This is a genomic window from Streptomyces sp. NPDC058469 (genome assembly GCF_042721125.1).
Lineage (GTDB): Bacteria > Actinomycetota > Actinomycetes > Streptomycetales > Streptomycetaceae > Streptomyces.
Genome location: NZ_JBHXME010000006.1, coordinates 113,324 through 157,482 on the forward strand (window position 1 = coordinate 113,324; position 44,159 = coordinate 157,482).

41 protein-coding genes (1 of these 41 cut by a window edge) are annotated in these 44,159 nt (G+C 70.4%); 22 read left to right on the plus strand and 19 right to left on the minus strand.

The genetic code is table 11. The annotated features are described in order from the left end of the window. Positions 1-1,516 carry the 3' portion of an amidohydrolase gene (locus ACFWP5_RS05925; RefSeq protein WP_384150830.1) on the plus strand. Its footprint begins 131 nt before the window's first position, so only the last 1,516 of its 1,647 coding nucleotides appear in the window; the start codon falls outside the window, past its left edge; it ends in the stop codon at positions 1,514-1,516. Between the two features lie 4 nt (positions 1,517-1,520). Here the strand turns inward: ACFWP5_RS05925 and ACFWP5_RS05930 are convergent, their stop codons facing one another. Further along, the gene (locus ACFWP5_RS05930) at positions 1,521-2,303 is read right to left on the minus strand and encodes an ABC transporter permease (RefSeq protein ID WP_384150832.1); all 783 of its coding nucleotides are present in this window, start codon (positions 2,301-2,303) and stop codon (positions 1,521-1,523) included. Then, positions 2,300-3,268, minus strand: coding sequence for an ATP-binding cassette domain-containing protein (locus ACFWP5_RS05935; protein ID WP_384150834.1), 969 nt, complete (start codon positions 3,266-3,268; stop codon positions 2,300-2,302). The genes ACFWP5_RS05930 and ACFWP5_RS05935 overlap by 4 nt, the downstream gene beginning before the upstream one ends. Before the next feature lie 63 nt (positions 3,269-3,331). Between ACFWP5_RS05935 and ACFWP5_RS05940 the strand changes: the two genes are divergently transcribed. Next, complete coding sequence (locus ACFWP5_RS05940; protein ID WP_384150837.1) at positions 3,332-4,048, plus strand: TetR/AcrR family transcriptional regulator; 717 nt, start codon at positions 3,332-3,334, stop codon at positions 4,046-4,048. On the opposite strand, the gene ACFWP5_RS05945 is transcribed toward ACFWP5_RS05940, so the two are convergent. The 3 genes from ACFWP5_RS05945 to hmgA all read right to left on the minus strand — a co-directional run bounded on the left by ACFWP5_RS05945 (position 4,045) and on the right by hmgA (position 7,510). Beyond that, a complete protein-coding gene (locus ACFWP5_RS05945) occupies positions 4,045-5,211 on the minus strand; it encodes a type ISP restriction/modification enzyme (protein WP_384150840.1) in 1,167 nt (388 codons plus the stop codon). The two genes, ACFWP5_RS05940 and ACFWP5_RS05945, sit on opposite strands and share 4 nt — an antisense overlap. 142 nt (positions 5,212-5,353) lie before the next feature. Next, a complete protein-coding gene (locus ACFWP5_RS05950) occupies positions 5,354-6,100 on the minus strand; it encodes a GntR family transcriptional regulator (protein WP_384150843.1) in 747 nt (248 codons plus the stop codon). A 93-nt stretch (positions 6,101-6,193) separates the two neighbouring features. Beyond that, positions 6,194-7,510, minus strand: coding sequence for a homogentisate 1,2-dioxygenase (gene hmgA / locus ACFWP5_RS05955; RefSeq protein ID WP_384150845.1), 1,317 nt, complete (start codon positions 7,508-7,510; stop codon positions 6,194-6,196). 161 nt (positions 7,511-7,671) lie between these two features. Between hmgA and ACFWP5_RS05960 the strand changes: the two genes are divergently transcribed. From ACFWP5_RS05960 to ACFWP5_RS06000, 9 genes are all read left to right on the plus strand, one after another. Then, positions 7,672-8,235, plus strand: coding sequence for a hypothetical protein (locus ACFWP5_RS05960; RefSeq protein WP_384150848.1), 564 nt, complete (start codon positions 7,672-7,674; stop codon positions 8,233-8,235). Positions 8,236-8,298: 63 nt separating this feature from the next. Further along, positions 8,299-8,916, plus strand: a complete 618-nt coding sequence (locus tag ACFWP5_RS05965; protein WP_384150851.1) for a TetR family transcriptional regulator — start codon at positions 8,299-8,301, stop codon at positions 8,914-8,916. 118 nt (positions 8,917-9,034) lie between these two features. Further along, entirely contained in the window at positions 9,035-11,275 is a 2,241-nt protein-coding gene (locus ACFWP5_RS05970) for a molybdopterin oxidoreductase family protein (RefSeq protein ID WP_384150853.1), read from the plus strand. Between the two features lie 122 nt (positions 11,276-11,397). After that, entirely contained in the window at positions 11,398-12,855 is a 1,458-nt protein-coding gene (locus ACFWP5_RS05975; protein ID WP_384150856.1) for a CitMHS family transporter, read from the plus strand. A 23-nt stretch (positions 12,856-12,878) separates the two neighbouring features. Continuing rightward, entirely contained in the window at positions 12,879-14,102 is a 1,224-nt protein-coding gene (locus ACFWP5_RS05980; RefSeq protein ID WP_384150859.1) for an MFS transporter, read from the plus strand. A gap of 191 nt (positions 14,103-14,293) precedes the next feature. After that, complete coding sequence (locus ACFWP5_RS05985) at positions 14,294-15,628, plus strand: ABC transporter ATP-binding protein (protein ID WP_384150862.1); 1,335 nt, start codon at positions 14,294-14,296, stop codon at positions 15,626-15,628. Positions 15,629-15,648: 20 nt separating this feature from the next. Next, positions 15,649-16,101 carry a DUF3574 domain-containing protein gene (locus ACFWP5_RS05990; protein ID WP_384150865.1) on the plus strand — a complete coding sequence of 151 codons (453 nt, stop codon included), beginning with the start codon at positions 15,649-15,651 and terminating at the stop codon, positions 16,099-16,101. A gap of 98 nt (positions 16,102-16,199) precedes the next feature. Next, entirely contained in the window at positions 16,200-17,588 is a 1,389-nt protein-coding gene (locus ACFWP5_RS05995) for an aldehyde dehydrogenase family protein (RefSeq protein WP_384150868.1), read from the plus strand. Between the two features lie 19 nt (positions 17,589-17,607). Beyond that, positions 17,608-18,690 carry a Zn-dependent alcohol dehydrogenase gene (locus ACFWP5_RS06000; protein WP_384150871.1) on the plus strand — a complete coding sequence of 361 codons (1,083 nt, stop codon included), beginning with the start codon at positions 17,608-17,610 and terminating at the stop codon, positions 18,688-18,690. Positions 18,691-18,700: 10 nt separating this feature from the next. On the opposite strand, the gene ACFWP5_RS06005 is transcribed toward ACFWP5_RS06000, so the two are convergent. Beyond that, on the minus strand, positions 18,701-19,636 hold the full coding sequence (locus ACFWP5_RS06005) for a DMT family transporter (protein WP_384150874.1): 936 nt from the start codon (positions 19,634-19,636) through the stop codon (positions 18,701-18,703). 190 nt (positions 19,637-19,826) lie between these two features. On the opposite strand from ACFWP5_RS06005, the gene ACFWP5_RS06010 reads away from it, so the two are divergent. Further along, entirely contained in the window at positions 19,827-20,759 is a 933-nt protein-coding gene (locus tag ACFWP5_RS06010) for an acetamidase/formamidase family protein (protein WP_384150877.1), read from the plus strand. Positions 20,760-20,883: 124 nt separating this feature from the next. On the opposite strand, the gene ACFWP5_RS06015 is transcribed toward ACFWP5_RS06010, so the two are convergent. Next, complete coding sequence (locus tag ACFWP5_RS06015) at positions 20,884-21,522, minus strand: TetR/AcrR family transcriptional regulator (protein ID WP_384150880.1); 639 nt, start codon at positions 21,520-21,522, stop codon at positions 20,884-20,886. A 94-nt stretch (positions 21,523-21,616) separates the two neighbouring features. Between ACFWP5_RS06015 and ACFWP5_RS06020 the strand changes: the two genes are divergently transcribed. The 3 genes from ACFWP5_RS06020 (at position 21,617) to ACFWP5_RS06030 (ending at position 23,803) form a co-directional block, all read left to right on the plus strand. Beyond that, positions 21,617-22,768: an acyl-CoA dehydrogenase family protein gene (locus ACFWP5_RS06020; protein ID WP_384150883.1), complete on the plus strand. Its 1,152-nt coding sequence runs from the start codon at positions 21,617-21,619 to the stop codon at positions 22,766-22,768. Positions 22,769-22,860: 92 nt separating this feature from the next. Beyond that, positions 22,861-23,106: a YiaA/YiaB family inner membrane protein gene (locus ACFWP5_RS06025; RefSeq protein WP_019059193.1), complete on the plus strand. Its 246-nt coding sequence runs from the start codon at positions 22,861-22,863 to the stop codon at positions 23,104-23,106. A gap of 73 nt (positions 23,107-23,179) precedes the next feature. Then, positions 23,180-23,803 carry a TetR/AcrR family transcriptional regulator gene (locus ACFWP5_RS06030; RefSeq protein ID WP_384150886.1) on the plus strand — a complete coding sequence of 208 codons (624 nt, stop codon included), beginning with the start codon at positions 23,180-23,182 and terminating at the stop codon, positions 23,801-23,803. A gap of 26 nt (positions 23,804-23,829) precedes the next feature. On the opposite strand, the gene ACFWP5_RS06035 is transcribed toward ACFWP5_RS06030, so the two are convergent. Further along, a complete protein-coding gene (locus ACFWP5_RS06035; RefSeq protein ID WP_384150888.1) occupies positions 23,830-24,291 on the minus strand; it encodes a MaoC family dehydratase in 462 nt (153 codons plus the stop codon). Positions 24,292-24,414: 123 nt separating this feature from the next. Between ACFWP5_RS06035 and soxR the strand changes: the two genes are divergently transcribed. Continuing rightward, positions 24,415-24,942, plus strand: coding sequence for a redox-sensitive transcriptional activator SoxR (gene soxR / locus ACFWP5_RS06040; RefSeq protein WP_384150891.1), 528 nt, complete (start codon positions 24,415-24,417; stop codon positions 24,940-24,942). A 9-nt stretch (positions 24,943-24,951) separates the two neighbouring features. Here soxR and ACFWP5_RS06045 read toward each other — a convergent pair whose 3' ends face one another. The 3 genes from ACFWP5_RS06045 to ACFWP5_RS06055 all read right to left on the minus strand — a co-directional run bounded on the left by ACFWP5_RS06045 (position 24,952) and on the right by ACFWP5_RS06055 (position 27,554). Then, positions 24,952-26,049, minus strand: a complete 1,098-nt coding sequence (locus tag ACFWP5_RS06045; RefSeq protein WP_384150893.1) for an RNA ligase (ATP) — start codon at positions 26,047-26,049, stop codon at positions 24,952-24,954. Between the two features lie 143 nt (positions 26,050-26,192). Continuing rightward, a complete protein-coding gene (locus tag ACFWP5_RS06050) occupies positions 26,193-26,921 on the minus strand; it encodes a 3-keto-5-aminohexanoate cleavage protein (RefSeq protein ID WP_384150896.1) in 729 nt (242 codons plus the stop codon). Positions 26,922-26,981: 60 nt separating this feature from the next. After that, positions 26,982-27,554 carry a hypothetical protein gene (locus tag ACFWP5_RS06055; protein WP_384150899.1) on the minus strand — a complete coding sequence of 191 codons (573 nt, stop codon included), beginning with the start codon at positions 27,552-27,554 and terminating at the stop codon, positions 26,982-26,984. A gap of 68 nt (positions 27,555-27,622) precedes the next feature. Here ACFWP5_RS06055 and ACFWP5_RS06060 point away from each other — a divergent pair, with 68 nt between their 5' ends. Next, positions 27,623-28,045: a G1 family glutamic endopeptidase gene (locus ACFWP5_RS06060; RefSeq protein ID WP_384150902.1), complete on the plus strand. Its 423-nt coding sequence runs from the start codon at positions 27,623-27,625 to the stop codon at positions 28,043-28,045. Positions 28,046-28,214: 169 nt separating this feature from the next. On the opposite strand, the gene ACFWP5_RS06065 is transcribed toward ACFWP5_RS06060, so the two are convergent. Then, positions 28,215-28,817: a hypothetical protein gene (locus tag ACFWP5_RS06065; RefSeq protein WP_020684195.1), complete on the minus strand. Its 603-nt coding sequence runs from the start codon at positions 28,815-28,817 to the stop codon at positions 28,215-28,217. Positions 28,818-29,039: 222 nt separating this feature from the next. Between ACFWP5_RS06065 and ACFWP5_RS06070 the strand changes: the two genes are divergently transcribed. Next, positions 29,040-31,823 carry a penicillin acylase family protein gene (locus ACFWP5_RS06070; protein ID WP_384150907.1) on the plus strand — a complete coding sequence of 928 codons (2,784 nt, stop codon included), beginning with the start codon at positions 29,040-29,042 and terminating at the stop codon, positions 31,821-31,823. Here ACFWP5_RS06070 and ACFWP5_RS06075 read toward each other — a convergent pair. After that, positions 31,812-33,200 (minus strand): serine-threonine protein kinase, encoded by a 1,389-nt coding sequence (locus ACFWP5_RS06075; protein ID WP_384150909.1) that lies wholly within the window; start codon positions 33,198-33,200, stop codon positions 31,812-31,814. The genes ACFWP5_RS06070 and ACFWP5_RS06075 overlap by 12 nt on opposite strands. Before the next feature lie 81 nt (positions 33,201-33,281). After that, on the minus strand, positions 33,282-34,502 hold the full coding sequence (locus ACFWP5_RS06080) for an exo-beta-N-acetylmuramidase NamZ domain-containing protein (RefSeq protein ID WP_384150912.1): 1,221 nt from the start codon (positions 34,500-34,502) through the stop codon (positions 33,282-33,284). A 159-nt stretch (positions 34,503-34,661) separates the two neighbouring features. Between ACFWP5_RS06080 and ACFWP5_RS06085 the strand changes: the two genes are divergently transcribed. The 3 genes from ACFWP5_RS06085 to ACFWP5_RS06095 are packed head-to-tail and all read left to right on the plus strand — an operon-like array spanning position 34,662 to position 37,725. Beyond that, positions 34,662-35,426 carry an SDR family oxidoreductase gene (locus ACFWP5_RS06085; RefSeq protein ID WP_384150915.1) on the plus strand — a complete coding sequence of 255 codons (765 nt, stop codon included), beginning with the start codon at positions 34,662-34,664 and terminating at the stop codon, positions 35,424-35,426. Continuing rightward, a complete protein-coding gene (locus ACFWP5_RS06090) occupies positions 35,423-37,105 on the plus strand; it encodes a class I adenylate-forming enzyme family protein (protein WP_384150918.1) in 1,683 nt (560 codons plus the stop codon). Before ACFWP5_RS06085 ends, ACFWP5_RS06090 begins: the two co-directional genes overlap by 4 nt. A gap of 26 nt (positions 37,106-37,131) precedes the next feature. Continuing rightward, positions 37,132-37,725: a TetR/AcrR family transcriptional regulator gene (locus ACFWP5_RS06095; RefSeq protein WP_384150921.1), complete on the plus strand. Its 594-nt coding sequence runs from the start codon at positions 37,132-37,134 to the stop codon at positions 37,723-37,725. A gap of 7 nt (positions 37,726-37,732) precedes the next feature. On the opposite strand, the gene ACFWP5_RS06100 is transcribed toward ACFWP5_RS06095, so the two are convergent. Then, a complete protein-coding gene (locus tag ACFWP5_RS06100) occupies positions 37,733-38,431 on the minus strand; it encodes a response regulator (RefSeq protein WP_384150924.1) in 699 nt (232 codons plus the stop codon). Next, on the minus strand, positions 38,431-40,425 hold the full coding sequence (locus tag ACFWP5_RS06105; protein ID WP_384150927.1) for a sensor histidine kinase: 1,995 nt from the start codon (positions 40,423-40,425) through the stop codon (positions 38,431-38,433). Before ACFWP5_RS06105 ends, ACFWP5_RS06100 begins: the two co-directional genes overlap by 1 nt. A 186-nt stretch (positions 40,426-40,611) precedes the next feature. Here ACFWP5_RS06105 and ACFWP5_RS06110 point away from each other — a divergent pair, with 186 nt between their 5' ends. Further along, a complete protein-coding gene (locus ACFWP5_RS06110; RefSeq protein ID WP_384150930.1) occupies positions 40,612-41,178 on the plus strand; it encodes a hypothetical protein in 567 nt (188 codons plus the stop codon). A gap of 84 nt (positions 41,179-41,262) precedes the next feature. On the opposite strand, the gene ACFWP5_RS06115 is transcribed toward ACFWP5_RS06110, so the two are convergent. The 3 genes from ACFWP5_RS06115 to ACFWP5_RS06125 all read right to left on the minus strand — a co-directional run bounded on the left by ACFWP5_RS06115 (position 41,263) and on the right by ACFWP5_RS06125 (position 43,980). After that, positions 41,263-42,477: an acyl-CoA dehydrogenase family protein gene (locus ACFWP5_RS06115; RefSeq protein ID WP_384150933.1), complete on the minus strand. Its 1,215-nt coding sequence runs from the start codon at positions 42,475-42,477 to the stop codon at positions 41,263-41,265. 6 nt (positions 42,478-42,483) lie between these two features. Continuing rightward, complete coding sequence (locus ACFWP5_RS06120; protein ID WP_384150936.1) at positions 42,484-43,506, minus strand: phosphotransferase family protein; 1,023 nt, start codon at positions 43,504-43,506, stop codon at positions 42,484-42,486. A 177-nt stretch (positions 43,507-43,683) separates the two neighbouring features. Beyond that, entirely contained in the window at positions 43,684-43,980 is a 297-nt protein-coding gene (locus ACFWP5_RS06125; RefSeq protein ID WP_384150938.1) for a hypothetical protein, read from the minus strand. Between the last annotated feature and the right edge of the window lie 179 nt (positions 43,981-44,159).

The following is a 44,159-nucleotide window of genomic DNA, read 5'->3' on the forward strand; positions in this document are numbered from 1 at the left end:
GACGACCGCACTGGACTGGATAGGGGAGCACACGGACCGGATCACCGGCCTCAACGCCGAGATCTGGGAGCACGCCGAACTCAGCCTCCGCGAGTGGAAGTCCTCCCTCGCCGAGGCCGCCTTCCTCGAACAGGCGGGATTCCAGGTCGAGTTCGGCACAGCCGGCTTCCCCACCGCCTTCACCGCGACCTTCTCCCACGGCACCGGTGGCCCGGTCCTCGGCTTCAGCGGCGAGTACGACGCGCTGCCCGGCCTCTCCCAGCGCAGCGGCGTCGGCCACCACGACCCGCGCGAGTACGTCCACGATCCCTTCGCGCCGGGCTACGGCCCCGGCCACGGCTGCGGCCACTGCGCCCTCGGTACGGCGGCGGCAGCGGCTGCGGCGGCCGTGGCGCAAGCAGCACAACGACATCAACTCCCTGTCACCGTAAGGTTCTTCGGCTCGACCGCCGAGGAGAACCTGATCGGCAAGACATACGCGGTCAGCCAGGGCGTCTACGACGGCCTCGACGCCTTCCTCGACTGGCACCCCTCGACCTCCAACGCCACCGGCTGGGGCACCAGCACCGCGATGACGGCGGTGACCTTCACCTTCCTGGGCGTGGCCGGGCACGGCGGCCATCCCCTCGGCAACAAGAGCGCGTTGGACGCCGCCGTGATGATGGCGACCCTCTCCGAGTTCCTGCGCGAGGAGAACGTGGCGCCGAGCGGACGCCTCCACTGGGTGATCAACAACGGCGGTGACATCCCGAACGTCACCCCCGAGATCGCGGAGATCAGCTACTACGTCCGCGAGGGCAGCCCCGCCCGCGTCCAGGTCCTCCTCGACAAGGTGATCGCGGTCTCCGAGGCGGCGGCGAAGGCTTCACAGACGTCGGTACGGCACCGCATCACCGCCGCCTGCTGGAACCAACTCCCCTCCAGGGCCTTCGCGGAGCTGATGTACGACAACATGCGACAGCTCGGCCCGCCCGAATTCACCGAGGAGGCACAGCGGTTGGCGCGGGACCTGCAGGAGTCGCTCGGGCTGCCGCAGAAGGGCCTGCACGCAGAGATCGCCGAACTCGCGCCGCCCAACCCGGTGTTCCTGGGCGGCGGCTCGACGGACGTCGCCGACATCAGCTGGAACGTGCCGACCGTCTCCATGGGCGCCGCCCTCGCCCCGATCGGCGGCAAGCTGCACACCTGGGCCCTCACGGCCTGCGCGGCGTCGGCACCCGGCCGGGCGACCGTCATCGCCGCCGCCCGGTATCTCGCGGCGACGGCGACCGACCTCCTCACCCAGCCGGAACGGCTCAGGGCGATCAAGGACGAGTTCAAGGAACGCACGGAAGGCGTCGCATGGCGGACCGTCCTGCCCGACGGCTACGAACCGCCCATGTACGAACCCCCGGAGTGGTTCCTGGAGGAGACCGGCCAGACCTGGCCGCCGGACAACATCACCTGGCCGCCCCAACGAGTGGTCTCTCAGGAGAAGTTCTCGTCCCTGGGTCCCGAACTGCCGCTTCAGCAGTAGCGGTTCACCGCTCTCCGTGCGCGTACCGGCGTACGGCGAGCGGCGCGAACACGGCGATCAGCGCGGCGCACCAGGCCAGCGACCCGGCGATCGGATGGGCCACCGGCCAGGCGGCGCCGTCGGGAATGGGGGAGTTGCCGAACAGGTACCGCAGGGCCGTCGTCACCGCGCTGATCGGGTTCCACTCGGCCAGGGTGCGCAGCCAGCCCGGCAGCCGGTCGGTCGGGATGTACGCGTTGGACAGCAGCGGCAGCATGAAGGTCGCGCTGCCGAGCTGACCGGCGGCCTCCTCGCTGCGGGAGGCGAGCCCGAGCAGGATGCCGACCCAGGCACAGGCGAACCGGAACAGCAGCAACAGGCCCACGGCAGCGGCGGCTTGGAGCGCCGACCCCTCGATCCGCCAGCCCACCGCGAGGCCGACCAGCAGGAACGGGACGGTGCCGGCCGCCGTGACGACCAGGTCGGCGGTCGCCTGCCCGAGGGGTACCGCCGCCCTGCTCATCGGCAGGGTGCGGAAGCGGTCCGTCACGCCCCGGTGCGAGTCCTGGGCGGCCTGGAACATGCCCGTCATGATGCCGTTGGCGGCGGTCGCGACCAGCAGGCCGGGGACGAGGTAGGAGCGGTAGGCATCGCCCGGCATCGCGAGCGCGCTGCCGAAGACGTACCCGAAGAACAGCAGCATCGTGATCGGCATGGTCTGGGTGAGGATCGCCAGCGCCGGGTTGTTCCGCACCCGTCGCAACTGCCGGCCGAGCATCGCGGTGCCGTCGTACGCCAGCATGGTCATGCGGCACGCTCCTCGATGTCGGTGGGGGTGCCCGGTTCCGTGTCGGTGAGGCGGAGGAACACGTCGTCCAGGGTCGGCGGTCGCATGCTCGCGTCGAGCAACGGCACGCCCGCGGCGTCGAGTTCGCGGACGAGCCGGGGGAGCGTGAGTGTCGGATCGCCGGTGACCGCGCCGACGGCGTTGCGCTCGTGGTCGAACGACGGCTCGGCGCCGGTGAGTCGGTCGAGGACTCCGGCCGCCTTCGCGAGGGCGTCGGCGTGCGCGACGACGACCTCGGCGTACGTGCCGATGAGCGCCTTCAGCTGGGCCGGTGAACCGCTGTGCGCGACCCGCCCTTTGTCCACCAGGGCGATGTCGTCGGCGAGTTGGTCGGCCTCCTCCAGGTACTGCGTGGTCAGCAGCACGGTCGTACCCTCCCTCTTCAGGTCCCGTACGGCGTCCCAGATGCGGTTCCGGCTGGCCGGGTCGAGGCCGGTCGTCGGTTCGTCGAGGAACAGCACGTCGGGGCGTCGTATGAGACTCGCCGCCAGGTCGAGGCGGCGGCGCATCCCGCCGGAGTAGGTGGACGCGGGCCGGTCGGCGGACTCGGTCAGGCCGAAGCGGTCCAGCAGCTCACCGGCCCGCTCCGCCGGACCGCGCACCCGGTGCAGCCGCGCGAACAGGCGCAGGTTCTGCCGGCCGGTGAGGTCGCCGTCGACCGACGCGTACTGCCCGGTCACGCCGATCCTGCGCCGTACGGCCGAAGCCTCCCGGACGAGATCGTGGCCGGCGATCCGCGCGGAGCCCGCGTCGGGGCGCAGCAGCGTGGTGAGCAGCCGTACGGCCGTGGTCTTGCCCGCGCCGTTGGGCCCGAGCACTCCGCAGACCGTGCCCTCGGCCACCGCCAGGTCCAGCCCGCGCACGGCGTGCACGGCGCCGAAGCGCTTCTCCAGACCTTCACTAAGTACAGCGTACGTAGTAGTCATGGGTCGACCATAGCGCACTACGTACGGTGTACGTAACTAGGATGGTGATCGAGGTGATGATCAATGGCGGACCGAGCGGCCGTACCCGAAGTGATCTGGGCGCGTCCCGAGCGTGCGGGGCGGGGGCCGAAGCCGGCGTACCGCCGCGCGGACATCGCGGCGGCGGCCGTGCGGATCGCCGACGGTGGGGGGCTGGACGCGGTGTCGATGCGGCATGTCGCGGCCGAGCTGGGGTGCGGCACCATGTCGCTGTACAACTACGTCCCCCGCAAGGAGGACCTGTACGAGCTGATGGTTGACGCGGTCAGCGGCGAGCACGAGGAGTGGGAGCCGTCGGGGGACTGGCGCGCGGACATGTTGCGGATCGCTCATCAGACGCGGACGTTGATGCATCGTCATTCCTGGCTGCCTCGGCTGATGTCACCGGTGTACGGCTTCAGCCCCAACGCGCTGCGGTATCTGGAGCACTGCCTGGCCTGTCTGGACCCCGTCGACGCGACGTACGGCACGAAGATGCAGCTCGTCGGGCTGCTCAACGGGGTCGTGACGATGTACGTGACCAATGAGTTGGCGACCGCTGAGCGGTCTCGGTCGTTGCCGTGGTCCGAGGAGCAGGAGAACTCGGTGCGGATCGCGTACTTGGGGAGTCAGATCGCGGGTGGGGCGTATCCGCGGATGGCTGCGGCGTTCATGGAGGATCCGGGGCCCATTGACCTGGACGCGGTGTTCGACATGGCGTTGGGGAAGGTCCTGGACGCCTTCGATCCCGAGCGGGGTTAGAGCAGCGCGAACTGGCCCTCCGGGCCCTCTTCGTGGTGGTCCAGGACCGACGCGGGGTGACGCGTCCACTCCGGTGCCGGGAGGACGCCCGCCTTGCGCAGCTCCGTTGCCGTGATCCGGTCCGTCACCTCCAACTCCTCCTGCTGTGGGCGCAGTTCCGCGAGCAACGCCAACACCGTGATCAGCTCCAGCAGTTCCGACGTCCACGTCTGTTGCCAGGTCGACGGACGGATCGCCGCCAGGGTGCCCGGTTCCGCTTCTGCCGTACGGGAGTTGAACCATTGCTCCAGTACCCGCACTCCGCTCACCTCGAAGTCCCAGGACTCGGGCGGTACCGGGGAGATGCGGCCCTCGTCGAGGTGGAGGGTCTCCTCGTCGCGGTCGTAGTGGAGGGTGAGGGGGAGGGGTGGCAACGGGGCACGGACGTACGGGCGTCGGCCGCCGGGGAGTTTGGGACGGTCGCCGTTGCGGCGCATAAGCCAGAGGAGGCGGTGGCCCAACTCGACTCCGTGTGACCAGAGTTCGGGGTCACGGGTCAGGGGTACGGCCGGTCCTGGGCGGGCCGTCGCCACCGTCCAGGCCAGGACGTCCGCCGGGGCGGGGGAGTGGCCCAGGTGGGTGGCGAGGTGGTCCAGCAGGCCCGGGGCCAGGTTCGCCTCCTCGGCCGCGGGGCGGCGGTAGAGGGGGCGGACGCGGCCCGGACGGAGTTGGGGGAGGATCGTGGACGCGAGCAGGAGTGGGCCGGAGGTGCCGGGGACGGCCGGTGTCTCCACCACGAAGATCTGGCGCTCGTCCGCCACCCGCCACAACTCCGGTCGCGCCACGTCGATCAGCCGGTGGTCGGGGATCAGCCACTGCTCGTCGAAGGGGGCGTGCAGGACGCGGATCGGTTCCGGGCAGGGGCCCGTGGCGCGGATCAGCTTCTCTGTGCCGCTGGGCTGGCCCGGGAGTTGGGACACCGCCGAGTGCAGGGTGCGTGAGCGTGTCGGCTCGAACAGGGTTTCCCGGTCGGTGACTTCGGCCTTCACCAGGGCGTCCCAGCGGGCTTTCAGGGTTGCCGCGTCGGGTGCCGTCGGCCACCCCCGGCCGAGCCGGATCGGTGCGACGGACCACGGCATGAGGTCCGCGAGCAGCGGAGCGTCGTCGTGCGTCACGCCTGGCATCGTACGACCTGCTTACGACAGCCGGGCTGGGGGTCGCGCCCCTTAAGGGGCGCGGGGCTGCATTTGATATGCGGCCCCGCCGCGTGGGCGCGACCAGCCCCCACCGGCCCGCAGACGACGCACCTGCCATCCAGCGGAGCGTCTACGCGTCGAGGGTGACCGAGAAGGAGAAACGGTCGCCTCGGTAGTGGATGACAGCCACGTCCAGCACTCTGCCCTGTGCGTCGTAGGTGATGCCCGTGTAGTGCAGGATCGGGCTGAGCAGCGGGACTTGGAGGAGGCGCGCGGTCTCCGGGTCGGCGAGGCGGGCCTCCACGGTGTCCGTGATGCGGCTGATGTCCGCGCCGACGACGTCCCGCAGCACCTTGGTCATCGGCCAGCGGACCAGGTCGTCCAGGTCGAGGCGGGCGGCCAGCTCGGGACGGATGTGGTTGCGCGCGTGGTTCGTCGGCTCGCCGGTCTTCTCGTCGCTGCGCAGCCGGTGGTACGTCGCCACCTCGGCCAAGTCCGGGAAGTGCTCGGCGAGTTCGGTCGGCACGGACGCCTTGCCGTGGTCGAGGAGTTCGGTCGTCATACCGGACTGCTGGGCGACGATCGCGTCCACCGAGCCCAACAGCCGTACCGGGGTGGCCCGCTGGACGTCCGGCTCGATGAACGTGCCCCGGCGGCGGTGCCGGGTGATCAGACCCTCGTCCTCCAGCTCCTTCAGCGCCTGCCGCATGGTGAGCACGCTGACGCCGTAGTGCCCCGCGAGTTGCTCCTCCGTGGGCAGCCGCAACGGGTCCCGGGGCGAGCGGCCGAGTATCGAGGCGCGCAGCGACTGCGACACCTGGTACCAGAGCGGCAGCTTGCGGTTCAGGACGATCGAGTCCGGGGCGAAGGAGGTCACGGGGCCATCCGTACCGGTAGGGAGGGATCAGTGCAAGGGTCGTAAACCGGTGGGGAAGGGTTGGCGCGCGGGGCGTCGGTCGGCGGCGAGGGGTCAGTGCAAGGGGCGGAAGTGCCGCTGCAGGCCCTGCCACACGCCGTCGTAGCCCTGCTGGAGGTGGTCGGCGTGTGCCGCCTGGGCCGTCGCCGTCACCGGCCACCGGGTCTCGAACATGAACGCAAGGCCGTCGTCGATCTTCTGCGGTCGCAGCTCGGCGGCGCTCGCGCGGTCGAAGGTCTCCCGGTCCGGGCCGTGCGCCGACATCATGTTGTGCAGCGAGCCGCCGCCCGGCACGAACCCCTCGGCCTTCGCGTCGTAGGCGCCCTCGATGAGGCCCATGTACTCGCTCATCACGTTCCGGTGGAAGTACGGCGGCCGGAACGTGTCCTCGCCCACCAGCCAGCGCGGCGCGAAGACGACGAAGTCCACGCCGGCCACGCCCGGGGTGTCCGACGGGGACGTCAGCACGGTGAAGATCGACGGGTCGGGGTGGTCGTACGAGATGGAGCCGAGCACATTGAACCGACGCAGGTCATAGGCGTACGGCACATGGTTGCCGTGCCAGGCGACGACGTCGAGGGGTGAGTGGTCGTAGGTCGCGGTCCAGAGGTTGCCGCAGAACTTGTTCACCACCTCGACCGGGCCCTCGACGTCCTCGTACGCGGCGACCGGCGCCCGGAAGTCCCGTGCGTTGGCGAGGCCGTTGGCGCCGATCGGGCCGAGGTCGGGGAGTTGGAAGGGTGCCCCATAGTTCTCGCACACATATCCGCGGGCTGAGGCATCCAGCAGCTCCACACGGAAGCGCACCCCACGAGGGATCAACCCCACCTGTCCCGGCTCCACATGGAGGAGCCCGAACTCCGTGCGCAGCAGCAGCCCGCCGCGCTCCGGGACGATCAGCAGCTCGCCGTCCGCGTCGCTGAAGACACGGTCCATCGAGGCGTCGGCGTGGTAGAGGTGCACGGCCATGCCGGTGCGCTGGGTCGCGTCGCCGTTGCCGCCCAGGGTCCACAGGCCGGCCAGGAAGTCGGTGCCGGGCGCGGGGGCGGGCAGCGGGTTCCAGCGCAGGCGGTTCGGGTCGGGTGCCGTCTCCGTGAAGGGCGCCGTACGGACGCCGCCGTTGTCGGCGCGGGTGAACGCCGGGTGTGCGGCCGAGGGGCGGATGCGGTACAGCCACGAGCGCCGGTTGTGCGCCCTCGGCTCGGTGAACGCCGTACCGCTGAGCTGCTCGGCGTAGAGACCGAGCGGTGCGCGCTGCGGGGCGTTGCGGCCCTCGGGCAGGGCGCCCGGCACCGCCTCCGAGCTGTGTTCGTTGCCGAAACCGGTGAGGTGGGTCAGTCCCTCGGCGGTCTTGCGTACGTCCCCGCTCATGCCTGCTCCCTAGCCATCTGATTCCTATGTATCACCGTAGGATTGCGGTTTCGCGGGCGCAAGGGGACGGCAGGTGGTCGGCCGAAAATCCGACTCACGGAGACGAAGAACCAGCCTCCAGGGGGATCCGGCTGCCGGACCGGTGTTCTACTCTCCCCCGCATGTCGTGGTCGCGCGCAGTTCTCACCGCGCTCGCGGTCTGTGCCCTGCTGATGGCCGGATCGGCGGGCTGTGACTCCGGTGATGCCCAAGCGCGGAAGGGCGACCGGGTGTCGCCCTCACCGGTGGGCAAGGTGCTCGACAACACCGACGGGCAGGGCCGGCACTACCGCGAAGTGGACAAGAAGGGCGCGCCGGAGGTCGGTATCGAGGTGGAGCCCGACGCCGCCGACGACAGTTGGGACGTCACGCTGACCGTGCACGACTTCCGCTTCTCGCCCGCCGGCGTGAAGTCGCAGGCCGTCGCCGGTCGTGGCACGGTCCGCCTCCTGGTGGACGGCCGCACCGTCGCGCGCCTGCGCGTCCCCGAGTACCGCCTCGCCGCCGACCTCGTCCCGCACGGCACCCACCATGTCACCGCGCGCCTCTACGCCGACGACGGCACCGTGTGGGCCGTACACGGCAAACCCGTCGAGAGTACGGCGGACATCACGGCGTCGGGGGCACTGGCCACGCCCGATGGCGGCAAGGTGCCCCGTTCCGCACCGGCGCGGGAGCCGGGATGAGTGCTAGGGGCACTCATTCCGTACTGAGGTGCGAGCTTCACCTGGCCGCGGCGGAAAGGCATCATGAAGCCCGTGCCCCACACGACATCGCTCCGGCGTGCGCCCGTGCAGCGCCGCAGCGCCGAACGGCTGACGAGGATTCTCGACGCCTGCGCCGACCTGCTCGACGAGGTCGGCTACGACGCGCTGAGCACCCGGGCCGTGGCCCTGCGCGCCGGCGTCCCCATCGGCTCGGTCTACCGCTTCTTCGGGAACAAGCGCGCGATGGCCGACGCCCTCGCCCAGCGCAACCTGGAGCGCTACACGGAGCGGGTCACCGAGCGCCTCAAGGAGACCGGCGCGGAGGGCTGGCGGGCGGCGGTGGACGCCGTCCTGGACGAGTACCTCGCGATGAAGCGCACCGCGCCCGGCTTCTCCCTGGTCGACTTCGGCAACCAGATCCCCATCGGCTCGGGCCACGCCGAACCCAACCGCCGCGTCGCCGACCGCCTCACCGACCTCCTCTCCGGCTACCTCGCCCGCGAGCCCGACGAGGACCTCCGCCGGACCTTCCTGATCGCCGTGGAGACCGCAGACGCCCTTGTCCACCTGGCGTTCCGGGTCGCTCCGGAGGGTGACGAGAAGGTCATCGGGGAGACGCGGGAGCTGCTGCGGGCGTATCTGGCGCGGGTGCTGGACTGACCGGCGGCCCGACGTTCACGTTCCGCGGGTTTCCGACCTCACCTCCGGCACCCCCTCGCCACCAGCCATACCGCTCGGTATGCTCGCCGCCAAGAGGCAACGAAGCCCTGGAGGCCCCGTGTCCCGCACCGCCCCGCGTATCTGCCCCCTGTGCGAAGCCACCTGTGGGCTGACGCTCACCATCGAGGGCACCCGGGTGACCGGCGCCCGGGGTGATCGCGACGACGTGTTCAGCCGGGGGTTCATCTGCCCCAAGGGCGCCTCCTTCGGGGCCGTCGACAGTGACCCCGACCGCCTGCGCGGCCCCCTCGTGCGCCGGGACGGCGAGTTGCGCGAGGCCACCTGGGAGGAGGCGTTCGACGCGGTCGCCGCGGGCCTGCGCCCGGTCGTCGAGCGGTACGGCCCGCACGCCGTCGGCGTCGTCCTCGGCAATCCCAACGTGCACACGATGGCCGGCGCCCTCTACCCGACCGTCCTGCTCGGCGCCCTCGGTACCCGCAGCGTCTTCACCGCGTCCACGGTCGACCAGATGCCCAAGCACGTCTCCTGCGGTCTGCTCTACGGCGACGCCAACGCGATCCCGGTCCCGGACCTCGACCACACCGACCATCTGCTCCTCATCGGCGCCAACCCCCTTGAGTCCAACGGGAGTCTGTGCACCGCCCCCGACTTCCCCGGCAAGCTCAAGGCGCTCAAGGCCCGCGGCGGCACCCTCACCGTGATCGACCCGCGCCGCACCCGCACCGCCAAGCTCGCCGACCGGCACATCGCGGTCCGCCCGGGCGGCGACGCCCTGCTGCTCGCGGCGATGACGTACGTCCTCTTCGACGAACACCTCGTGGAACTGGGGGAGTTGGCCCCCCATGTGGAGGGCGTGGATGAACTCCGCGCGGCCGTACGGGACTTCACCCCGGAAGCCGTGACCGGCGCCTGTGACGTGGACGCCGACGAGATCCGTGCCCTCGCCCGCGAACTCGCCGCCACTCCAACTGCCGCCGTCTACGGCCGTATCGGCAGCTGCACCGTCCCGCACGGCACCCTGGCCAGCTGGCTCGTCGACGTCCTCAACATCCTCACCGGCAACCTCGACCGGCCCGGCGGTGCCCTCTTCCCGCAGGCCGCCACCGACCGGACACCCCGGCCCGCCGGACCCGGCCGCGGCTTCGCGCTCGGGCGCTGGCGATCCCGGGTGAGTCAATACCCGGAGGCGAAGGGCGAGTTGCCGCTCTCCGCGCTCGCCGAGGAGATCGACACCGCGACCGCCGAGGGCGAACCGATCCGCGCGCTCATCGCCGTCGCCGCCAACCCCGTGCTCTCCGCACCGGACGGCACCCGCCTCGACAAGGCCCTCGACTCGCTCGACTTCATGGTCAGCGTCGACCCGTACCTCAACGAGACCGCGCGCCACGCCGACGTGGTCCTGCCGCCGCCCCCGCCGTCCCAAAGCCCGCACCACGACTTCGCGTTCAACACCCTCGCCGTCCACAACCAGGTCCGCTACACCCGCCCCGCGATCCCGCTGGAGCCCGGCCGGATGGCCGAGACCGAGATCCTGGCCCGGCTGATCCTCGCCGCGACCGGCATGCACGGCGCCGACCCCGCCGCAGTAGACGCGATGGTCGTCGACCAGACCCTCGGCAAGGCCGTCAAGGATCCCAACTCGCCCGTCCACGGCCGCGATCCGCGCGAGGTCGCCGCACAACTCACCGGCGACACCGGCCCCGAACGACGGCTGGACATGATGCTGCGCCTGGGCCCCTATGGCGACGGTTTCGGCGTACGACCCGACGGGCTCACCCTCCAACAGCTCCTCGCGCATCCGCACGGCATCGACCTGGGCCCGCTCACCTCCCGTCTCCCGCAGCCGCTGAAGACGCGGAGCGGGAAGGTCGAACTGCTGCCGCAGCCGATCGTCGACGACCTGCCCCGACTCAGGCAGGCGATGAGCGACCGCGCCGAAGGGCTCGTGCTCGTCGGCCGCCGCCATCTGCGCTCCAACAACAGCTGGATGCACAACGTGCCCGCCCTCACCGGCGGTACCAACCGCTGCACCCTGCACATCCACCCCGAGGACGCCGAGCGCCTCGGCGTGGTCGATGGAGCGCCGGTCCGCGTCAAGGGCGCCGGGGGAGAGGTGACCGCCCCCGCCGAGATCACGGACGGCCTGCGGCGAGGCGTCGTGAGCCTTCCGCACGGCTGGGGCCACGACCGTCCCGGCACCCGGCTCAGCCATGCCGCCACCGATCCGGGCGTCAACGTGAACCAGCTGCTCGACGGCAGTCAGCTCGACCCGCTGTCGGGCAACGCGGTGCTCAACGGAGTGCCCGTGGAGGTCGCCGCGCTCACCGCACCGCTGTGACCTGGAATTTTGCGCTTATTGCTCGCACGTCAACATCTTGTTAACGCAGCTTTGCGCGACCTAACGTCGTCGGACCGCCGCCCCTGGTGGGAGTTCAAAGGCGAACGTTAGGTGTTCCACTCATGCTGACCATCCTCGGCTTCACCATGATCGCGACCTTCCTGGTCCTGATCATGCTGAAGAAGATGTCGCCGATCGCGGCGCTCGTGCTGATACCGGCGCTGTTCTGCGTCTTCGTCGGAAAGGGCGCCAAGCTTGGCGACTACGTCATCGACGGCGTCACCAGCCTCGCGCCCACCGCGGCGATGCTCATGTTCGCGATCGTCTACTTCGGTGTGATGATCGACGTGGGTCTCTTCGACCCGATCGTGCGGGGGATCCTCAAGTTCTGCAAGGCGGATCCGCTGCGCATCGTCGTCGGTACGGCGGTCCTCGCCGCGATCGTCTCCCTGGACGGCGACGGCTCGACCACCTTCATGATCACGGTCTCGGCGATGTACCCGCTGTACAAACGCCTCAAGATGAGCCTCGTCGTGATGACCGGTGTCGCCGCGATGGCCAACGGCGTGATGAACACGCTCCCTTGGGGCGGCCCCACCGCCCGCGCCGCGACCGCCCTCAAGGTCAGCGCCAGCGACATCTTCGTCCCGATGATCCCGGCTCTCGCCGTGGGCATGCTGGCGGTTCTCCTCCTCTCGTACGTCCTCGGCCGCCGTGAGCGCAAGCGGCTCGGCGTGCTCACGCTGGACGAGGTGCTGGAGCCGCAGGAGGCCGAGACGGTGCTCGTGGGTGCCGGCGGCGACCAGCAGGGCCGGGCGGGCGGCAAGCAGGCCGGTACCGGCGGTGAGGGCACCGACAAGCAGGCGCCGACGGGCGGTTCGGGCTCCGGCACGGACGCGGACGCCGAACTCCCCGACGAGGACGGCGAGGACGACGGTTTCCAGGGCCTCGACCCCGACCGCGCCACCCTGCGCCCCAAGCTCTATTGGTTCAACGCGCTGCTCACGGTCACCCTGCTCACCGCCATGATCATGGAGTTGCTGCCGATCCCGGTCCTCTTCCTGCTCGGTGCCGCGCTCGCCCTGACCGTCAACTTCCCCCACATGCCCGACCAGAAGGCCCGCCTCGGCGCCCACGCCGAGAACGTCCTCAACGTCTCAGGCATGGTCTTCGCCGCCGCCGTCTTCACCGGCGTCCTCCAGGGCACCGGCATGGTCGACCACATGGCCACCTGGCTGGTCGACAACATCCCCGACGGCATGGGCCCGCACATGGCCTTCGTGACCGGCGTGCTCAGCATCCCGCTCACGTACTTCATGTCGAACGACGGCTTCTACTTCGGTATCCTCCCCGTCCTCGCCGAGGCCGGCCAGGCGCACGGCGTCTCCTCCCTGGAGATCGCCCGCGCCTCCCTCGTCGGCCAGCCGCTGCACATGTCGAGCCCGCTCGTGCCCGCCGTGTACGTCCTGGTCGGCATGGCCAAGGTCGAGTTCGGCGACCACACCAGGTTCGTCGTCAAGTGGGCCGCCCTGACATCACTGGTGGTGCTCGGGGCAGGAATCCTGTTCGGCATCATCTGACCCACGGGACAAGGGACCTCGTCATGGCGCCCGGCAGGAACCGCGGCTGGCTGCTCCGCCTCGTCATCGCCTTCAGCTTCACGCAGGGGGCGGTGTCGATGGCCCGTCCGGCCGTCTCCTACCGGGCCCTCGCGCTCGGCGCGGACGAGCGGGCGATCGGCGTCATCGCGGGCGTGTACGCGCTGCTCCCGCTGTTCGCCGCCGTACCGCTCGGCCGCCGCACCGACCACGGCCGCTGCGCACCGCTCCTGCCCGTCGGCGTGGTCCTGATCTCCGGCGGCTGCGCGCTCAGCGGACTGGCCAACTCCCTCTGGGCGATGGCGATGTGGAGCGGGGTGATGGGCCTGGGCCACCTCTGCTTCGTGATCGGCGCCCAGTCGCTCGTCGCCCGCCAGTCCGCCCCGCACGAACAGGACCGCAACTTCGGCCACTTCACCATCGGCGCCTCCCTCGGCCAGCTCATCGGCCCCATCGCCGCGGGCGCCCTGATCGGCGGCTCCGACATGGCCGGCACCAGCGCGCTCGCCCTCCTCGTCGCGGGCGCGGGCGCCGCCGTGTCGTTCACGTCGCTGTGGCGCATCGAGGACCGTACGACCGTCAAGTCCCGTACGGAGCAAGGCGAACGCGTGCCCATGCGCAGCATCCTGGGCGCCCGGGGCGTCCCCGCGGGCATCTTCGTCAGCCTCTCCGTGCTGTCCGCGACCGACATCCTCACCGCCTACCTCCCGGTGGTCGGCGAGCACCGGGGCATCGCGCCCGCCGTGATCGGCATACTGCTCAGCATCCGCGCGGCGGCCACCATCGCGTGCCGACTGGTCCTGACCCCGCTGCTCCAACTCCTGGGCCGGGCCGCGCTGTTGACCGCGACCTGTCTCCTGGCGGGCGTCCTGTGCGCGGGCATCGCACTGCCGCTCCCGGTGTGGGCCATCGGCCTGATGCTCGCGATCCTGGGCTTCTGCCTCGGAGTCGGCCAGCCCCTCTCCATGACGACGGTCGTGCAGGCCGCCCCCGACGACGCCCGCTCCACCGCCCTCGCCCTACGGCTCACCGGCAACCGCCTCGGCCAGGTCGCCGCACCCGCAGGCGCCGGTCTCGTCGCCGGAGTCGCTGGCGTGGCCGCGCCGTTCGTGATGCTCGGCGCGCTGCTGGTGCTGTCGGCGGGGGTCGCGCTGCGCTCACCGGCGAGAACGTCCCGGGACGCGGCCGGAGTCGGCGACACCTTGAAGGCGCGCAACCGGGTTCGGTGAAGCGGTACATGGCCTGAACGCGATCGTCCGTTTTCTCACCACCCGGACCGACACGCCCGATCCCGTCCGGTCTCTTCCCCCGGGCGTGCGCATTCCGTTAGCTTCCGTGACTCACAAGCCTCGTACGACCCGTACGAGGTGATCGGACCGCGGAGCACCGTCGCCCAAGTGAGCCCCCGGGGGCACTCGTCATGACACGCGCCATCTCCCTGCACGACGTGAGCAAGGCCTACACGCGAGGCGTCCGCGTGGTGGACCGGTTGTCGCTGGACATCGCGCCGGGGGAGTTCCTCGTCCTGCTCGGGCCGTCCGGGTGCGGCAAGTCGACGGTGCTGAGAATGATCGCCGGTCTGGAGCAGATCACCGAGGGCGAGTTGAGGCTCGACGGCGAGTACTCCAACGAACTCGCCCCCTCCGAACGGGACATAGCGATGGTGTTCCAGAACTTCGCCCTCTACCCGAGCATGACCAGCCGCGACAACATCGGTTTCCCGCTGCGCATCGAGACCCCCGGCGAGGACCCGCGCGCCCGCGTGGACGCCACCGCCCGCATGCTGGGCATCGAGGACCTCCTGGAACGCTTCCCCGGCCAGCTCTCCGGCGGCGAACGCCAGCGCGTCGCCATGGGCCGCGCCATCGCCCGTCACCCCTCCGCCTTCCTGATGGACGAGCCGCTCTCCAACCTCGACGCCAAACTCCGCAACCACCTGCGCGCCGAAATCTCCTCCCTCACCCGCAAGTTGGGCGTCACCACGGTCTACGTCACCCACGACCAGGCCGAGGCCATGTCGCTGGGCGACCGGGTCGCCGTCCTGCGCGGCGGAATCCTCCAGCAGGTCGGCACCCCCCGCTCGGTGTACGCCCTGCCCCGCAACGTCTTCGTCGCCGCCTTCATCGGCACCCCGCGCATCAACCTCCTGCGCGGCCTGGTCCGGGCCCCGTTGGACGGCGCGATGACCATCAGCCTCGGCAAGCAGTACCTCCGGCTGCCCGAACCCCTGTGCCTGGACCACCAGTTGCTCCGCGTCCAACAGGGCCGCGAGGTCATCGTCGGCCTGCGCTCCGAGGCCGTACGCATCGCCAAGCCCGCCGCCGCCCGCCCCGGCGAGGTGGCCATCAGCGGCCTCGTCGAGCACGTCGAGTTCCAGGGCCACGAGGTCCTCGTCCACTTCAACACCGGCTCCCGGCCCGCCCTCGTACCGGAGTTGGAGGCCCCGCGCCCCGCCCGCCCGGTCCGTCGCCGTAGACGCGAGGGCGGCGTCCTGGGCCGGCTGCGGGAACGCGTGGGCCTGCTGCGCGCCGGCCCTGTGGTGGTCCTGGACCACTCGGCGGACGCGCAGGCGGATCCCGTACCGCCCGAGGGCCGCCTCCCCGGCGACCTCGTCGTCCGCACCACCCCCGACATCGAACTCCGCCACGGCATGCAGGTCCCGCTCCTCGTCGACATAGCCCACCTGTTCGTCTTCGACCAGCACGGCGAACGGATCTCACCCGCCCCGGCGCGGCTGCCCGACCTGGAGGAGTGACGCCCGGTACGGATAAGGGCATGAACGTGCACTTCACCCGAAACCGGGCAGCTCTCGCGATCGCCGGCCTCCTCCTGGCCGCCGCAGCCCCCACCGCCTACGCGAGCCTTGATACGGAAACCGCTCCCGCGCCGACGCGCGGAACGCCGTACGTCGAGACGCAGCTCTTCTTCGGTACCGAGCGGCCGGACGGTGGACCGGCCGTCACCGACCGGCAGTTCATGGCCTTCGTCGACAAGGAGGTCACGCCCGACTTCCCGGACGGGCTCACCGTGCAGAACGGGCGCGGGCAGTGGCGGGACGCGAACGGGCGGATCGAGAAGGAGCGGTCGTACGAGCTGATCCTGCTGTATCCGGTGGCGGCGGCGGGCGCGAACGACCGCAAGATCGAGGAGGTCCGGCGGGCGTACGAGAAGGCCTTCGCGCAGGAGGCGGTCGGCCGGGTGGACGACCGGACCCGGGCCGATTTCTGAGGTGTCCGCGCGTCCGTGACCCGGGGTCCCTGGCGCCGGAAAACTAACATCGCTAGTTTGTGAGGCGGACGACGTAGTCACGCCCGGGAGGCAGCACGATGAAGGCACACGACGGCATGTACATCGACGGCGCCTGGCGCCCCGCCGCGGGCGGGGAGACCATCGACGTGGTGAACCCGGTCGACGAGCAGGTGATCGACCGCGTCCCGGCCGGTACCGCCGAGGACGTCGACGCCGCCGTACGGGCCGCCCGTGCCGCCCTCCCGGGCTGGGCCGCGACCCCGCCCGCCGAACGCGCCGCGCGGCTGGCGGCTCTGCGGGACGTGCTCGTGTCCCGCAAGGACGAGATCGCCGAGACGGTCACCGCCGAACTCGGCTCCCCGCTCGCCTTCTCGCAGGCCGTCCACGCGGGCGTGCCGATCGCGGTAGCGGGCTCGTACGCCGAACTCGCCGCGACCCACGCCTTCGAGGAGAAGGTCGGCAACTCGACGGTCTACCAGGAACCGATCGGCGTGGTCGGCGCGATCACCCCCTGGAACTACCCCCTCCATCAGATCGTCGCCAAGGTCGCCCCCGCCCTCGCGGCAGGCTGCACGGTGGTGCTGAAGCCCGCCGAAGACACCCCGCTCACCGCCCAGTTGTTCGCCGAGGCGGTCGACGAGGCGGGCATCCCGGCCGGCGTCTTCAACCTCGTCACCGGCCTCGGCCCGGTCGCCGGCCAGGCCCTCGCCGAGCACCCGGGCGTCGACCTGGTCTCCTTCACCGGCTCCACGGCGGTGGGCCGCCGGATCGGCGCGACAGCCGGTGCCGCCGTCAAGAAGGTCGCCCTCGAACTGGGCGGCAAGTCCGCCAACGTCATCCTGCCGAGCGCCGACCTCGCCAAGGCCGTCAACGTCGGCGTCGCCAACGTGATGTCCAACTCCGGCCAGACATGCAGCGCTTGGACCCGCATGCTCGTCCACCGGGACCAGTACGACGAGGCGGTGGAGCTGGCCGCAACGGCCGCCGCCAAGTACGGCGACCGCATCGGCCCGGTCGTGAACGCCAAACAGCGGGCGAGGGTGCGGAGTTACATCGAGAAGGGTGTCGCGGAAGGCGCGCGGCTGGTGGCGGGCGGCCCCGAATCCCCGTCCCCGCAGGGCTACTTCATCAGCCCGACCGTCTTCGCCGACGTCACCCCCGACATGACGATCGCGCAGGAGGAGATCTTCGGCCCGGTCCTCTCGATCCTCCGCTACGACGACGAGGACGACGCCGTCCGCATCGCCAACGGCACGGTCTACGGTCTGGCGGGCGCGGTGTGGGCGGGTGACGAGGCCGAAGCGGTCGCGTTCGCACGCCGGTTGGAGACCGGGCAGGTGGACATCAACGGCGGACGGTTCAACCCCCGTGCCCCGTTCGGGGGTTACAAGCAGTCGGGCGTGGGCCGGGAACTCGGTGCGCACGGGCTGTCCGAGTACCTCCAGACCAAGTCCCTTCAGTTCTAGACCCGTCAGGAGTCCTCGCATGGTTCGCGCCGCCGTACTGCCCGCCGTGGGCGCCCCGTTGGAGATCGCCGAGATCGACCTCCCGGACCCCGGCCCCGGCCAGGTCCGCATCCGCCTCGCCGCCGCCGGGGTCTGCCACTCCGACCTGTCCCTGACCAACGGCACGATGCGCGTGCCGGTCCCCGCGGTCCTCGGCCACGAGGGTGCGGGCACGGTCGTAGCCGTAGGAGAAGGCGTCACCCACGTCTCACCCGGCACTTCGGTCATCCTCAACTGGGCTCCGTCCTGCGGCACCTGCCACGCCTGCACGCTCGGCGAGGTCTGGCTCTGCGCCAACGCCCTCAACGGCGCCGCCGACGTCTACGCCCACCGCGCCTCCGACGGCAGCGACCTCCACCCCGGCCTGAACGTCGCGGCGTTCGCCGAGGAGACGGTCGTACCGGCGTCTTGTGTCCTGCCCCTACCGGACGGAATCCCGTTGACGGACGCGGCCCTCCTCGGCTGCGCCGTCCTCACCGGCTACGGGGCGATCCACCACTCGGCGCAGGTACGGGAGGGCGAGACGGTCGCCGTCTTCGGTGTCGGCGGAGTCGGCCTCGCCACCCTCCAGTCGGCCCGGATCGCGGGCGCCACGACGATCGTCGCCGTCGATGTCTCCCCGGAGAAGGAGGAGTTGGCGCGCGCGGCCGGGGCGACGGACTATGTGGTCGCCTCCGAGAACACGGCCCGAGAGATCCGCGCCCTCACCGGAAAACAGGGTGTGGACGTCGCCGTCGAATGCGTCGGCCGCGCGGTCACCATCCGCACCGCCTGGGAGTCCACCCGCCGCGGCGGCCGCACCACGGTCGTCGGCATCGGGGGCAAGGACCAGCAGGTCACCTTCAACGCCCTCGAACTCTTCCACTGGGGACGGACGTTGAGCGGCTGCGTCTACGGCAACTCCGACCCGGCGAAGGACCTGCCGGTACTCGCCGAGCACGTCCGGGCCGGCCGCCTGGACCTGGGCGCGCTGGTGACGGAACGGATCGCGCTGGACGGGATTCCGGCGGCGTTCGAGAACATGGTGGCGGGGAAGGGCGGACGGGCGCTGGTGGTGTTCTGAACGCCCTTGTCTACGGCACCTGTTCGGGCTGCGGCTCAGTGGCAGCCGCGGCCCGCTCCGCCTTCGCCCGGGGCCGGGACCGCGACACCGCCACGCCCGCCAGACACAGCACCCCGCCCGCCAGCGTGAGCAGCCCCGGCACCTCGCCGAGCACCAGCCACGACATCAGGACGACCAGCGCGGGCACGGCGTACGTGGTCGCGCCCATCTTGCTGGCGGTCGTCCGGGCGAGGGCGTATGCCCACGTAGTGAAGGCGAGGGCGGTCGGGAAGACGCCCAGGTAGACCATGTTGAGGGTGGCGGAGACGGGCGCGTCGGCCGCCTGGTGGATGAGCTGTCCGGCGAACGGCAGGCACATCACGGCCCCGACGAGGCACCCGAACGTCGTCGCCTGGAGCGCGCTCGCCCGGGCGAGGGCCGGTTTCTGGGCGACGACCCCGCCGGCGTACGCGACCGCCGCGAGCAGACACAGCGCCACACCGAGCACGGACGAACCGCCGTTGCCCGACATCGACAGCCCCACGGTCACCGCACCGGCGAACGACACCCCCATCCCCGCGAGCAGCCGCGGCGGCATCGCGTCCCCGAGCAGCCGTGAGCCGAGCAGGGCGATGAGAATCGGCCCGATGTTCACGACGAGGGCAGCGGTACCGGCGTCGACCTGCTGCTCGCCCCAGTTCAGGACGACCATGTAGAAGCCGAACCACAGCACGCCCGAGATCGCGATCCCCCGCCAGGCGGACCGCGGTGGCACCCCCGACCGCCGTACGAGCGAGATCACGCCCAGCGTCAACGCCCCGCTCGCCAGCCGCCCCAGCGCCAGCGCGCCCGGCGAGTAGGCGGACCCCGCACTCCGGATGGAAACGAACGCGGAGGCCCACAGCACGACGGTGACGACAGCGGCTGCGGCGGCTGCCCGTTCGGTACGGAGGAGGGATTTTGTCATGTCCCGAGGTTAGGCGGCGACGCGCATGCACCGCTGGCGGAAATCGGACGCGGTCGTCGGGGCGAGGATGTGATGCCTGTGGGGTCAGAATTATTGCCTGCGAGGCTTGACGAGGGTCTTGCTCTGCGGGCAGAGTCCGGAACACGTGCCGACACGTACCGACGCGTATCGACAGGTGAGGACGGGTCCGATGAGCCACCACTCCGTACCGAAGCAAGCGCATCGCCTGTGGTCGACCGAGCACGAGCCCGTGCTGGAGGTCGAGGACGGCGACACCGTGTCGTTCGACCTCACCGAGGCCACGGACGGACAGTTCGACCCGACGTCGACCGTCGAGGCAGTAGCCGGTTTCGACTGGGACCGCGTCTATCCACTCGCCGGACCCGTCACGGTCAAGGACGCCGAACCGGGCGATGTCCTGGAGGTGGAGTTCCTGGAACTGCGGTCGGTCGACTGGGGCTGGACGGCCGTACTCCCGGGGCTGGGCCTGCTCAGCGAGGACTTCCCCGACGCACACCTCCACCTGTGGGACCTGACCGGCGGAGACACGGCCAACTTCCTCGACGTGGCCGACATCCCAATCCGCCCCTTCTGCGGGGTGGTTGGGGTCTGCCCGGACGTCACCGAACCCCAAAGCGTCCTCCCGCCGGGCCACTTCGGCGGCAACGTCGACTGCCGGGACCTGGTCGTCGGCACCAAGCTCTACCTCCCGGTCCAGGTACCCGGCGCCCGCCTCAGCCTCGGCGATCCCCATGCGGCCCAGGGCGACGGCGAGTTGTGCGTGAGCGCGATCGAGGCGTCCTTGTCGGGCGCGGCAAGGATCCGCCTGCACAAGGGCCGACGGATAGCGGCCCCTCAATTCGAGACAGCGGGCCCCCTCCGCACGGACACCGACCGAGCCGGCCACTACGCCACGATGGGCGTGGCCCCCGACCTCATGCGAGCCGCCCAGGACGCAACCCGCGCCATGATCGACCACCTGGCCACCCGCTACGGCCTCGCCCCGATCGACGCCTACGTCCTGTGCAGCGTCGCCGTAGACCTGAGAATCACAGAGGTGGTGGACGCCCCGAACTGGATCGTCTCGGCGTACCTACCGAAGGCGATCCTCCGCGCACTTTGAGACAGGGGGTGCGCTTCGAAGGGGCGCGGGGCTGTATCGACATGCGGCTCCGCCGCGCGGGCGCACCCAGCCACAACGCAGCGGCACTCGGCACACCACAGAGCCCCCACCCCCATAGCCGCCCCTACCGACCGGCCACTTCCGAGAACTGCCCCGCCAACCCCTCCAGCAGCGCAGCAAGCCCCGTCTCAAAGGCCCGCTCATCCACCTTCTCCTGCTGCTCGGCAAGAAGATGGGCCTGCCCAAGATGCGGATAGTCGGCGGGATCGTACGCACTCTCGTCGTCCACGAAACCCCCGGCGAACGACCCCAGCGCGGACCCCATGATGAAGTACCGCATCAACGCCCCGATGGACGTGGCCTGAGCCGGAGGCCACCCCGCGTCGACCATCGCTCCATACACCGCGTCAGCAAGCCGCAACCCAGCCGGCCGCCGCCCCGGCCCCGTCGCAAGAACCGGCACGATGTTCGGATGATCGCGCAGAGCGGACCGATAGGACACGGCCCAGTCGTGCAGCGCGGTACGCCAGTCCCGCCCGTCCTCGAACATCGACAGGTCGACCTGCGCGCTCACCGAGTCCGCGACCGCCTCCAGGATCTGGTCCTTCGTGCGGAAGTGGTTGTACAGCGAGGGCCCGCTCACCCCCAGCTCCGCGGCGAGCCGACGCGTGGACACGGCCGCGAGGCCCTCCGCGTCCACCAGTACGCGGGCCGTCTCGACGATCCGGTCGGTGCTGAGGAGGGGCTTGCGCGGTCGGGCCATGGCGCACATAGTAGGGCTGCGCGACCGAAACTAGCAGTGCTAATTTAAATGTGCGGTTCTTCTCCGTACGGCTTTCGACTTGGGGTGACGTGCCATGAACCTGGAGCTCAGCGAGGAGCAGGAGGCCGTACGGCGGCTCGCCAACGACTTCGTGGACCGCGAGGTCGCCCCGCACGTCATCGCCTGGGACCGCGCCGAGGAGGTCGACCGCTCGATCGTCAAGAAGCTCGGCGGGGTCGGCTTCCTGGGGCTCACCGTCGACGAGGAGTACGGCGGCTCGGGCGGTGACCATCTCGCGTACTGCCTGGTCACCGAGGAGCTCGGGCGCGGGGATTCCTCCGTGCGCGGCATCGTCTCCGTGTCACTCGGGCTGGTCGCGAAGTCGATCGCCGGCTGGGGGAGCGAGGAGCAGAAGCGGCGCTGGCTGCCGGGGCTCACCTCCGGCGAGTACGTCGGCTGCTTCGGCCTCACCGAACCCGGCACCGGCTCCGACGCGGGCAACCTCACCACCCGGGCGGTCCGGGACGGCGACGACTACGTCATCAACGGCACCAAGATGTTCATCACGAACGGGACTTGGGCCGATGTGGTGCTCCTGTTCGCGCGCTCGACCGACGCCCCCGGACACAAGGGCGTCTCCGCCTTCCTCGTGCCGACCGACACCCCCGGCCTGACCCGCCGCACCATCCACGGCAAGCTCGGCCTGCGCGGCCAGGCCACCGCCGAACTCGTCCTCGAAGACGTCCGTGTCCCCTCCTCCACGATGCTCGCTCCCGAGGGCAAGGGCTTCTCGGTCGCCATGTCGGCTTTGGCGAAGGGCCGGATGTCGGTCGCGGCGGGCTGTGTCGGCATCGCCCAGGCCGCACTCGACGTGGCCGTCCGCTACGCCGGTGAGCGCGAGCAGTTCGGCAAGTCCATCGCCCACCACCAGCTCGTCCAGGAACTGATCAGCGACATCGCCGTCGACGTGGACGCGGCCCGCCTGCTGACCTGGCGGGTCGCCGACCTCATCGACCGCGGGCTCCCCTTCGCCACCGAGTCCTCCAAGGCCAAGCTCTTCGCCTCGGAGGCGGCCGTCCGCGCCGCGAACAACGCGCTCCAGGTCTTCGGCGGCTACGGCTACATCGACGAGTACCCGGCCGGAAAGCTGCTGCGCGACGCCCGCGTGATGACCCTCTACGAGGGCACCAGCCAGATCCAGAAACTGCTCATCGGGCGTGCGCTGACGGGCGTTTCGGCGTTCTGAGGCCGTTCTTCCCGATGAAGGCCCTTTCTGAGTACGCGAGTTGAGTATCCGCACGGATGCCGTGGGGGCCGTATCCGCCGATGCTTCTCCCCATGAGCGAAGCATCGGGCAAACCGCAGAACACGGCCGCCTTCTACGGCCAGGCCGTCGCCTCCTTCTCCGTCGCCATCGCGGCGACCGCCATCGGCATCTTCAAGCTGCACGCCGACGCCTGGGTACGGGCCTTCCTCGCGATCGCCGTCCTGTATCTGGTCACCTCCTCCTTCACCCTCGCCAAGGTGATCCGGGACCGGCAGGACGCGGCGCGTACCACCTACAACCCGTTCGAAAAGCTCTGAGCGGGGAGACTAAGCGCTCGCTCAGGTTCGGCGGTATGGTGGACCTCTTGTCACCGAGAGGGGTTCACGAGCGATGAGTACGGCGGAGGAGACGACCGCGGGCGACCCGCAGGCCTGGGCAGAGGTCACGCCCGACGCGGCCCGGCGACTGCTGATCGCCGCCGTGGAGGCCTTCGCCGAGCGCGGCTACCACGCGACGACCACCCGGGACATCGCCGGCCGCGCCGGGATGAGCCCGGCCGCGCTCTACATCCACTACAAGACCAAGGAAGAGCTGCTCCACCGCATCAGCAGGATCGGCCACGAGAAGGCCCTGGACATCCTGCGTACGGCGGCGGGGCGCGAGGGCAGTGCCGCCGAGCGGCTCGCGGACGCCGTGAGCTCCTTCGTGCGCTGGCACGCGGGCGGGCGTACCACCGCGCGGGTCGTGCAGTACGAGCTCGACTCGCTCGGCCCGGACGCCCGTGCCGAGATCCTCGCGCTGCGCCGGCAGGTCGACGCCGAGGTGCTCGGGATCGTCGAGGACGGGGTGGCGGACGGCTCCTTCGACGTGCCGGACGTCAAGGGCACGACCCTCGCGATCCTGTCGCTGTGCATCGACGTGGCACGCTGGTTCAGCCTCGACGGCCCGCGGACGCCCGACGAGGTCGGCGCGCTCTACGCCGACCTCGTGCTGCGGATGGTGGGGGCCAAGTAGCCGCCGCCGTGCGGGGGTTGTGCCGCTCAGAGGTAGTAGCGCGACACCGACTCGGCCACGCACACCGGCTTGTCGCCGCCCTCGCGTTTCACGGTGAAGGCGACGGTCACCTGGACGCCGCCCGGTACGTCGTCGACGCCGGTGACCTTCGCGGTGGCGCGCAGCCGGGAGTCGACCGGGACCGGGGCGGGGAAACGGACCTTGTTCGTCCCGTAGTTGACGCCCATCGTCACGCCCTCGACCTTGATCAGCTGCGGTCCGAAGAGCGGGAGCAGCGACAGGGTGAGGTAGCCGTGCGCGATGGTCGTCTTGAAGGGGCCGGCCGCCGCCTTCTCCGGGTCCACATGGATCCACTGGTGGTCGCCCGTCGCGTCCGCGAACAGATCGATCCGCTTCTGGTCGATCTCCAGCCAGTCGGTGTGCCCCAACTGCTCACCGACCGCCGCCCGCAGGTCGTCGACGGAGGTGAAGATCCTCGGCTCTGCCATGTCCTGTCCCGGCCTCTCGCGTCATCCAGCGTCATCGCATGTCTAAGCAACTGCTTAGCATGGTCGGATGCGGGACCGCTGTCAACGGACCGCGGGTGTGACGCGATGGGTAGGCTCTGACAGGTGCCTCAGATCCCCGAGAAGATCCACGAGCTGACTGTCGGCCAACTCGCCGCACGCAGCGGAGCCGCCGTCTCCGCCCTGCACTTCTACGAGGCCAAGGGCCTGATCAGCAGCAGCCGCACCACGGGCAACCAGCGCCGGTACACCCGTGACACCCTGCGCCGGGTCGCCTTCGTGCGGGCCGCCCAGCGCGTCGGCATCCCGCTGGCCACCATCCGCGAGGCGCTCGCCGAACTCCCCGAGGAACGCACCCCGACCCGCGAGGACTGGGCGCGCCTCTCCGAGGCCTGGCGCTCCGAACTCGACGAACGCATCAAGCAGCTCAACCGCCTCCGCGACCACCTCACCGACTGCATCGGCTGCGGCTGCCTGTCTCTGGCGACCTGCGTCCTCTCCAACCCGGACGACGTGGTCGGCGAACGGGGCGCGGGTTCACGCCTGATGACGGAACCGGGGGAGCGCCGCAAGGGCCGCGCCCCTCGGGACCGGGACCGGGACCGGGGTCCGGAGCCCGAGGCGCGCGACTGAGCGTGGTGCTCACTCGTACTCGGTGCCGCCCTTCCGCGTCAGATACGCCGGGCTGACGGCCTTGGCGATCGCCCGTCCACCGGTCACCGCGCTGTACCGCTCCGCCGCCGGACGGATCACGACCCCCTCGCGCAGATGCAGCCCCCGCCCGGACACGGTCTCCCGCCCGCTGGCGACCTCCAGCACCCGCTCGATGTCGTACGGCCCCTCGTACAGCCGTGGCACCAACGGCAGCTCCCCGTCAAGGAGTTCAGCCGGGTCCAGCCACCGGACGACACCGTCGATCTCGGCGGACACGTCGAACACGGCGTACCCGAGCGTCTCGCGCCGCCCGTCGGCGCCGTACGTCAGGTCCTGCACGCCCGCGCCGTACACCTCGCCGAAGATCCCGACCCGGCGCGCACCGAGCCGCTCGGCGAGACGGGCGGCGGCCTCGGGGACACCGTGGCCGCGGACGGCTCGCCAGTACAGGTTGCGCGGATCCTCCTTCAGGGCAAGGGACTTGGCGCCGAAGCCTTTCGAGGAGACCTGCACGCGGTCGCCCTCGGTGTCGCCCTCGTCTGCGCCCGAATCCTCGGCGAAGTAGGTCAACAGGCAGGCGGAGCCGTGCAGTTTCTCGGTCAGGACCACAGCCTCGCCCGGTTCGAATATCCCGGGAAACCGCTGGATGTTCTCGATGTCGACCCAGGGCAGCAGATCGGGCGCGTGCTCGACGTCACCGTCCATCGTGGGCGGGATCGGCGGCACCCACTTGACGATGCCGAGCCGCTCCGCGAAATCGGTACCGTCCAGGGCGGCCCGGACCAGATCGACGTCCGAGAGGGCCTTCGGCCGGCACACGATGCCCTGCGACAGCTCACCGCGCAGCCGCACCGCCCTGACCCGGTCGGAGTTGCTCCCCGCGAGACGCCCGGTGAGCCCCAACTCCTCGATCAGGTCGGCCGGGAGCACGGACTGCTCGGGGATGTAGACGGCGGTCTCACCGGTGCGGAACGCGCCCTTGGCGACAACGGCCCGGTACAGCCCGACCTGGGCCAGCTCAAGGGCGTCGGCGTTCGGGTGTTCATGGACGGTCAGCACTTCGGCGGTGACGCGCAGCGTCGACATCGGGACTCCTCGTTCCGGTTCCGGGGGTCGTACTCAGGTGTGTTTCATCGCCCCCAACTGTCCTGATCGGAAAGGGGTGGAGCGACCGGATTAGCGGCTGCTAGCGTCGGGATTCCTCCAGCACGTCCTCCTCGCCCTGTGCCCTACGCCGAGCGCTGGGCCCACCCGTACTGGACCAGCGCCTCGGCGACCAACTGAGCGTTGGACAGCGCCCGTTCGCCGTTCGGCAGGAACAGCGTGTCCTCCAGGCCTATGCGCGTCGCGAGGCCCAGGCGTCCCGCGAGCCGGAGTACCGGCCAGGCGCCGGCGTCCTCGCCGTGCAGCAGTACCGGGCGGCCGTGGGCGGAGTCGAGGTCGGAGAGGAGGGCGCGCGCGGTCGCTTCGGCCGTGTTCTCGTCCGGGTCCGTCACCTCAGCCAGGACCCGCAGCACCTTCGAGCGGAGCGGTGAGACGGTGAACCGGGCGGCGCCGTCCGTGCCGGACCAGATGCCCGCCTCCACACCTACGCCCCGGTCCAGCAGCGCCGTCGCGACCTCCTCGGCACCCGGCTCGTGCCAGTTGACCGAGGCGTGGTCGGGCAGGACCGTCCAGTTCCGCACCCGCTCCACCCGTGCCGCAGGGTCCGGTTCGGCCCAGGCGCCCGTGGTCACGCCGACCGGCACGGGTACCCGCGTCCGTATCGCGTCCAGCGTCACCGCGAGGACGCGCGGCGACAACGTGTCATGTCCGCAAGGGGACTTGGGATGAAGGTGGACATCCGTGGCCCCCGCCGCGACAGCCTCGACCACGGAGTCGGCCAACGCCCCGGGCGAGACCGGCACCATCCAGCCGTCGGCGACCCCACGGGCCCCGTTGAGACAGACCTGCACCATGCCTCGATGGTGTCACCCGCCACTGACAACGGGCGCCCGCCGGCCGACCCCCGATCCTCCTCATCCCCAGACCCACCGAATCCCCACCCGGCAAGGCCCCGCCCCCAGCGCCACCGCGTGCACCGACCCCGACGCGTCCACCCGGAGCCGTTGCTCGCGTGGTCGCGCGGCGCGGGGATGGGGATCGAGGCCGTTCGTGCGGAAGGAGTAACACGTGCGCGGCAGGCACTCCTTCGCGAAGCGGACCTCCAGGAGGTGTTCGCGCGTCGGGACGTGGATCGTGGTCTCGGCGCGCTGGGAGTACGGACGTGGGTCGCGGTGCTCGACCGTGTAGTCGACGATCACGGTCTCACCGCGCGCCAAGGGGCTGTCGAAGAGCAACTCGGCCGCCACCAGGCCCTCTTCGGGGAGTTCGACAACCGTGCCGAGCCGGGCCGGCGCCCCCAGTCGGAAGTACGGCAGCGTGCCCGGCGCATCGAGGCGGTACAGGGCGATCCAGCGGTCCGCGCCGTCCGCCTCGGCGCGCGGCAGGCGTCGGCTGGTCATCGAGCGGACGCGGCGGTCGGCGTCCACGTCCACACGGTTGTGGCAGCTGAGCCGGGTCAGGCTGTCGTCCCAGCGGGTGTCCAGCACGGCGAGGGCGGCGGTGAGGTCATGGTGGTCCGACCAGGCCCGGGCGAGACCGGGGTGGTCGCCGTCCGGTGGCAGCCAGCGGCCCCTCGGCCGGGGAGGTGCTGCCCGCCTCCGAGAGCGCGTACTCCGGTGTCACGGTCAAGGGCGGCGACAAGTTCACCGCGACGGTGACCTACAGCGGGTCGACCTTCGCCATGACCCTCGCCGACTCCACCGAGGGCTGGACGAAGACGACGACGCACGCCGGCTCGTCCGGCTTCAAGAACGCCTCCGCCGAGGTCGTCGCCGAGGCGCCCGAGGTCGGCGGCTCGGTCGCGAGCCTCGCCAACTTCGGCACCGTGAACTTCACCGGCGCCAAGGCCAACGGCAGCAACCTGGACACCTACTCGCCGAACGAGATCGTCATGACGAAGAGCAGCAGCTCCGCCGTACGGGCGCAGCCGGGCTCGATCTCCGGCGGCAGCTTCTCCGACGTCTGGAAGGCCAACTGACGCGTTCCGCAGTGATCCCCGAGGCTGTCGACGCGTCCGCGTCGGCAGCCTCGGCCTTTGCGCGCGCACATCACGTACGCGGTTCGGCAGCGCCCCCGAAGGGGCGCGAGGAACTGCGCGCCCAGCCCCCACCGGCCCGCACTTCAGCACCGTTCTTCAAGCGGAGCGCTCACGCTGACATCAGCAGCCGTCCGCGCCTGGCGTACGCCAGGGCCTCGGGCGTGAGCACCGGACGCGGTACGACGATGCCGCAGTCCGTGCAGACCGGGCCCGAGGAGGGTTCGTGGGCCAGGTCGTACTTCCACAGGAGGCGCTCCCCGGCGCACACCGGGCACACGGAACCCGGTTCGCGCTCCAGGGCGGCGATCAGCCGTCGCAGCACCTCGGCCAGTGGCTCATGGGGGTGGAGGCGTGGGTCGTCGCACCAGGCGACGCCGAAGCCGCCCCAGGTCAGCCGGTGCCAGTCGTCCACGGTGCCCGGGCGGCGGAGCCCGTCGTGCTTCTCCTTCTTGCGGCGTTCGGCGAACCCGACCTCGTAGGCGAGCCAGACCTTGCGCGCTTCCTCCAGCTCGTCCAGTGCGGCCACGAGCCGCGCCGGGTCGGGGGAGCGGTCCTCGGGTCCGAACCCGGCCCGGGAGCTCAAGTGGTCCCACGTCGCCCTGTGCCCGTAAGGGGCGAACCGCTCAAGGCATTTGCGCAGCGAGTAGCGCCGCAGCGCCAGATCGCACCGAGGGTCTCGCACCTGTCTCGCCAGACTCCGGAAACCGGCCATCGCCCTGCACCTCCGTCACACCTGCACCTGTACTTCGGTCACCTCGGCGTCGTCGAACGGACGTCGCCGAATAGACGTATCGACAAGCGATTTGGCTCCATCCGATTTCCGATGACCCCCATAAGCCACTTGCCCCGATCCAAAACTTGACGCATGTTCATCTTCAATCTCGGGGATACCGGCGGTAACGTCCCGCACCACCCCCCGTCGGTAGGAGCTGTCATGCCACGGCGCACCCCGCGTAACTTGCTCGACAGACTGAGAACTCCCGGCAGATTCCCCGGGTTCCTGAAGGCCGCATCCGTATGCGCCCTCATTGCCGCCCTTTTGTCTCCTCTTGCCCAGGGGACGGCCGCGGCGGCGACCGCCTCGAACGACTACTGCGGCGGCCAGTGCTCGGACATCCTTCCGGCCGGCGAGAACGGCAACGCCACCCTCGCCCAGATCCTCCTGAACCAGGCCTTCGGCGTGCAGCCCTCGCATGCCGAGGACCAGCTCGGGCCGTATGCCAACCTGGCCACCGGCGCCGCGACGCTGACCGACGCGAAGATCAACAACTTCTTCAACGACGCGTCGTTCGGGGTCGCATCCGACCAGGTCGCCTCGACCGAGAACCCGAGCGGTCGCACGGACGTGACGATCGTCCGCGACAAGAAGACCGGTGTGCCGCACATCACAGGCACCACGCGCTACGGCACCGAGTACGGCGCCGGATACGCGGCCGCCGAGGACCGGCTGTGGCTGATGGACGTCTTCCGGCACGTCGGACGCGGTCAGCTGACCACCTTCGCGGGCGGTGCGGCCTCCAACCAGGGCCTTGAGCAGGAGTTCTACCGCAACGCGCCCTACACCGAGGCCGATCTGCAGTCCCAGATCGACAACGCCGTCGCCAACAACGGCGCCCGCGGCCAGCAGGCACTCGCCGACGCCAACGCCTATCTGGCCGGCATCAACTCCTACATCGACGCCTCGGACAGCGGTCGTTACTTCCCCGGCGAGTACGTCCTCACCGGCCACAAGGACTCGATCACCAACGCGGGCACGATCGACCACTTCAAGATCACCGACCTGGTCGCACTCGCCTCCGTCATCGGCACGCTCTTCGGCTCCGGCGGTGGCGGCGAGGTCAACAACGCGCTGTCGCTGATCGCCGCCCAGTCCAAGTACGGGGTGGAGGAGGGCACGAAGGCCTGGGAGTCGTTCCGCGAGCGCAACGATCCCGAGGCCGTGGTCACCGTCCACAACGGCGAGAGCTTCCCGTACGCCACCAAGCCCACCACCGCCGTGGGCGAGGCCATGCCCGACGCCGGCTCGGTGGTCCAGCAGCCACTGGTCTACGACGCCACCGGCACCGGAGCCGGCGCGAGCGCCACCGCCGCGTCCAAGGCGGCGGCAACGACCGCCCTCAGCTCGGCCAAGCGCGGCATGTCCAACGCCCTTGTGGTGAGCGGCAAATACACCGCGAGCGGCCATCCGATCGCCGTCTTCGGACCCCAGACCGGTTACTTCGCACCGCAGTTGCTCATGCTCCAGGAGATCCAGGGCCCGGGCATCAGCGCCCGCGGCGCCTCCTTCGCGGGCCTGAGCATGTACGTCGAACTCGGCCGCGGCCAGGACTACTCGTGGAGCGCGACCACCTCCGGCCAGGACATCATCGACACCTACGCCGTCGAACTGTGCACGGACGACTACCACTACCTCTTCCACGGCACCTGCACCGCCATGGACGAGGTCGACCAGGCCAACTCCTGGAAGCCCACCACCGCCGACGGCACCGCGGCGGGGTCGTACACGATGAAGGTCTGGAAAACGAAGTACGGGCCGGTCGAATACAGAGCGACGGTCGGCGGCAAAAAGGTCGCCTACACCACCCTGCGCTCGTCCTACATGCACGAGGCCGACTCGATCATCGGCTTCCAGATGCTCAACGACCCGGACTACGTGAAGAGTCCGCAGACCTTCCAGACCGCGGCGCAGCACATCAACTTCACGTTCAACTGGTTCTACGCCGACTCCCAGCACACCGCGTACTACAACAGCGGTGACAACCCGGTCCGCGCGAGCGGTGTCGACGCCGAGTTCCCGGTGTGGGGGCAGTCGACCTACGAGTGGAAGAACTGGGACCCGACCACCAACACCGCCGACTACACACCGGCGTCCCAGCACCCCAACTCCATCGACCAGGACTACTACATCTCCTGGAACAACAAACAGGCCGACGACTACACCACCGCCTCCTGGGGCGACGGTTCGGTCCATCGAGGCAATCTGCTCGACGACCGCGTCAAGAAACTGGTCGCGGCGGGCGGTGTCACCAGAACCGCGCTGGTGAAGGCGATGTCGGACGCCTCCCTCGAAGATCTGCGGGCCGAGGACGTCCTGCCGAAACTCCTCCAGGTCATCAACAGCTCCACGGTGACCGACACCACGGCAGCGGCGGCGGTCAGCAAACTGTCCGCGTGGGTCACGGCGGGCGCCAAACGCACCGAGACGTCGGCCGGTTCGAAGACCTACGCCAACGCCGACGCGATCCGCATCCTGGACGCGTGGTGGCCGGCCCTCGTGCAGGCCGAGTTCCAACCGGGCCTCGGCACCGACCTGTACACGGCCTTCACCAACAACCTGTACATCGACGAGACACCGTCGGCCGCACACGGCCCGACCGGCGCACACGCCGGTAGCTCCTTCCAGTACGGCTGGTGGAGCTATGTCGACAAGGACATCAGGGCGGTGCTGGGGCAGACCGTGCAGGGCGGCCTCGACCAGAAGTACTGCGGCGGCGGCAGCCTCAGCGCCTGCCGGGACGTCCTGATCAGCACCCTGAAGACCGCGGCCGGCCAGACGGCGGCCCAGGTCTACCCGGGCGACACCCTGTGCTCGGCGGGCGACCAGTGGTGCGCCGACTCGATCGTCCAGCGGACGCTCGGCGGCATCAAGCACTCCAACATCAGTTGGCAGAACCGGCCCACCTTCCAGCAAGTGGTGGAGTACACGTCACACCGGTGACGCCGATGCTGCGGCGGGCCGGACGATCCGGCCCGCCGCCAGCACCACCCGGGCGAGTTCGGGATGCACGATGTCGCCGTGCGCGCCCGTCGGCGGATCGCCGTGACACACCACCGCACTGGTGTCGACGTTCACACAACCCGACGCAGGCAGTGGGGAGTTGAGGGCGTCGGCCAGGTTCAGTGAGTGGGTGCCCGGCACCGCCCGCACCCCGTCGTGGCCCATCGCGCCCCACTTGTCGCCCAGTACCCGGCCGATGTCGACGGCGGCGAACGAGCAGTCGTCGTCCGCCATCCGCGAGGCCAGCGGGTAGATCGTGCCGAGCGCCGAGTCGCAGTGCGAGTAGCAGCACACCAACGGCCCGTCGACGCGGTTCTGCTGGCCCTGCAGCACACCTCCGGTACGCGGGTCGTCCGGCAGCCGGGCCGCGAACGCGTAGTGGGAGAAGGCCCCTTGGAGCAGCGTCACCGACTTGACCGAGTGCACTCCCTCGGGCAGACCCCGGAGCGCGAACGACACCAGACGCCCGCCGAAGCTGTGCCCCACGAGATGCACCCGCACCTCCGGCGCCACCGCCGCGAGCCGCCCGATCGCCGGGCCGAGACCCCGCTCACCGACCGTGCCCGCGCGTCTCTTCATCGCGAAGTAGGCCGCCTGCCGCAGCAGCTCCCGCGCACCCTTCCACGGGTTCGACAGCGCGAACTCCGTTACCGGGCCCGGAGATTGCGGGGCCGCGAGGTGGGCCAGCGCCTGCGCGAACTGCTCGCACACCTCGGCCGTGCAGCCGACGGCGAACATCCGCGGCTCGCACTGCGGCACTCCCTCCGCCAGCGTGTCCGCACCGAACAACGCCTGCGGCCCCGGCGGCACCACCTCCACCAGCGTCCGCACCAGCCGCCCGAACTCCTCCAACTCGGCGTCCTGGGACGGCTGTTGGTCCAGCATCCGGGCGATCTGGTCGATCACCGGCGCCTTGCCGGGGAAGGCGTCGAGGAGCGCGTGCCGGGTGTCGGCGTCGAGCGCGGGAGACGCCGCCGGCTCGGAGGCGGCCACGGCCAATGGTTGTGCCGCGGCCACGGCCGACCGCGAGAAATCCGGAATCGGCTGGTCCGGGAACTCCATGGATGGCCAGATGACGCCTACGTACCCGATCGCGGCCTTGGGCGCGAGGCGCGGAATCGGGGCGAAGAAGCGGCTGTAGAGCCGGGTCGCGCCGGCGCGTTGGTTGTTCCACCCGTGCGAGAAGACGATCAGGTCGGCGACCCCGCGCTGCCGCACCTCGCGCAGCAGCCGGTCGCGTTCTCCCTGGTCGACGTCCCCGTCGGCGTCGAAGGTCAACTCCCAGTAGGGACTCACGCTCATCGCCGGATCCGCCATGACCGGCCTCCTTGTTCCCCGTAGTGGTGCGATGTGGGCGCATCGTCCCGCTACCGGTGAAGATTGGCCATACGTCGCGAGTCACTTGTAGAGGAGGTATTCAGTTCGAACCCGCCGGAAGGCCCTCAACTCCTCCTGCCAGCCCGCCACCACCTCGTCGGCGCTCGCGCCCGCGTCGATCGCCGTACGCACCCGGGCGGACCCGGTGAGCTTGTCGATCCAGTTGTCGGAACGCCAACTGAAGCCGCTCCACACCTTCTTGGCGGTCACCAGCAGCGCGATCCCGGTGCGCACGGGGTCGTACGCGGCCCGGTCGTGCACATGGATCTGGACCCCGCCGACGGTCTTGCCCTGGAACTTGGAGAACGTCGGTGCGAAGTACGCCTCCCTGAAGTGCACACCGGGCAGCCCGAGTTGATTCACCTGGGCCGCCCAACGCCCGTCGATCCCCTCAGCGCCGAGCAGTTCGAAGGGTCGGGTGGTGCCGCGCCCCTCGGACAGGTTCGTCCCCTCGAAGAGACACGTCCCCGAATACACGAGCGCGGTGTCCGGCGTCGGCATGTTGGGGCTGGGCGGCACCCACGGAAGCGACCAGGCGTCGTAGAACTCCGACCGCTTCCAGCCCGTCATCAGTACGGTCTCCAGCGGTACGGGTGTCGTCAGGAACTCCCCGTTGAACAACCGGGCCAGCTCGGCGACCGTCATCCCATGCGCCTGTGCGATCGGCTGTCTGCCGACGAAGGTCGCGAACTCCCTGTGCAGGACCGGGCCTTGGGCGCTGCGGCCGGTCACCGGGTTGGGGCGGTCGAGCACGACGAAGCGTTTGCCGGCGAGCTGGGCCGCCTCCATGCAGTCGTACAGGGTCCAGATGTACGTGTAGAAACGGGCGCCGACGTCCTGGATGTCGAAGACGACGGTGTCCACGGCGGAGGTCCTGAAGATGTCGGCGAGCGGCTGGCCGCTCTTCAAGTACGTGTCGTAGACCGGGAGTTTGGTTGCCGGGTCGGTGTAGTAGCCCTCGGAGCCGCCTGCTTGGGCGGTGCCTCGGAAGCCGTGTTCGGGGCCGAAGACCCCCACTAGGTTCACGTGGGGGCTGGCGTGCATGACGTCGACGATGTGATGGGTGTCTCTGGTGATGCCGGTGGGGTTGGTGACGATGCCGATTCGTTGGTTGCTGAGCTGGGCGTAATCGTGTGCGGCCAGTTGGTCGAAGCCGGTGCGTAGGTTCTGGGGCTTGGTGGTTGCTTGGGTGAGGGTTGCCGCCGGGGTTGCTGCCAGGAGGGTTCGTCTGGTGAGGGGCATGTGGGCACGGTAGGCGCTGCCGCATGTCGTTCGTAGGGTGCGGGTCCGTTGTGGTTGCTCGCGCCGTTCCCCGCGCCCCTAAGGGCAAACTCCTCTTCCGGTGATACATACCGACCGGTTAGTCTGTCTGGGCAGTGGAGCCGCAGTCGAAGGAGACCGATGGTGGAAGCCGTTCAGGGTGCCGGGGTAGTCGTCACGGGGGCTGGGGGTGGCATCGGGGCTGCGCTCGCGCGGCGGTTCGCTGCCGAAGGGGCCCGGGTCGTTGTGAACGACCTTGATGCCGACCGTGCGAAAGCCGTCGCCGATGAGATCGGGGCGATCGCTGTACCCGGGGACGCCTCCGTCGTCGTCGGTGAGGCCCGGGACGCTCTCGGTGGGACCGTCGACATCTACTGCGCCAATGCCGGGGTCGGCTCCGGTGGGTCGGAAGCGGCCGGGGAGGACGTCTGGGCGCTGGCCTGGGACGTGAACGTCATGGCTCATGTGCGGGCCGCCGAGGCGTTGATTCCGGGGTGGCTGGAGCGGGGCGGCGGGCGGTTCGTGTCCACCGTGTCGGCGGCCGGGCTGCTCACCATGATCGGGGCCGCGCCCTACAGCGTCACCAAGCACGGTGCGTACGCCTTCGCCGAGTGGCTGTCCCTGACGTATCGGCACCGGGGGATCAAGGTCCACGCGATCTGTCCGCAAGGTGTGCGCACCGACATGCTGGCCGCCACCGGCAGCGCGGGTGACCTGGTGCTTCAGCCGACCGCCATTGAGCCCGACGCCGTTGCTGACGCTCTGATGAAGGGGATCGCGGAGGAGCGTTTTCTGATCCTGCCGCATCCTGAGGTCGCCGGGTACTACCAGGCCAGGGCCACCGAACCGGATCGCTGGCTGACCACCATGAACCACATCCAGCAGAAGTGGGAGGCCGGAGAGTGACCGACTCCCTGTATGCCGCCAAGCCCTGGCTGGGTCTGCTCAACGAGGCGCAGAAGGCCCCGATCAGCCCTCCTGACTCCCTGGTGCACGCCTTCCGCGCGGTCACCGCGGAGCACCCGGACCGCACCGCGCTCGCCTACTTCGACGGGCGGCTCAGCTATCGCGAGGTCGACGAGCTGAGCGACTCCGTCGCCGGGCATCTCGCCGCCCGGGGCCTGGAGCGCGGCGACCGGGTGGCGATCCTGCTGCAGAACTCGCCGCACTTCGTGCTCGCCCTGCTCGGCGCCTGGAAGGCCGGCGCGATCGTCGTCCCCGTCAACCCGATGTACAAGTCGGGGGAGGTCACCCACGTCCTGCGGGACGGTGAGGTGACCGCGCTGATCTGCTCCGACCGCGCCTGGGAGTCGTATCTGCGCGAGACGGTCGCCGCGGTCGCGGAGAGCGGCACGCCGGTGCCGATCGTGCTCACCGGCTGCGAGCTGGATTTCCAGACCCGCGACGACGCGCGCGTGCTCACCTTCGAGCGGCTCCCGCAGGCGGAGGACGCCGACGACCTGGTGGCCGTCGCCCGGCAGGGGAACCCGGCGCCCGGGGGCCGCGACCTCGGTCCGTCCGACATCGCGCTCATCAGCTACACCTCGGGTACCAGCGGCGCCCCCAAGGGGGCCACCAACACCCACGGCAACATCATGACCAACGCGGAACGGCAGCGGACGGGCCTGCGGCTGCCCGAGGCTCCCGTCTACTTCGCGATGGCTCCGCTGTTCCACATCACCGGGATGGTCTGCGAACTCGCCGCGTGCCTCAACAGCGCGGGCCTGCTCGTCCTCGCGTACCGCTTCGAGTCGGGTGTCGTCCTCGACGCGTTCGTCGAACACCGGCCCGCCTACACCGTCGGCCCCTCGACGGCCTTCATGGCGCTGGCCGCGCACCCGGCGGTCACACCCGACCACTTCTCGTCCTTCGTGAACATCTCCTCCGGCGGCGCGCCCCTGCCGCCCGCCCTGGTGGAGAAGTTCCGGGCCGGCTTCGGGCCCTACATCCGCAACGGCTACGGCCTCACCGAGTGCACCGCACCCTGCGCGTCCGTGCCGCAGGACCTGGAAGCGCCCGTCGACCCGGCCTCCGGGACGCTGGCCGTCGGCGCGCCGGGGCCGAACACGGTCGTACGGATCGTCGACGACCAGGGCGAGGAGGTGCCCTTCGGGGAGCAGGGCGAGATCGTCGTACGCGGGCCGCAGGTCGTGCCCGGATACTGGCGGCGCCCCGAGGCCACCGCCGAGACCTTCCCGGACGGCGAACTGCGCACCGGCGACATCGGGTTCATGGACCCGCAGGGCTGGCTGTACGTCGTCGACCGCAAGAAGGACATGATCAACGCGTCCGGCTTCAAGGTGTGGCCGCGCGAGGTCGAGGACGTGCTGTACACCCACCCGGCGGTGCGCGAGGCGGCCGTCGTCGGGGTGCCCGACGGGTACCGGGGCGAGACCGTGAAGGCGTACATCAGCCTCCGTCCGGGCGCCGAAACCGACCCCGATGAATTCGCCGTGTACTGCAAGGAGAGACTGGCCGCCTACAAATACCCGCGCCAGGTGGAGATCCTGCCCGACCTGCCCAAGACGGCAAGTGGGAAGATCCTCCGGCGGGAACTGCGTTCCCGGTCGCACGACAGCGAGTAAACAGCCAGAAAAGGCAGGTGGCGGCAGTGCCCAGGACGACCGACGGAGACGGGGCTCCCGTCCCGCAGCGGCTCCTCGCCGCCGCCACCAGGCTTTTCGCCGAGCAGGGCTACGACCGCACCTCGGTGCAGGAGATCGTCGAGGCCGCGGGCGTCACCAAGGGGGCGCTCTACCACTACTTCGGCTCCAAGGACGATCTCCTGCACGAGGTGTACGCGCGCGTGCTGCGCGTCCAGCAGGAGCGCCTGGAGGTGTTCGCGACCGCCGACGAGCCGATCGAGAAGCGGCTGCGCGCCGCCGCGGCGGACGTCGTCGTGACGACGATCGACAACCTCGACGACGCGTCGATCTTCTTCCGGTCCATGCACCACCTCAGTCCGGAGAAGAACAAGCAGGTGCGCGCCGAGCGCCGGCGCTACCACGAACGCTTCCGCGGGCTCGTCGAGGAGGGCCAGCGCGAGGGCGTCTTCTCGACGGCGACCCCGGCGGACCTCGTCGTCGACTACCACTTCGGCTCGGTCCACCACCTGTCGACCTGGTACCGCCCGGGCGGCCCGCTCACCCCCCAGGAGGTCGCCGACCACCTCGCGGACCTGCTGATGCGGGCGCTGCGCCCCTGATCCGCGCTCACGCGTCCGGCGGGCGGGCGAGCCCCGCCTCCCGGGCCCAGGTCACCGCCTCCGCGCGGTCCGCGACGCCCAGCTTGGCCAGGACCGCGGACAGGTGGTTGCTGACCGTCTTCGGGGACAGGCCCAGGCGGGTGGCCACCGTCGAGTTGGGCCGGCCGTCGGCGATCAGGGCGAGGACGTCCCGTTCGCGCGGGGTGAGTGCCGGGCACGGGTCGGGTCGGTCGGGGGGTCTGCTGAGGTGTCCGAGCACGCGCCTCGCGACACCGGGGCCGAAGATGGCCTCACCGGCGGCCACCGCCCGGATCGCCCGGACGATCTCGTCCTGGCCCGCACCCTTGAGGACATAGCCCAGGGCGCCCGCCCGCATCGCGGCGAACACCGAGTCGTCCTCCTCGACCATGGTGAGCATCAGCACGGCCACCCGGGGGGCCACCCGCCCGATCTCCCGGGTCGCCTCGATGCCGTTGAGGTCGGGCATCCGGATGTCCATCACCACCACGTGCGGACGCAGGGTCACCGCCGCCCGTACCGCCTCCCGCCCGCTCGCGGCGACCCCGACGACCCGCACCCGCGGGGTCCCGTCCCGCACGGACTCCAGGAGTGCGGCAAGTCCCGTACGGACCACGGGGTGATCGTCGGCGAGCACGACCCGCAGCGCGTCGGCATCGTCCACTTCGACCACAGGGTCTCGCCCCATCACATCGCCTCTCCCAACGGCAGCGTCGCCACCACCCGCCCCTGCCCCGCCACGCAACGGCCGCCCAACTCCGCCGCGCGCTCCTGCATCGACGTGATGCCCACGCCCGGCGTCCACGCGGTCTCCTCGTCCACCGGCGAACCGTCGTCGCACACCTCCAGGCGCAGTCCGTCGCCGATCTCGATACGCAGGTCCACGTGGGAGGCCCGGGCGTGCCGGGCCGCGTTGGTCAGCGCCTCGATCGCGATGCGGTACGCGGCCACCTCGACGGCGGCGGGCAGCGCGGGCAGCCGCTCCGGTGCCCGGACCCGGACCTGGATCGGGGTGCCGTCCGCCCGCCAGGACAGCCGCACCGCACGTTCCCGCAACGCGCCCAGCAGCCCCAACTGGTCCAGATCCGGCGGCCGTAGACCATCCACCAGCCGGCGTACCTCCGCGACCGCGCCCCCGACCTCGGAGCGCAACTCGACGAGCAGCGCCGCCGCCCGTTCCGGATCGAACGTGAGCAGATTGCGTACGGCGTCGGCCTGGAAGGCGGCTCCGGCGAGGGTGGGCCCGAGCCCGTCGTGCAGATCGCGGCGGATCCGGCGCCGCTCCTCCTCGCGCGCGGCCACGATCCGCTCGCGGGAGTGCTGCAACTGCCGGGTGAGGTCGGTGGCGTGCAGTGCGGCGGCCAGCGGTACGGCGAGCAGCTCCAGGACGGCCAGGTCGGCGGTGTCGGGCTGCTGTTCGCCGGGGCGCAGCCCGATCACCAGCGCGCCGACGGTCCGGCCGTCGTAGTCCAGCGGTATGGCGTGGATGCGCTCTCCCGGTTCTCCCCAACTCCCGTCCGTCACCCCGGACTTCGACTCCACGCACACGTACGGCAGCCGCAGTGCCTCGCCCACCGCCTCCGGGACCGCGCCGACGCCGGTGCCGGCCAGCCGTTCGCCGATGCGGGAGACCGCGCGCACCGGGTCGTGCCGGTCGCCGTACAGGGCGCGGTCGACCATGCGCTGGAGGAGGCGGCGGGCGGGTTCGAAACCGAGGGCGAGGGTGACGGCGATCAGTGCTGGGCCGAGCAGCGCGGGGTCGGGGTTGAGGAGGGCCTGGACGGAGGTGACGAGACCGACGTAGGTGATGGCCACGCCGACCGTGAGCGCGCCGTAGAGCAGGCTGCGGGAGACGACGAGGCGGATGTCGAGCAACTCCTCGCGGACCACGGCGATCATGATGGCGGTCGGCAGGAACAGGGTGCAGCACGACGTGTAGACCGCCGGGAAGCCCAGGATCTGCAGGGCCACGCTCAACGCCAGCGGCAGCATCCCCGCGATCAGCCACAGCAGGCGGCGGCGGTCCTGCTCCCCGCCGCGCCGGTAGCGGACGAACATGACCGCGAACACGGCGGCCAGCACCAGGCAGGCCTTGGCGGTCTCGATGTCGCGCAGGGCGGGCATCCAGCCGTCCGGCACCGGGAGGTACGACGGCTGGGCCGGTGTGCCGCGGAACAGCCCCCAGTCGTCCCGCGCCCAGATGGCGAAGTCGAGCGGGGAGGACAGGAGTTGGGCGACCAGGGCCCAGCGCCAGCGGCGGTCGGGCAGCCGGCCGTCGGGGAACAGGAAGAACACGAGCACGAACGCCGTGGAGCTGCCGAGGATCCAGGTGTGGCGGCCGACGGTCGTGAGCGCGTGCAGCAACTCGGGGGACCAGCCCAGCCGTAGCCCCTGCACGGCCAGCCCGATCGACATCCCTGTGAACGCGTGACCCACCCCGTACGCGATCAGCAGCCAGCCGATGGGATTGCGCGGCCGGTGCAGCGCGATCACCGTGCCGCAGACCGGGTAGGCGAGACCGACCGCCAGGTCGACGACCATGTCGTAGCGGATCACGTCCGCGGCGGAGACCCCGGCCGCCGCCAACGCGACCGCCCCGACCGCCACTTGGAGTGCCGCCAGCCCCAGGAGCACGTACGCCGTCGTCGTGCGTAGCGGTGTGCGCCCGTCGCGGTCGTCCATGCGTCCCATCGTGGAGGCCCGTCGCCCGGGTGTCCCGGGAACGCTTCCCGGTCCACCCGGGAGAAGTCCCCGGCGCCGCCCGAGGGCTTCCCCTCAACTCCCGGCCGTCGGCACCGTGATGCTCGTAGCAGCGGAACGGCGGACGCATCGCCGGACCGACCGACAGGAACCAACGGGGGAAACACCATGCTGTCAACGAAGCGGCGCCTGACCGGCGTTGTCCTGGGCTCCCTGCTCGCACTCGGCGGCACGGCGGCCGTACCGGCCGCGGCGCAGACACCCGCCCGGGCCGCGTGCGGTACCGCGGTGAACGAGCCCCACATCTACCAGCGCTGGAGCGCGCTCGGCGGAGCCGGCGGCTGGCTGGGCTGCCCGACCAGCGGCACCAGGGACGTCTACCTGAACAACGTGTACGCCGGAAAGCGCCAGTACTTCACCTACGGCACCGCCACCTGGTCGCCGCGCCAGGGCTCCAACATGGTCGTCGCCGCGTGGGAAGACAGCGGCTACGCCTACTTCAACTGGGGTACGACGGCCCCGGAGCACCGCTACGACTCGTTCCTGGTCCGCTGGACGAGCGCCTCCGACCCCGGGGGCACCCAGCGCGAGTTCGGCGGCGGGACGTCCGGCCGGATCCGGGTGCTGGAGCGGAACACCGGCGCCTACGTCTTCACCGTCGAGGGCTGCGACATCGGCACCTTCGGCCACACCTGCCGCCAGGGCTGGACGCTGAAGGCGAGCACGCCCAACTGACCACTCACCTCGGGGGAACGGAGCTGGAGGGGTGCGCACACCGGATACGTATACCGGGTGCACACCCCTCCAACTCCTCGCGCACTACAGGTACGTCTTCAACTCCCGGCGCGCCAGCGAGCGTTGGTGCACCTCGTCCGGGCCGTCGGCCAGCATCAGGGTGCGGGCGCTCGCGTACAGCTCGGCCAGCGGGAAGTCCTGGCTCACACCGCCCGCGCCGTGCAGCTGGATCGCCCGGTCGAGGATGCCGACGACCGTGCGGGGCGTGGCGATCTTGATGGCCTGGATCTCCGCGTGGGCACCCTTGTTGCCGACGGTGTCCATCATCCACGCCGTCTTCAGGACCAGCAGCCGCAGCTGCTCGACGGCGACCCGGGCGTCCGCGATCCAGTTGTGGACGACGCCCTGTTGGGCCAGCGCCTTGCCGAACGCGACGCGGGAGACGGCCCGTTGACACATCAGCTCGATCGCCCGCTCGGCCATGCCGATCAGCCGCATGCAGTGGTGGATACGGCCAGGACCGAGCCGCGCCTGGGCGATGGCGAAGCCGCCGCCCTCCTCGCCGATCAGGTTCGTCACCGGCACGCGCGCGTGGTCGAAGACGACCTCGGCGTGGCCGCCGTGGGAGTGGTCCTCGTAGCCGAAGACCTGCATCGCCCGCTTGACCGTGACGCCCGGGGTGTCGCGCGGGACCAGGATCATGGACTGCTGGCGGCGGATGTCGGCGCCGTCCGGGTCCGTCTTGCCCATCACGATGAAGATCTTGCAGTCGGGGTTCATCGCCCCGGAGATGTACCACTTGCGGCCCGTGATGACGTAGTCGTCGCCGTCGCGCTCGATGAGCGTGGTGATGTTCGTGGCGTCCGAGGAGGCCACCTCCGGCTCGGTCATCGCGAACGCCGAGCGGATCTCACCGGCGAGCAGCGGCTCCAGCCACTGCTTCTTTTGCTGCTCGTCCGCGAACTGGTAGAGCACCTCCATGTTGCCGGTGTCCGGCGCCGCGCAGTTCAGCGCGGTGGGCGCCAAGTGCGGGGAGCGGCCGGTGATTTCGGCGAGGGGGGCGTACTGAAGGTTGGTCAGGCCGCCGCCGTACTCGGCGTCGGGCAGGAAGAGGTTCCACAGGCCCTGCCTGCGCGCCTCCGCCTTCAACTCCCCGACCACGGCAGGGGTGTCCCAGGGCGAGGCGAGCTGCGCGCGCTGCTCCTCGGCGACGGGCTCGGCCGGATAGACGTACTCGTCCATGAAGGCCAGGAGCTTGGCGCGCAGTTCCTCGGTGTGTGCGTCGAACGCGAAGTCCATGGTGGATCAGCCCTCCTGAAGGGTGGTCAGGCCGTGCTCGATGAAGACGGGAACCAGCTCGCCGATGCGGTCGAAGCCGCGCCCGACGGTCTGGCCCAGGGTGTAGCGGTAGTGGATGCCCTCCAGGATCACGGCGAGCTTGAACCACGCGAACGCCGTGTACCAGGCGACCGCCGACACGTCGCGCCCCGAGCGCGCGGCGTACCGCTCGATCAGCTCGGCCGGTGCCGGGTGCCCCGGGGCCGAAGCGGTCGTGGAAATGGGGGAGTTGGGCAGGTCCAGCGGGATGCTGTACATCACCAGCAGGCCCAGGTCGGTGAGCGGGTCGCCGAGCGTGGACATCTCCCAGTCGAGGATGGCCTTGATCTTGTCGTCTTCGCCGATCAGCACGTTGTCGAGGCGGTAGTCGCCGTGCACGACCGCCGGTGCGGGGGAGTCGGGCAGGCGGCGGCCGAGGGCCGCGTGCAACTCCTCGACCCCGGCCAGCTCGCGGTTGCGGGAGGCGGCCAACTGTTTGCCCCAGCGCCGCAGTTGGCGGTCCAGGAAACCCTCGGGCCGGCCGAAGTCCGCGAGGCCCACCTCGGCGGGGTCCACCGCGTGCAACTCGACCAGCGTGTCGACCAGTTCGAGCACCGCGCCCCGGGTGCGCTCCGGGCCGATCGGGACGAGTTCGTCGGCGGTGCGGTACGGCGTGCCCTCGACGAACTCCATGACGTAGAACGGCGCTCCGAGCACCTTGTCGTCCTCGCACAGGAGGATGGGTTTCGGTACCGGCACGTTCGTCGGGTGCAGGGCGCTGATCACGCGGTGCTCGCGCTTCATGTCGTGCGCGGTGGCCAGTACATGGCCGAGCGGGGGGCGCCGTACGACCCACTTCTCGGTGCCGTCGGTGACCGCGTACGTGAGGTTCGACCGTCCGCCCTCGATCAGCCGGCCGGACAGGGCGCCGGTCGCCAGCCCCGGCCGCTCGCGGTCGAGCAGACCGCGCAGCCGGTCGAGATCGAGTCCGGGCGGGTGGTCGGGGCTCATACATCACTCCTACGAACGGATGAACACGTCTCGACCCATCATGCCGACCGGTCGGTATGTCGTCCAGTAGGGGAACGAAACGTGACCGGGGCCACCATAGGCCGACAGCTCCCCGCGCCGGGCGACGGGGAGCTGTGCGTCAGTGGTTCCAGGCCGCTTCGGGCCATGGGCGTCGGCTCAGTGGTCGTCCCAGTGACCGTCGTGCAGGGCGTGCCGGTGACCGTCGTGCACATAGTCGACGTGGTCACCGTGCAGCACGCTCTCGTGCCCGCAGTCCTGGCCGTGCCGGTGCGTGTGCTCCTGGTGGGCGACGTGGCCGCCCGGCTCGCACTCGTCCCAGTGGCCGCCGTGCTCGCGGTGCAGATGACCGTCGTGCGCGTAGTCGACATGGTCACCGTGCGGCACCGCGGCGTGCCCGCAGTCCGGGCCGTGCGCGTGGGTGTGGGAGGAGTGCTCCAGGTGAAGGACGGTCATGGTGCTCACCTTCGGAAGTGCGGGCGATGACGACGGACAGGGTGCCATGGGAATCGCCCATATCGGGTGATCCGGGGCGCGTGGCGCGGGGGTTGGGGTCTCGGTGCGCGGGCGTTGTCAGGGGCGAAGTGCGGGGTGCCTGCGGCGCCCGCAGGTGGGTTGGTGGGTCGGGGTCGTGG

Coding starts and splice junctions, on each gene's coding strand:
- ACFWP5_RS05930 (WP_384150832.1), bottom strand. CDS start 2,303: ATGACCATGCTGGCGTACGACGGCACCGCGATGCTCGGCCGGCAGTTG.
- ACFWP5_RS05935 (WP_384150834.1), bottom strand. CDS start 3,268: ATGACTACTACGTACGCTGTACTTAGTGAAGGTCTGGAGAAGCGCTTC.
- ACFWP5_RS05940 (WP_384150837.1), top strand. CDS start 3,332: ATGGCGGACCGAGCGGCCGTACCCGAAGTGATCTGGGCGCGTCCCGAG.
- ACFWP5_RS05945 (WP_384150840.1), bottom strand. CDS start 5,211: ATGCCAGGCGTGACGCACGACGACGCTCCGCTGCTCGCGGACCTCATG.
- hmgA (WP_384150845.1), bottom strand. CDS start 7,510: ATGAGCGGGGACGTACGCAAGACCGCCGAGGGACTGACCCACCTCACC.
- ACFWP5_RS05960 (WP_384150848.1), top strand. CDS start 7,672: ATGTCGTGGTCGCGCGCAGTTCTCACCGCGCTCGCGGTCTGTGCCCTG.
- ACFWP5_RS05965 (WP_384150851.1), top strand. CDS start 8,299: ATGAAGCCCGTGCCCCACACGACATCGCTCCGGCGTGCGCCCGTGCAG.
- ACFWP5_RS05975 (WP_384150856.1), top strand. CDS start 11,398: ATGCTGACCATCCTCGGCTTCACCATGATCGCGACCTTCCTGGTCCTG.
- ACFWP5_RS05980 (WP_384150859.1), top strand. CDS start 12,879: ATGGCGCCCGGCAGGAACCGCGGCTGGCTGCTCCGCCTCGTCATCGCC.
- ACFWP5_RS05985 (WP_384150862.1), top strand. CDS start 14,294: ATGACACGCGCCATCTCCCTGCACGACGTGAGCAAGGCCTACACGCGA.
- ACFWP5_RS05990 (WP_384150865.1), top strand. CDS start 15,649: ATGAACGTGCACTTCACCCGAAACCGGGCAGCTCTCGCGATCGCCGGC.
- ACFWP5_RS05995 (WP_384150868.1), top strand. CDS start 16,200: ATGAAGGCACACGACGGCATGTACATCGACGGCGCCTGGCGCCCCGCC.
- ACFWP5_RS06000 (WP_384150871.1), top strand. CDS start 17,608: ATGGTTCGCGCCGCCGTACTGCCCGCCGTGGGCGCCCCGTTGGAGATC.
- ACFWP5_RS06005 (WP_384150874.1), bottom strand. CDS start 19,636: ATGACAAAATCCCTCCTCCGTACCGAACGGGCAGCCGCCGCAGCCGCT.
- ACFWP5_RS06010 (WP_384150877.1), top strand. CDS start 19,827: ATGAGCCACCACTCCGTACCGAAGCAAGCGCATCGCCTGTGGTCGACC.
- ACFWP5_RS06015 (WP_384150880.1), bottom strand. CDS start 21,522: ATGGCCCGACCGCGCAAGCCCCTCCTCAGCACCGACCGGATCGTCGAG.
- ACFWP5_RS06020 (WP_384150883.1), top strand. CDS start 21,617: ATGAACCTGGAGCTCAGCGAGGAGCAGGAGGCCGTACGGCGGCTCGCC.
- ACFWP5_RS06025 (WP_019059193.1), top strand. CDS start 22,861: ATGAGCGAAGCATCGGGCAAACCGCAGAACACGGCCGCCTTCTACGGC.
- ACFWP5_RS06030 (WP_384150886.1), top strand. CDS start 23,180: ATGAGTACGGCGGAGGAGACGACCGCGGGCGACCCGCAGGCCTGGGCA.
- ACFWP5_RS06035 (WP_384150888.1), bottom strand. CDS start 24,291: ATGGCAGAGCCGAGGATCTTCACCTCCGTCGACGACCTGCGGGCGGCG.
- ACFWP5_RS06045 (WP_384150893.1), bottom strand. CDS start 26,049: ATGTCGACGCTGCGCGTCACCGCCGAAGTGCTGACCGTCCATGAACAC.
- ACFWP5_RS06050 (WP_384150896.1), bottom strand. CDS start 26,921: ATGGTGCAGGTCTGTCTCAACGGGGCCCGTGGGGTCGCCGACGGCTGG.
- ACFWP5_RS06065 (WP_020684195.1), bottom strand. CDS start 28,817: ATGGCCGGTTTCCGGAGTCTGGCGAGACAGGTGCGAGACCCTCGGTGC.
- ACFWP5_RS06070 (WP_384150907.1), top strand. CDS start 29,040: ATGCCACGGCGCACCCCGCGTAACTTGCTCGACAGACTGAGAACTCCC.
- ACFWP5_RS06075 (WP_384150909.1), bottom strand. CDS start 33,200: ATGGCGGATCCGGCGATGAGCGTGAGTCCCTACTGGGAGTTGACCTTC.
- ACFWP5_RS06080 (WP_384150912.1), bottom strand. CDS start 34,502: ATGCCCCTCACCAGACGAACCCTCCTGGCAGCAACCCCGGCGGCAACC.
- ACFWP5_RS06085 (WP_384150915.1), top strand. CDS start 34,662: ATGGTGGAAGCCGTTCAGGGTGCCGGGGTAGTCGTCACGGGGGCTGGG.
- ACFWP5_RS06100 (WP_384150924.1), bottom strand. CDS start 38,431: ATGGGGCGAGACCCTGTGGTCGAAGTGGACGATGCCGACGCGCTGCGG.
- ACFWP5_RS06105 (WP_384150927.1), bottom strand. CDS start 40,425: ATGGACGACCGCGACGGGCGCACACCGCTACGCACGACGACGGCGTAC.
- ACFWP5_RS06110 (WP_384150930.1), top strand. CDS start 40,612: ATGCTGTCAACGAAGCGGCGCCTGACCGGCGTTGTCCTGGGCTCCCTG.
- ACFWP5_RS06115 (WP_384150933.1), bottom strand. CDS start 42,477: ATGGACTTCGCGTTCGACGCACACACCGAGGAACTGCGCGCCAAGCTC.
- ACFWP5_RS06120 (WP_384150936.1), bottom strand. CDS start 43,506: ATGAGCCCCGACCACCCGCCCGGACTCGATCTCGACCGGCTGCGCGGT.
- ACFWP5_RS06125 (WP_384150938.1), bottom strand. CDS start 43,980: ATGACCGTCCTTCACCTGGAGCACTCCTCCCACACCCACGCGCACGGC.